Raw genomic sequence first — 54,395 nt, forward strand, 5'->3', positions numbered from 1 at the left:
TGCAGTAGCCGCGTTCCAGGCCCCAGACGCCGCCGGAGGTACCGACGTCGACGTAGTGCAGCCCCTTCGGCTCGAGCGCCTTGGCGCGGCGGATGTCGTCCTTGTAGAAGGTGTTGCCGCCGTCGATGATGGTGTCGCCCGGCGCCATCAGCTCGGACAGGGCGTCGATGGTGGCCTCGGTCGGATCGCCGGCGGGCAGCATCACCCAGATGGCGCGCGGCGCGTCGAGGCTCGCGACCAGTGCGGCGAGGCTCTCGGCGTGGCCGATGCCGTCGTCGACGAGGGCCGTGGCGGTGGCGGCGTCCTGGTCGTAGGCGACGACTTCGTGGCCGTCGCGCACCAGGCGGCGCGCGATGTTGCCGCCCATTCGGCCGAGTCCGATGATACCGAGTTGCATGGGGATTCCTCTGACGATGATACGGGATGGGGGAGCGGGACGGCGGCAAAGCCTACCCATTGCGGCGTCGCGACGCAAAGCGGGCCATGTCGCCTGACATGGCCCGCCGAGCGTGACGCTCGCGTCTCGATGAGGGAGTGGGGGATCAGTCCCAGCTCAGGGCGCCGCCCACCTGATATTCGGTGACGCGAGTCTCGAAGAAGTTCTTCTCCTTGCGCAGGTCGATGATCTCGCTCATCCACGGGAAGGGGTTCTCGGCGCCCGGGAACTGCTCCTTGAGGCCGATCTGCGCCAGGCGACGGTTGCAGATGAAGTGCAGGTACTCCTCCATGATCGCCGCGTTCATGCCCAGCACGCCGCGGGGCATGGTGTCGCGGGCGTAGGCGATCTCCAGCTCGGTGCCCTCGAGGATCATCTGGGTGACCTCGTCCTGGAACTCGGGCGTCCACAGGTGCGGGTTCTCGATCTTGATCTGGTTGATCATGTCGACGCCGAAGTTCAGGTGCATCGACTCGTCGCGCAGGATGTACTGGAACTGCTCGGCGACGCCGGTCATCTTGTTGCGACGCCCCATGGACAGGATCTGGCTGAAGCCGCAGTAGAAGAAGATGCCCTCGGTCACGCAGTAGAAGGCGATCAGGTTGCGCAGCAGTTCCTGGTCGGTCTCCGGGGTGCCGGTGTTGAAGTCGGGGCGCGACAGCGACTGGGTGTGCTTGAGGCTCCAGGCGGACTTGGCCGAGACGGAGGGCACCTCGCGGTACATGTTGAAGACCTCGCCCTCATCCATGCCCAGCGACTCCACGCAATACTGGTAGGCGTGGGTGTGGATCGCCTCCTCGAAGGCCTGACGCAGCAGGTACTGGCGGCACTCGGGGTTGGTGATCAGGCGATAGACGGCCAGCACCAGGTTGTTGGCGACCAGCGAGTCGGCGGTGGAGAAGTAGCCCAGGCTGCGCTCGACGATGCGGCGCTCGTCCTCGGTGAGGCCGTCCGCGCTCTTCCACAGCGCGATGTCGGCGTTCATGTTCACTTCCTGGGGCATCCAGTGGTTGGCGCTGCCGTCCAGGTACTTCTGCCACGCCCACTCGTACTTGAAGGGCACCAGCTGGTTGAGGTCGGCGCGGGCGTTGATCATCCGCTTCTGCTCGACGTCGATGCGCTTGGCGCCCATCTCGAGTTCCTCGAGGCCGGGGGCCACGTCCAGCTCCTCGAGCGACTGCTTGGCGCGGGCCAGGCGGTCCTGCTCGGCGACCTCGTAGCTGCCGGCGCTGTCGCGGACTTCCTCGGCGGGGGCCTCGGCCTTGGGCGCGGGCTGCGGTGCCGGTGCCGGCTGGGGCGCTTCGGCGGTGGCGGCGTCGTCTTCGTGGAACTCGTTCCAATCGATCATCTGTGTCTCTCCCGGTGGTTGCCCGGATGGTCCGCAGGCGTTCGCATCGGAGTGAGCGGCTGCGGCGATGGTAGAAGGGGCGAAGCCGGAGGGCGGTGACCCTCCGGCTCGTGCGCTGGCGTCGGGCGCCGTCGGCTTACTGGCAGGCCTCGCAGCCGAGCTCGTCGATCTCGCCGGCCGAGGGCGCGCGGGAGCCGCCGCCGTTCTTGCCCTGCAGGAAGTCGTCGATGCCCTTCGGCTCCTGCTTGGCTTCCGGGGCGGCGGACGGCGTCGGGGCCGGTGCCGCACCGGGCGAGGCGTTGCTCACCGCGTTGAGGTTGCCGCGGTCCACGGTGGACTTCTCCACCGAGGTGGCGCCCAGGGCGCGCAGGTAGTAGGTGGTCTTGAGGCCGCGGAACCACGCCATGCGGTAGGTCACGTCCAGCTTCTTGCCGGAGACGCCCTTGATGTAGAGGTTCAGCGACTGGGCCTGGTCGAGCCACTTCTGACGACGAGAGGCGGCCTCGACCAGCCACTTGGGCTCGACCTCGAAGGCGCTGGCGTACTTGGCCTTCAGGTCGTCCGGCACGCGGTCGATGGGCTGCACGGAGCCGTCGTAGTACTTGAGGTCGTTGATCATGACCTCGTCCCACAGGCCGCGCTCCTTGAGGTCGTTGACCATGTAGGAGTTGACCACGGTGAACTCGCCGGACAGGTTCGATTTCACGAACAGGTTCTGATAGGTCGGCTCGATCGACTGCGAGACGCCGCAGATGTTCGAGATGGTCGCGGTCGGGGCGATGGCCATGACGTTGGAGTTGCGCATGCCCTGGGCGGCGACCTTGTCGCGGATGCGGTCCCAGTCCTGGGTCGTGGAGGTGTCGACCTCGATGTACTTGGCGCCGCGCTCTTCCTTCAGCTTCTCGATGGAATCGATCGGCAGCACGCCCTGGCTCCACAGCGAGCCCTCGTAGCTCTGGTAGTGCCCGCGCTCGGCGGCCAGGTCGCTGGAGGCCTCGATGGCGTGATAGCTGACCAGCTCCATGGAGCGGTCGGCGAAGGTCACGGCGTCCTCGGAGGCGTAGGCGATGTCCTGGGCGTAGAGGGCATCCTGGAAGCCCATGATGCCGAGGCCCACCGGACGGTGCTTGAAGTTCGAGTTCTTCGCCTGCGGCACCGCGTAGTAGTTGATGTCGATGACGTTATCGAGCATCCGCACCGCGGTCTTGACGGTCTGCTTCAGCTTGTCGCCGTCGAACTCGCCGTCGACCACGTGCTGGGCCAGGTTGATGGAGCCCAGGTTGCACACCGCGATCTCGTCGACCGAGGTGTTCAGGGTGATCTCGGTGCACAGGTTGGAGCTGTGGACCACGCCGGCGTGCTGCTGCGGGCTGCGCAGGTTGCACGGATCCTTGAAGGTGATCCACGGGTGGCCGGTCTCGAACAGCATCGAGAGCATCTTGCGCCACAGATCCTTGGCCTTGACGCGCTTGAACAGCTTGAGCTGGCCGTTGCGGGTCATCTCCTCGTATTCGCTGTAGCGCTTCTCGAAGGCGGCGCCGTACAGGTCGTGGAGGTCCGGGCAGGTGGCCGGCGAGAACAGGGTCCACTCCTCGTCGTCGAAGACGCGCTTCATGAACAGGTCCGGCACCCAGTTGGCGGTGTTCATGTCGTGGGTACGACGACGGTCGTCACCGGTGTTCTTGCGCAGCTCGAGGAACTCCTCGATGTCGAGGTGCCAGCTCTCGAGGTAGGCGCAGACGGCGCCCTTGCGCTTGCCGCCCTGGTTCACGGCCACGGCGGTGTCGTTGACCACCTTGAGGAACGGCACCACGCCCTGGGACTTGCCGTTGGTGCCCTTAATGTAGGAGCCCAGCGCACGCACCGGGGTCCAGTCGTTGCCGAGGCCGCCGGCCCACTTGGAGAGCAGGGCGTTGTCGCGGATGGCGCTGTAGATGCTGTCCAGGTCGTCCGGCACGGTGGTCAGGTAGCAGCTGGAGAGCTGGCTGCGCACGGTGCCCGCGTTGAACAGGGTCGGCGTGGAGGCCATGTAGTCGAAGCTGGAGAGCAGCTCGTAGAACTCGATGGCCCGCGCCTCGCGGTCGTCCTCGTTGAGCGACAGGCCCATGGCGACGCGCATGAACATCACCTGGGGCAGCTCGTAGCGGACCTCGTCACGGTGGATGAAGTAGCGGTCGTAGAGGGTCTGCAGGCCCAGGTAGGTGAACTGGGCGTCGCGGGTGTGGTCCAGGGCATCGCCCAGACGCTCGAGATCGAACTCGGCGAGCTGCGGGTCGAGCTGTTCGAACTCGATGCCCTTCTCGATGTAGGCCTGGAAGGCCGGCTTGTAGAAGTCGGCCATCTCCTGGTAGGTCGCCTCGTCGGCGATGCCCAGGAACGACAGCGCCTCGCGGCGCAGGTTGTCCTGCAGCAGGCGGGCGGTGACGTAGGTGTAGTTGGGATCCTTCTCGACCAGGGTCCGCGCGGTCATCATCAGCGCCTGGGAGACGCCGTCGGCGCTGACGCCGTCGTAGAGGTTCTTCAGCGAGTCCTCGACGATCTTCTGCGGATCGACGTTGGTGAGGTTCTCGCAGGCGTCGAAGACCAGCGTCTCGACCCGGCCCAGGTCCAGCGGGCGGGTGCTGCCGTCCGGCGCGGTGACGTTGAGCGTCGGGTGCGGCTTCTCGATGTCGGCGCCGGCCTCGGCGCGGGCACGGGCGTGCTCCTCGCGGTACAGCACGTAGGCGCGGGCGACCTTCTGCTCACCGGCGCGCATCAGGGCCAGCTCGACCTGGTCCTGGATGTCCTCGATGTGCACGGTGCCACCGTCGGGCATGCGGCGCTGGAAGGCCTGGGCGATGCTCTCGGAGGCCTGCTGGACGAGGTCGCGGACCCGCGAGGAGGTGGCGGCGTTGTCGCCCTCCACGGCGATGAAGGCCTTGCTCAGGGCCACGGCGATCTTGCCGGCATCGAAGGGCACGACATCGCCGGTGCGCTTGATGACACGCAGGGTCTGCGGTGCGGTGACGGAGACGGACGAGTGGTCCTGGGCAGCGGTGGTATCCATGGCGCCGGGGTCCCTACCTTGTCGGTTGAAGAAGGCCGCCGTGGTACGACGGTTGACAGAATCTGGAGTGGTTGCTAAGAGCACAGTATATGGTGTGCCAGCCCCAAGCGGGCACAAGATAGTGTGCTTTACCGCGATCATCAAGTGGATAACTTTGTGGATGAACTGTGGTATTTCAGGGGGTGATTGCGGGGCCCGGCGGCAGACCGCATGGTTGAGCGGCTGGCGCCGATTCACGTCGAGTATCGACGAGCGAAGGGAAGCGTTGTCGGGTATTCTTTAGCCATTGGTGGTCGGCCGGGCGCCGACGCCCTCGTTTCCCGCACGCCCATTGAGGAAGATGACGCACAAATGGACGACAGCCTGGACCCTTCCGAGCAGGATCACGTACTGATCATCGAGGATGATGAGCGCCTGGCCGAGTTGACCCGCGATTACCTGGAGGCCAACGGCTTCCGCGTGACCCTCGAGCCCGACGGGGCCAACGGCGTCGATCGGATCCTCGCCCTGCTGCCCGACCTGGTGGTCCTCGACCTGATGCTGCCCGGCGAGGACGGCCTCTCGATCTGCCGCCGGGTGCGCTCCGAGTATCCCGGGCCGATCCTGATGCTCACCGCCCGCACCGATGACATGGATCAGGTGCTGGGCCTGGAGATGGGTGCCGACGACTACGTGGCCAAGCCGGTGCAGCCGCGGGTGCTCTTGGCGCGCATGCGGGCGCTGCTGCGGCGCCGCGAGAGCGGCGTGGTCGGCGAGGAGCCCCGCCTGGCCTTCGGCCCGCTGGAGATCGACAACTCGACCCGCGAGGCCTTCCTCGCCGGCGAGCGCGTCGACCTGACCAGCGCCGAGTTCGACCTGCTGTGGCTGCTGGCCAGCAACGCCGGCCGGGTGCTGACCCGCGAGGAGATCTTCTCCCAGCTGCGCGGCATCAAGTACGACGGTCAGGATCGCTCCATCGACGTGCGGGTCTCGCGGATTCGCCCCAAGATCGGTGATGATCCCAACCAGCCGCAGCGGATCAAGACCGTGCGCAGCAAGGGCTACCTGTTCGTCAAGGACGGCTGATGGCGTCCTTCCGCCTGCTGCCCCGTGCCCTCTCCGACAGCACCTTCCTGCGCGTCTACGTGCTGCTGGCGCTGGCGCTGGTGATGAGCTTCGCCCTGGCGCTGCTGGCCATCACCGTGGTCGACAAGGTGCGCCGCCAGCACTACCAGGAGCAGCTCGCCGAGGCGCCGATGACGCTGTTCAGTGCCCAGCTCGAGGCGCTCGCTCCCGAGCGGCGTGATGCCTGGCTGCGCGAGCAGAGCGCGCGGCTCGGCATCGAGCTGTCCCTGCATGACATTACCCAGGGGCCGCACGGCTACTTCGAGCGGGCGCGGCTCGAGAGCGGCCAGACCCTGGTGCGCCAGACCGAGGACATGGGCTGGCTGCTGCACCGCCGGCTGGACGACGAGCCGCTGCTGTTGCGGATGGAGCTGGCCTCGCTGGGCGAACATCAGCTGATGGGCCTGGCCCGTCAGCTTGGCCAGTGGCTGCTGGCGGTGCCGCCGGAGCGGCGCTCGACGCGGCTCGACCGGCTGCGCAGCGGCGTGATCCAGCTGAGCCTCACCGACACCCCGCCCGAGGGGCTGGCGCCGGCGCGGCTGGTCACGCTGAACGATGCCGAGGTGGTGGTGCGCCTGCTGCCCCAGCGCTGGGCGATGTCGCTCTATCTCCAGCTGCCGGGCGAACAGGGCGCCACCCAGTGGGTCGAGGTCGGCCCGCTCAATGCCTTCGAGCCGCTGCCGGCCTCGCTGCTGCTGCTGCTGTTGCTGATGCTGCTGGGCCTGCTGGCGGTGATCATCTATCTGATCGTGCGCGGCGTCGAGGCCCGCATGGCGCGACTCGAGCTCGCCGCCACGCGCATCGCCGCCGGGCGCCTGGACACCCGGGTCAAGGTCGAGGGCAACGACTTCCTGAGCCGGCTGGGCATGGCGCTGAACGGCATGGCCGCCCAGGTGCAGTCGCTGCTGCGCGGCCAGCAGGACATGATCCGGGCAGTGTCCCACGAGCTGCGCACCCCGGTGGCGCGTATCCGCTTCGCCGTGCAGATGGTCGAGGACATGACCGACGAGCCGGGCGTGCGGCGTCACCTGCAGGGCATCGACGCCGACATCACCGAGCTCGACGACCTGGTCGACGAGATCCTCACCTACGCGCGCCTGGGCAGCGAGACGGCCAACGGCGTGCCCATGGAGACCTCGCTGGTGGAGTGCCGGGCCATGGCCGAGCGCGTCATCGAGGCGCTGCACCCCCTGCACGGCCATCTGAGCCTCGGCCTGCTGCCGGGGGACGAGGTGGAGGCGGCGGCGGAGTCGCGCTATCTGCAGCGGGCGCTGCAGAACCTGGTGGCCAACGCCTGCCGCCACGCCCGCAGCCGGGTGGCGATCCGCATCCACGGCGAGCCGCGGCTGGTGCGCATCGACGTCGAGGACGACGGCCCCGGCGTGCCGGTGGCCAAGCGCAGCGAGATCTTCAAGCCCTTCGCGCGGCTCGACGACAGCCGCGCCCGCCACTCGGGCGGCTACGGCCTGGGGCTGTCGATCGTGCAGAAGGTCATGGCCTGGCACGGCGGCAGCGTGATGGTGGACGCCAGCCCCATGCTCGGCGGGGCGCGCTTCACGCTGCTGCTGCCCCAGCGCGCCGCCGCTCGCGACGGCTGAGGTTCGCGGTTCAGGCCGGCTTGATGCCGGTCAGCACCGAGAACGACGTTTCCCGGGCGGTACGCAGGAAATCCTCCATCCAGGGCGCGTCGCGTGTCTCCTCGCGGATCGCCGCGAACAGCGTGCTCCACACCCCGTGCTCGCCCAGCGGCACGGCCTTGACGTAGTCCCGCTCCAGATACTCGGTCAGCGCCCAGTTGGGCAGCGCACAGACGCCCCGCCCGCTGGCCACCAGCTGCATCATCATGATCGTCAGTTCGGCGGTGCGCACCTCGCGCGGCCGGCAGCCGGCCGGATCGAGGAACTGGGTGAAGACGTCCAGCATGGTGTGCTCCACCGGATAGGTGATCAGCGTCTCGTCGGCCAGGTCCTCCGGCACCGCGAACGGCCTGCCGGCCAGGCGGTGCTGGCGGGCCACGGCCAGCAGCCCCTCGTAGCGGAACAGCGGCTCGTAGTGGACGCCGGGCAGCGGTTGCGGATCGGCGGTGATCACCAGATCGAGTTGCTCGCGGGCCAGGGCCGGCAGCGGATCGAAGTGATGGCCGCCGGGAATGTCGATCTCGACCTCGGGCCAGTGGTCGCGGAAGTGGTCGACGGTGGGCATCAGCCACTGGAAGCAGCTGTGGCACTCGATGGCCATGTGCAGCCGGCCCTGTTCGTTGCCGGCCAGCCGCGCCAGGTCGCGCTCCGCCATGCGCACCTGGGGCAGCACCTGCTCGGCCAGCGCCAGCAGCCGCAGCCCGGCGCGGGTGAACTCCACCGGCCGGGTCTTGCGCAGGAACAGCGGGTTGCCCAGCCGCTCCTCCAGGTCCTTGATCTGGTGGGAGAGGGCGGACTGGGTCAGGTGCACCCGCTCGGCGGCTTCGACCAGGGAGCCGGCATCGCGCAGGGCGATGAGCGTGCGGAGGTGGCGGAGTTCGAGCATGATTCTGAGCTAACTTCATGATGATGAAGAGCAAGTTTAGTTTTATTCAGTCGTTCGGGCCAGCCGGATTCCGTTTCCGTCGCCGGGAACGGCGCGCGCCCGGCGTCGCGCCACTCCCGGCCGGTGGCTGGTATGCTGGCAGCGCTGGAGTTTCGTCGCACAAGGAGTCATTGCCATGCCCCGTCTCTCGTCCTGCCGGGTTGCCCTGCCGCTGCTGATGTCGCTGGGCCTGTCCGGCTGCATCACCTACGTCAACTCGCCGGCCACCGAGCCGGCCCCCGAACCCGCTCCCACGGTGTCCGCGGCCGATGATGCCGCCGACGCCGGCGATGCCGCCGCGCCCAAGGCGCCGCTGCTGCCCTCGACGCTGTTTCCCGGCGAGGCCGACGAGCTGGTCGGCTGGCGCTGCACGCCGGCCCAGGACCTGGTGACCGCCGAAGGCGAGGACGAGCTGCGGCTGTGGTCGGCCCTCGGGGCCAACCGGCTCACGCCGTCCGTGGTGGCCAGCGGCAGCCGCTATCAGAACGGCGGGCTGAGCGTGTGGCTGAAGGGCGATGAGTCGCTGGTCGAGAGCCAGCGGGGGCGGCTGGACTGCCGGCGCGACATCACCCTCGATGCCCTGACCCGCGAGGGCCATCCGGGCGTGATGTTCCACGGCCGCGGCAACGAGCCGGGCTGGCACGTGGAGCTGGCCAACGACGTGCCCGAGCTCGACCTGACCCTGGACTACGGCGAGCGCGAGCTGACGCTGCCCTATCGGGTGACCACCCTCGACAACGGCGCCGGCCGGGTGATCCTGGCCAGCGGCCAGGCGGCGCGGCCCTTCACGCTGCGCATCGAGGCCAAGGCCTGCTTCGACGACATGAGCGGCCAGCCCTGGCCGGCCCGGGTGACCCTGTCGCTCAACGGCGAGACCTATCGGGGCTGCGGGCAGGGAATCGCGCCCTAGGGGCGCTTCATTATTCGATATGGTCGAACGATAGCTGTGGTTTTTCCCGCTTATCGTGGTCAGAAACGAATATATAATGGCGATCATTCTTCCGCTCACGAAGCTCTAAGGAGATCGCCATGACCCGCGTCCTCGTCCTGACCTCTTCCATCCTCGGCGGCAATTCCCAGGCGCTGGCCGATCACTTCAGCGCCCTGGCCGGCGAGCGCGACGGGGTGGAGATCACCCGCCGCGATCTGGTGGCCGACGAGCTGCCGCATCTGGGGCTGGCCGAGCTTTCCAGCTGGCAGGTGGCGCCGGAAGCGCGCGACGCCGAACAGCGCCAGCTGGCGGCCCGCTCCGACGCCCTGATCGAGGAGCTGCTGGCCCATGACGTGGTGGTGCTCGGCGTGCCGCTCTACAATCTCGGCCTGCCAACCCAGATGAAGGCCTGGTTCGATCGCGTGCTGCGCGCCGGCGTGACCTTCCGCTACACCGAGAACGGCCCGGTGGGCCTGATCGAGGGCAAGCGGGCCATCCTGCTGGCGGCGCGCGGCGGCGAGTATGCCGGCTCCGAGCTCGACAGCCAGACCCCGCACCTCACCCACATGCTGGGCCTGATGGGCATCGGCGAGGTGGATACCGTGTTCGCCGAGGGCCTGAACATGGGCGAGACCAAGCACGACGCGGCCATGAGCGAGGCCCGCCAGGCCATCGCCGGGCTGGTCGAGCGCCTCTGAGCCGGCGCTGGTGCCGACTTAAGCATCATCGTAGAACGCAGCAGGGCGACCCTCGGGTCGCCCTGTTAGCGTTACGGGGCGGCCGGTCAGCAGCTGGCGGATGTCGACAGCCGCCAGCGCGGCTCGACGAACTGACCGACGCACAGCAGCGACTCGGTGGAGAGGATTCGCGTGCCCAGCCGCCTCAGCGCCGTGTTGCGATCCTGGCCCGGGGCCTCGCCCTGGCGTGGCGCCTCGAGGCGGTAGGTCGCGTCGAGTGGCCGCCAGCCGTCGTCGCTGCGCTCGGCGAGGGCGAAGTGGAAGACATGGAAGCCCGGGAAGCCCAGCCGCAGGTCGGTGGCCACCAGGGTGGCGGGATGCTGGCGCTCGTCGACCTCGTAGCGCAGGAAGGGGCCGGCGAACCAGTCCAGGCGCCGCCCGCTGGCGTCGTCCAGGGCGATCGCCTCCCATTCGGCGCCGCGGGAGAAGCTTTCCAGCCGGGGCGGCCGGTCGCCGTCGAAGACGCTCACCAGGGTCTCGTGGTAGCGATCCTCCTCGGCCACGCTGACGCGCCACAGCAGGATGTTGAAGGGCGTGGGCTGGATCAGTCGCGGGGCGTCATCGAGGCCCTGCGCGGCGAGCACCGGTTCGACGCGCTGCTCGACCAGGGTGCGGGCGCCCAGCGACAGCACGATGTACAGGCAGGACAGCGCCAGCCCCCAGCGGGTGGCGGTGACCCGGCCGCCGAACAGCGCGATCAGCACCCCGGCCAGCAGCGGCAGCGAGTACAGCGGGTCGATGATGAACAGCAGCGGGTAGGCCGCCGGGCGCACGTCCAGCGGCCACCAGAGCTGGGTGCCGTAGGTGGTCAGCGCATCCAGCAGCGGATGGGTGAGCAGGCACAGGCCGAAGAAGGCCAGCCAGCGGCCCGGGGAAATGTCCCTCGCCCTGGCGACGCGGGCCGACAGCCCGGCGAGCACGACCGAGAGCCCGGCCAGCACGAACAGCGAGTGGCTGAAGCCGCGATGCTGGGTGACGTCGGCGACCGCGTCGCCGTAGTCGATGGCCACGTCCAGGTCGGGCAGGGTGCCCAGGGCGGCGCCGATCAGCACCGCCTTGCGGCCCAGCCGTCGGCCCAGTACGGTGCCGCCGATCGCCGCGCCCAGCGCGGCCTGTGTCAGGGAGTCCATGGGCGGGAGAGTCCTCGGGTCGTCGTGGTGTCAGGGGTGGAGTGGAGGGGCGCGCCGGGCTAGGCATCGCCCCGGGCCCAGGCGGGGCCGGCGGCGAGGACGCGGGCCTGGACCGGGCAGTCGTCGCGATGGGCGCCGGGCAGGTAGCCGCTGCTCATCAGGAACTCGCCGACGATCTCGGGGCCGGTGAAGCGGAAGGTGCGCTTGAACAGCCGGACCCAGTCGGCGTGGGGGCGTGGATGATGCGCCTCCAGCCAGCCCCGGAAGCTGCCGTGCTCGGCGCGCAGCGTCTGGATCACGCCGGCGTTGTGGATCACGGCATCGACCTTGAGGCGATTGCGGATGATGCCGGCGTCGGCCAGCAGTCGGGCACGCTCTTCCTCACCGTAGGCGGCCACGCGGTCGACGGCGAAGCCCTCGAAGGCCGCCTGGAAGGCGTCGCGCTTCTTGAGCACCGTCAGCCAGGACAGGCCCGCCTGGTTGATCTCCAGGGCCAGACGCTCGAACAGCGTGTCGTCATCGGCGACGGGGAACCCGTACTCGTGGTCGTGATAGGGCCCGTGAAACGGATGGCCGGGGGCCAGGTCACAGTAGTGGCTCATGACACCTGCTCGTCACTGAAGGAATCGGGGGTGATGCGTCAGGATGCCCCCATTGCCCAGACTTGTGAAACCCGAACGAACCGTGAACAGGGAGAGAGACATGCAATATCTGCACACCATGGTCCGCGTCAGCGACCTGGACGCCTCGCTGCACTTCTACTGTGACCTGCTGGGGCTCCAGGAAGTGCGCCGCAAGGAGAACGAGAAGGGCCGTTTCACCCTGGTGTTCCTCGCCGCCCCGGCGGACGAGTCGCGCTCCACGGAGCTGCAGGCGCCGGAGCTCGAGCTGACCTGGAACTGGGACCCGGAGACCTACACCGGCGGCCGCAACTTCGGCCACCTGGCCTATCGCGTGGACGATATCTACGCGCTGTGCGAGCACCTCCAGGCCAACGGCGTGACCATCAACCGTCCGCCCCGCGACGGCCACATGGCCTTCGTGAAGAGCCCCGACGGCATCTCCGTGGAGCTGCTGCAGGCCGGCGAGCCCCAGGCACCGAAGGAGCCCTGGGCGTCCATGGAGAACACCGGCAGCTGGTGAGCGGCCGCCGGCCTGTCCTGCGGTAATGACAACGCCGCCGACGGGAAGCCGTCGGCGGCGTTGTCGTTCGAGATGCCCGGGCGCGCTCAGTCGGGCTTGATCGCCATGCGTCCGCTGCCGAGCAAGACCAGCGCCAGGGCGCCGACGAAGAACATGCCCTGGAGCTCGAGCTGCCAGCCGCCGCTGTCGTTGAGCATGAACAGCTGACCGGTGTGGGCCAGCAGCACGGCGACCAGCATGTTGCCGGCGATCAACAGGCCGGCGAGCCGGGTCTGCCAGCCGAGGATGGCCATCACCGGGGCGACGATCTCGCCGATCAGCACGCCGTAGGCCAGCACGGCGGGCAGCCCGTAGCCCTCCAGCAGGCCGCCGATCCAGTCGAACGAGCCCGGGGTGAGCAGCTTCGAGATGCCGTGAAGCAGGATCAGGCCGCCCACGGCGAGCCGCAGCAGCAGCTTGCCGAGGGGATCGTTGTGCAGGGCGTTGAGCATGGACCTCTCCGTGTCGATGGGATCATGGCAAGCATTGTCCGAAGGGCTAGCCTGGGGCAAGCTTGGGTGCGTTTCCACCCCTGCTTTCCACCCCCTGCCACGATCAAGGATGAGCCACATGATCGCCACGCTACGCCTCGCCCTGCCGCTGCTGCTGGTCGCCCTGATGGCCGGCTGTGCCTCCGGCCCCGCACCGGTCAGCCAGCCCGGCGACACTGTTTCCGGCCCGGTGGTCGGCCCGCGCTGGAACCTGCTGCTGGTGGGCACCAGCGACCGCCTCGAGATGCCGGCCACGCCCTGGTTCCAGGTCGCGGCGGACGGCAGCGTCACCGGCAGCGACGGCTGCAACCGCTTCACCGGCAGCGTCGCGCTGGACGCGAAGAACCGCGTCGAGTTCTCCTCGCTGACCTCGACCCGCCGCGCCTGCCCGAACATGGCCGGCGCCCGCCAGGTCACCGAGATGCTGGACGAGGCCTATCGCTACCTGATCGATCACGACCGGCTGGTGTTCTTCGGCCCCGACCAGCATGTGCTGGGCGGCTTCCGCCGCGCCAACTGACGCGGTCGAGAGCGCCGATACGCGAAGGGCCCGCCTGATTCAGGCGGGCCCTTCGCGTTGCACAGGATGGCGGGCCTAGAGCGCGGCGATCTTGTCGCGCTGTTCCACCAGCACCTGGCGGGCGGCGGCGAAGTCCGCGAGCTTGTCGCGCTCCTTCTGCACCACCGCCTCGGGGGCCTTGGCCACGAAGCTGTCGTTGCCGAGCTTCTTCTCGATGCCGCCGATCAGCTTGTCCTGCTTCTCGATCTCCTTGGCCAGGCGCGCGAGCTCCGCGTCCTTGTCGATCAGCCCGGCCATGGGCACCAGCACCTCCATCTCGCCGACCAGCTGGGTGGCCGACAGCGGCGCCTGCTCGGGATCGTCGAGCCAGGTGACGCGCTCGAGCTTGGCCAGCTTGGAGAGGAACCGCCGGTTGGCCTCCAGGCGCGCGCTGTCGCCCGCGGTGCCCTTGGTCAGCAGCGCCTCCAGCGGCTTGCCCGGGGCGATGTTCATCTCGGCGCGGATGTTGCGGATGGCCACGATCACGCCCTTGAGCCACTCGATGTCGCGGGTGGCGTCCTCGTCGATCAGCGCCTCGTCGGCCTGCGGCCACGGCTGGGTCATCACCGACGGACCCTCGACGCCGGCCAGCGGGGCCACGCGCTGCCAGATCTCCTCGCTGATGTAGGGCATCATCGGGTGGGCCAGGCGCAGCACGGCCTCGAGCACGCGCACCAGGGTGCGGCGGGTGCCGCGCTTGGCGGCCTCGGAGGCGCCGTCGTCCCACAGCACCGGCTTGGAGAGCTCGAGGTACCAGTCGCAGTACTCGTTCCAGACGAAGTCGTAGAGCGCCTGGGAAGCGTGGTCGAAGCGGAACTCCTCCATCGCCCTGGTGACCTGGGCCTCGGTCTTCTGCAGCTGGGAGACGATCCAGCGGTCGGCCAGCGACAGCTCGAGCTCGCCGCCGGCGGCGCCGCAGTCCTCGCCCTCGGCGTTCATCAGCACGTAGCGCGAGGCGTTCCACAGCTTGTTGCAGAAGTTGCGGTAGCCGTCGAGGCGGCCCATGTCGAACTTGATGTCGCGGCCGGTGGTGGCCTGGGACAGGAAGGTGTAGCGCAGGGCGTCGGTGCCGTGGGGCTCGATGCCCTCCGGGAACTCGCCGCGGGTGGCCTTGGCGATGGCCTTGGCCTTCTGCGGCTGCATCATGTTGCCGGTGCGTTTCTCGACCAGGGCGTCCAGGTCGATGCCGTCGATCAGGTCGATCGGGTCGAGCACGTTGCCTTTGGACTTGGACATCTTCTGGCCCTGGCCGTCGCGCACCAGGCCGTGCACGTAGACCTGCTTGAAGGGCACCTCGCCGGTGAACTTCAGGGTCATCATGATCATCCGGGCGACCCAGAAGAAGATGATGTCGAAGCCGGTGACCAGCACGCTGGACGGGTGGAAGGTCGCGAGCTCCGGCGTCTGCTCGGGCCAGCCCAGGGTGCCGAAGGTCCACAGCCCGGAGCTGAACCAGGTATCGAGCACGTCGTCGTCCTGGGTCAGCTCGAGGTCGGCGGGAAGATCATGCTTGGCGCGGGCCTCCTCGGCGCTGCGGGCCACATAGACGTTGCCCTCGGCGTCGTACCAGGCCGGGATGCGGTGGCCCCACCACAGCTGGCGCGAGATGCACCAGTCCTGCAGGTCGCGCATCCAGGCGAAGTACATGTTCTCGTAGTTCTTCGGCACGAACTCGATGTCGCCGTTCTCCACCGCGGCGATGGCCGGCTTGGCCAGCTCCTCGACGGCGACGAACCACTGATCCGTCAGCAGCGGCTCGATGACGTCGCCGGAGCGGTCCCCGTAGGGCAGGGTGTTGCTGACGGTCTCGACCCGCTCGAGCAGGCCGGCGGCGTCCATGTCGGCGACGATGCGCTCGCGGGCCTCGAAGCGGCCGAGGCCCGAGTAGGCGGCGGGCAGCGAGGTGTCGATGTCGGCCAGCGGCCTGCCCTGAAGGTCGAACGCCTCGGCGGCCTCGAGCACGGCGGCGTCCTTGGAGAAGACGTTGATCAGCGGCAGGTTCTGGCGCTTGCCGATCTCGTAGTCGTTGAAGTCGTGGGCCGGGGTGATCTTCACGCACCCGGAGCCCTTCTCCATGTCGGCGTGCTCATCGGCCACCACCGGGATGCGGCGGCCGACCAGCGGCAGCTCGACGAACTTGCCGACCAGCGAGGCGTAGCGCGGGTCTTCCGGGTTGACCGCCACGGCGCTGTCGCCGAGCAGGGTCTCGGGGCGGGTGGTGGCGACGACCAGGTAGCCGAGGCCCGCGTCGGTGGTCACGCCGTCGGCCAGCGGGTAGCGGAAGTGCCAGAACTGGCCCTGCTGGTCCTTGTTCTCGACCTCGAGGTCGGAGATCGCGGTGTGCAGGGTCGGGTCCCAGTTGACCAGCCGCTTGCCGCGGTAGATCAGGTCCTCTTCATAGAGGCGCACGAAGACTTCCTGCACGGCCTTGTAGAAGCCGTCGTCCATGGTGAAGCGCTCGCGGGACCAGTCGACGCTGGCGCCCATGCGGCGCAGCTGGCGGGTAATGTGGCCGCCGGACTCCTGCTTCCACTCCCAGATCTTGTCGGTGAAGGCCTCGCGGCCCAGATCGTGGCGGCTCTTGCCTTCCTCGGCCGCGACCTTGCGCTCCACCAGCATCTGGGTGGCGATGCCGGCGTGGTCGGTGCCCACCTGCCACAGGGTGTTGCGCCCCTGCATGCGCCGCCAGCGCGTCAGGGTGTCCATGATGGTGTCCTGGAAGGCATGGCCCATGTGCAGGCTGCCGGTGACGTTGGGCGGCGGGATCATGATGGAGAACGGCTCGCCCTCGCCTGCGGGGGCGAAGCGGTTGTCGGCTTCCCAGCGCTCGTACCAGCGGGATTCGATCTGCTCGGGTTGGTAGGTCTTGTCCATGGGGTCTTCCGGGTCGAAGGAGGTGGCGACGACGCGGCACGGCGGGCCCGTCGGGCCGGCCGTGCGGGACGCGAAAAATGGGGTCGATTATAGCCCGAGGGGCCGGGCGGCGTCATGGGCGGCCGACGGGCTTCTCGGAGTAGTGAGGGGCGCCGGGGCATCCATTCCGGGGACAGGGCGTAGCGAGGGTTATCCGCCATGGGTGAGGCGGACCCCGCTGAACGGGCTGTCCAGGGACGGACAGCACCGGTCCTGCAAGCGAAGCAGGAAGCGAAAGCGCCGCAGGGCGGATGTAGCGTCCATGGAGGGATTCATAGCGCCTCGCGAAGGCCTGTCGCCGGAAGCACTCCGGCTCGAGTCGTGGTGCCGGTCGAACTCAGGCCCCGGCGCGCAGATGGTGCGGCGTGACCGGATAGCCGCGCTTCTTGTAGGTCTGCCAGCAGCGTCGCTTGGCGGTCAGCACCGCCTGGTGCTGGTTGATGATCTCGGCGACCCGCTCGAAGCGCGAGAACCACTCGGGAATCTCCGGGTGCAGGTTGAGCATCGCCTGCACGCCGGCGTCGCCGGGCGGCGGTTCCTGCCAGCCGAGGGTCACCGGCACGCTGTCGGCCTGCTCGCTGCCGAGCAGCGCATGGGGCAGATAGGCGTCGGGCCGGAAGGTCCACAGGGTGTCGTCCAGCTCCCGGGCCATGGCCTCGTCCTCGGCGTGCAGGTGCAGCCGGTAGCCCTTGCGGGCGATGGTCTCGGCCAGCCGGCAGGCGAACGCCAGCCGCGCTTCCAGGGTGGTCTCGGGGAGGATATAGAAATCGATGCGGGTCATGGTTCCTCGTTACACGCCGCCATCGACGTCGATGATCGAGCCGGTGGAGAACTCGCTGCCGATCAGCCACAGGATGGCCGAGGCGATCTCTTCGGGCTCTCCGATGCGGCCCAGCGGGATGCGCTGGCCGGCGGTGTCGACCTTGCCCGCATTGTCGGCGCTGGCGTGGATCGTGGTGCGGATCACGCCGGGGCGAACGGCGTTGACGCGAATGCCTTCGCCGGCGACCTCGCGCGCCAGACCGCGGGTCAGGCTGTCGACGGCGCCCTTGGACGCGGCGTAATCGACGTACTCGTCGGGCCCGCCCAGGCGGGCGGCCACCGACGACACGTTGACGATGGCGCCGCCGTTGCCGCCGCGGCGAGTCGACATGCGTTTCACCGCCTCCCGGGCACAGATCATCGGCCCCGCGACGTTGATGCGCATCATGCGCTCGACGCGGTCGAAGTCCATGTCCTCGACGCGGCAGTTGACGTCCACCACGCCGGCGTTGTTGACCAGCACGTCCAGGCGGCCAAGCTCGGCATCGACGGCGGCGAACAGCCCTCGGATGCCGTCCTCGCTGGCGACATCGGCCTGGGCGGCGATGGCCTGGCCGCCCGCCTCGCGGATGGCGTCGACCACGTCCTCGGCGGCCCGATGATCGCGCAGATAGTTGACCACCACCGTATACCCCCGGCGAGCCGCCAGCCGCGCGGTGGCCGCGCCGATGCCGCGGCCGGCACCGGTGATCAGCATCACGGGATTCATGCGATGTCTCCTGCGGGAAGGGGCGGATTCCCCGGGCGAAGGCCCGGGGAGGGAGGCTTACACCAGGCGGGTCAGCCAGCCGTACTTGTCCTCGCTGCGGCCGTACTGCAGGTCCAGCAGGCGGGTGCGCAGGCGCTTGGCGATCTCGTTGTCGCCCTCGGCGGTCAGGCGGATGGTGTCGTCCTCGGTCACCAGCTCGCCCACCGGGGTGATCACGGCGGCGGTGCCGCAGGCGAAGACCTCGACGATCTCGCCGCTGGCCGCGCCCTCGCGCCACTCGTCGATGCTGATCGGGCGCTCTTCCGGGGTCAGGCCCTCGTCGCGCGCCAGGGTCAGCACCGAGTCGCGGGTCACGCCCTCGAGGATGGTGTCGGTCAGGCGCGGGGTGACGATGCGGCCGTCGCGGTAGACGAAGAACAGGTTCATGCCGCCCAGTTCCTCGATCCACTTGTTCTCGGCGGCGTCGAGGAAGGCGACCTGGCTGCACTCGTGGTCGGCGGCTTCCTTCTGGGCGGCCAGGGAGGCGGCGTAGTTGCCGCCGCACTTGGCGAAGCCGGTGCCGCCGGGGGCGGCGCGTTTGTAGTGCGAGGACAGCCAGATCGACACCGGCTTGATGCCGCCCTTGAAGTAGGCCGCGGCCGGCGAGGCGATGACGTAGTAGTCGACCTCGTGGGACGGGCGCACGCCGAGGAAGGTCTCGCTGGCGATCATGAACGGGCGCAGGTAGAGGCTCGACTCGTCGGCCTCGCTGGCGGGGGTCGGCACCCAGTCGTGGTCCTGGGCCAGCAGCCCCTTGAGCGAGTCGATGAAGTCCTCGTCGGAGAGCTCCGGCAGGGCCAGGCGACGCGCGCTGCGACGGAAGCGCTCGGCGTTCTTCTCGGGGCGGAAGGTCCACACCGAGCCGTCGGCATGGCGGTAGGCCTTCACGCCTTCGAAGATTTCCTGGCCGTAGTGCAGCACCGCGGCGGCCGGGTCCAGGGTCAGCGGACCGTAGGGGCGTACCTCATGGCCGTGCCAGCCGGCGTCGACGGTCCAGCGGACGTGGGCCATGTGATCGGTGAAGTAGCGCCCGAAGCCGGGGTCGCTCAGGATCTCCTCACGGATCGGGGTCGCCGTGGCATCGGCGGTGGGCAGCATGGAAAAACGTTCGGTGGACACGGCTTGGTCTCCGCTTCTCTCGGGGCGCGGCCGGCGCCCCGGCAGGCTGAACAGGGTGACCGGGCGAGAGGCCGCCCGGTCAAGGAATGTCGACATTCACATGAAAAGATCGCCACGCCCAAAAGGCAAGCCCGGGCGTGGCGGCGGCGCTCAGGCCTCGCCGTCGGCTTCGACCTGGCCCTCGGCCTCGCGGTCCAGCAGATACTGGGTCAGCAGGCTGACCGGGCGGCCGGTGGCGCCCTTCTGCGCGCCGGAGTTCCAGGCGGTGCCGGCGATGTCCAGGTGCGCCCAGGGGAACTTGTCGGCGAAGCGCGAGAGGAAGCAGCCGGCGGTGATGGTGCCCGCCGGGCGGCCGCCGATGTTGGCCAGGTCGGCGAAGTTGGAGTCCAGCTGCTCCTGGTACTCGTCCCACAGCGGCAGGTGCCAGGCGCGGTCCCACGAGGTCTCGCCGGCGTCGAGCAGGTCCAGCGCCAGGTCGTCGTCGTTGGCCATCAGGCCGGTGGCGTGGTGGCCCAGGGCGATGATGGCGGCACCGGTGAGGGTGGCGATGTCGACCACGCTGGCAGGCTCGAAACGCTCGGCGTAGGTCAGGGCGTCGCACAGCACCAGGCGGCCCTCGGCGTCGGTGTTGAGCACTTCCACCGACAGGCCCTTGAGGGTCTTGATGATGTCGCCGGGCTTGGTGGCGCGGCCGCTGGGCATGTTCTCGGCGCTGGCGACGATGGCCACCAGGTTGATCTTCGGCCGTACGGCGAGCACCGAGGTGACGGCGCCGAACACGCTGGCGGCGCCGCACATGTCGAACTTCATCTCGTCCATGCCGGCGCCGGGCTTCAGCGAGATGCCGCCGGAGTCGAAGGTGATGCCCTTGCCGACCAGCACGTGGGGCGCCTCGTCGGGGTCCTCGGCGCCCTGGTACTTCATCACGATCAGGCGCGAGGGCTCGTCGCTGCCGTGGCCCACGGAGAGCAGCGAGTGGGCGCCCAGCGCCTCCAGCGCTTCCTCGTCGAGGATCTCGGCGCTCAGCGCGCCGCCGGAGCCGGCGGCCAGCTGCTCGGCGCGTTCGGCCAGGTAGCGCGGCGTGCAGACGTTGCCGGGCAGGTTGCCCAGGGTGCGGGCGGCGTTGATGCCCTGGCCGATGCCGTCGCCGACCCGGGCGCCCTCGCGGGCCGCCTCGGCGTCGTCGCCCTCGCTGACCAGCAGGGACACGCGCTCGAGCTTCGGCGCCGGGCCGGGCTCGGACTTGAATTCGGTGAAGCGATAGACCGCGCGGTGGGCGGCCTCGGCGACCGTGCGCGCCTTCCAGCCGCTGTCGCGGTCGGGGACCGGCACGTCGGTGAAGGTCACCGCGGCGTCGTCGGCGGGCAGCGTCGCCAGGGCGGTGAAGGCCGCGTCCACGGCCTTGCGGAAGGCGCCTTCCTGGCACTTGTCACGGCTTCCCAGGCCGACCAGCAGCAGGCGGTCGGCGTTCAGCCCGGGGGCGAAGGGAACCATCTGCACGTTGCCCAGCTTGGCGTCGAAGTCGTCGCGCTCGATCAGCTGGCCGATCAGCCGCTCGCTGGCATCGTCGAGCTTGGCGGCGGCGGGCAGCAGGTCGCCATCCTTGAACACCGGTACCACGAGGCAGGCCGTCTCGACCTTGGCGGGATTGGCCGTCTGAACTGGGAATTCCATGGTGTCTCCACAAGACAAGCGGTGGGGGATTCTGGATAATGCCGGCATATTGCCGAGTCGTCCCAGTGTACCCCAGGAGCCTGCCGGACTTCACACCGATCTGTGGCGCCCGACACTCCCCCGGGCCCGCGTCTCATTGCATGGAAGAGGGCCGGGCCGGACGGACCCGGACCGGGAGACAACCTTGATCATATTCCGCTATCTGACCCGCGAGATCCTGCAGACCATGGCCGCCGTGGCCGGGGTGCTGCTGCTGGTGATCATGGGCAGCCGCTTCATCCGCTACTTCGCCAACGCGGCGGACGGCGAGATCCCGCTGAACATCCTCGGCACCCTGATGCTGTTCCACCTGCCGGGCTTCCTCGAACTGATCCTGCCGCTGGCCTTCTTTCTTGGCATCCTGCTGGCCTATGGTCAGCTCTACCTGAACAGCGAGATCACCGTGCTGGTGGCCTGCGGCACCAGTCCCAACAAGCTGCTGCAGGTGAGCCTGATACCGGCCACCGTGGTGGCGGTGATGGTGGGGCTGTGTAGCCTGTGGCTGAGCCCGGCCGGCGCGCTGCACAACGAGGTGATGCTCGAGAAGCAGCGCAGCCAGCTGGACTTCTCGGTGCTGAATCCGGGGCGTTTCCAGGACTTCGGCGACGGCCGCACCGCCTATACCGAGGCGCTGACCGATGACGAGAGCCGCATGGACGAGGTCTTCATCAGCGAGCGCCAGCGCCGCTCCGACGGCACTCCCGGCACCGTGGTGACCCGCGCCACCGGCGGCTACCAGGCCGTCGACGAGGACACCGGCAGCCGCTATCTGGTGCTGACCGACGGCGAGCGCTACAGCGTCGATCCCGGCCGGGCCCTGGCCGAGCGGCTGGAGTTCGGCACCTACGCGGTGCGGCTGTCCCGGGACGAGCAAAGCCTCGACCTCGACGAGCCCGAGTTCGCCTCCACCCCGGCGCTGTTCGCCGCCGATTCGCTGCCCGCCGCGGCCCAGCTGCAGTGGCGTCTGGGGCTGCCGCTGATGGTCTTCATCCTGACCCTGATGGCGATGCCTCTGTCGCGGGTCAATCCGCGCCAGGGGCGCTTCGCCAAGCTGCTGCCGGCGATCTTCCTCTATGTGGCCTACCTGAGCCTGCTGCTGGCGTCGCTGGATGCCATCGGTCGCGGCGGCTGGCCGGCCTGGCTCGGCATGTGGCCGATCCACGGCGCCTTCCTGGCCATCGGCCTGGTGATGACGCTGCAGGCGCAACGCAAGGGAGTGAGCGGATGATCGCCGACCGTCTCGACCGTTACATCGCCCGCCAGATCCTCGGCGCGATCCTGGTGGTGCAGGTGGTGCTGCTGGGCCTCGACCTGGTGATCACCTACATCAACGACCTGGGCGACGTGGAGGGCGACTACGGCGCCCTGCAGGTGCTCTTCTACCTGGTCTTCCGGCTGCCCTGGCGCTTCTATCAGTACGCCCCGGTGGGGGTGCTGATCGGTGCACTGATCGGGCTCGGCGGCATGGCCTCGAGCAACGAGCTCACCGTGATGCGCGCGTCCGGGCGTTCGCTGGTGCGTATCCTGTGGGGGGTGATGAAGCCGATCATCCTGGTGATCGCGGTGGTGCTGTTCGTCGCCGAGTTCGTCAGCCCCAGGACCGAGCAGTTCGCCAGCGCCTGGCGCCTCGAGCAGATGCAGGGCGAGGGCGCGGTGCTGACCGAGAGCGGCGGCTGGCAGCGCGAGGGCGACGACTTCTACCGCTTCGGGGCGATCCGCGCCGACGAGGTGGTGCTGGACCTGACCCGCTACCGCTTCGAGGGCCAGCGGCTGCGCGAGGCGCTCAGCGCCCGCCGGGCGGTGTGGCAGGGCGACGGCTGGGAGCTCCAGGACGTCGACGAGACCCGCTTCGTCGACGGTCGCACCGAGACCTCTCACCAGGCGACCCGGGCCTGGGAGACCGACCTGACGCCCCAGTCCCTCGACCGCCTGCTGCGCGACGTGGAGACCCAGGCGCCCAGCGAGCTGTGGGCCTACGCCCGCGATCTGCAGTCGCAGGGGCAGGACGCCACCCAGCCGCTGATCTACTTCTGGCAGAAGATGCTGATGCCGCTGACCATGGCCTCGCTGGTGCTGGTGGCGGCGTCGTTCGTGTTCGGCCCGCTGCGCACCGTGGCCGCCGGCACCCGGGTGTTCTACGGCGTGGTCACCGGGCTGGTGTTCAAGTACCTGCAGGACCTGCTGGGCCCGGCCTCCACGCTGTTCGGCTTCTCCCCGGCCTGGGCCGTGCTGGTGCCGACGCTGCTCTGCGCCGGCCTGGGCCTCTACCTGCTGCGTCGCACCGGCTGACCCGGAGGCCCCATGTCGCGCCGCTTCGATCGCCTCGACGATGTCTGGCCCGCCGGCCTCGGCCGGCGGCTCGGCGCCATGCTCTACGATGCGCTGCTGGTGCTGGCGCTGTGGATCGTGATCGGTGCCGCCCACGTGGCGGTCAGCCGCCTGCTGTGGGGCATTCCCCCCGAGCGGATCGGGCTCGGCGCCGGCCAGGTGTGGTCGCTGCGCGTCCTGCTGGCGATCGCCGCGCTGGCCTTCTTCACCTACTTCTGGACCCGCGGCGGCATGACGCTGGGCATGCAGGCCTGGCGGCTGCGGGTGCAGACCCTCGACGGCCACGCCATCGACCGCCGCCAGAGCCTGGTGCGCTGCCTGGTCGGCGCGCTCGGCTGGCTGCCGCTGGGGCTCGGCCACCTCTGGGTGCTGTTCGACGGCGAACGGCGCAGCTGGTCGGACCTGGCGTCCGGCACCCGGCTGGTGGTGCTTCCGGGGCGGCGATGACGTCCCCTGAGACGACTCGGGTGAGAATCGTCATCCTCTATGCTTGCGATAGCCCATGCGAATCATTTACATTCGGCTCATGATCGACGCGAGGTGATGTATGTACGTATGTCTGTGCAAGGGTGTGAGTGACAAGGCGATCCGCCGCAGTGTGGAAGAGGGCGCGCGCAGCTGGCGCGAGGTCCAGCGCGAGACGGGTTGCGGCACCCAGTGCGGCAAGTGCGCCTGCATGGGCAAGGCCATCACCCGCGAGACGATCAAGGAAGCGATGAGCATGGCCACCGAAGGGCTCGCCTACGCCGTTTGATGGCAATCGCTATCGTTTCTCTTGGCGTTTTCAACGTTCTGATTTATTTGAGTTTTTCCCGATATCACCTAGACTGTCCGTCACCTGTGGCGGTGCGATGACGCGCGTGCCAAGCTGAAGGACGACCCCGACGACAGCAATGAGGTGGTGTCATGAAAGGCGACAAGAAGGTTCTCGAGTACCTCAATACCGCGCTCGGCAATGAGCTGGTGGCGATCAACCAGTACTACCTGCACGCCAAGATGTACCAGGACTGGGGACTGGCGGCGCTCGGCAAGTTCGAGTACGAAGAATCCATCGAGGAGATGAAGCACGCCGACAAGCTGATCGAGCGGATCCTGTTCCTCGAGGGCGTGCCCAATCTGCAGGACTACGGCAAGCTGCTGATCGGCGAGGACACCAGGGAAATGCTCGAGTGCGACCTCAAGCTCGAGCACCAGGGCCGCAAGGACTACATCGAGGCGATCGCCTACTGCGAGTCGGTGCAGGACTACGTCACCCGCGACCTGCTGCGCGACATCCTCGCCGACGAGGAAGAGCACATCGACAAGCTCGAGACCGAGCTCTCGCTGATCGACAAGGTCGGCATCGAGAACTACCTGCAGAAGCAGATGCACGACGCGGAATAACAAGCCGCTTGATGGGGCAGGGGCGAATATGAGCGAGGGTTATCCGCCAGGGATGGGGTCATAGCGCCCCGCGAAGATTTGCCGCCGGCCATGACATATCAAGCGATGAAAGAAGGCGCCCTATGGGGCGCCTTCTTTGCGTTCGGCGTGAGCCCGGCCGGGCTCAGGAGAAGGCCTTCTCCAGCGCGAAGCGCGGCGTCACTTCCCCGTCCACCTCGACCGTCTCCATGAACATGCCCAGCGGGCGCACCCACAGGCCGTACTCGCCGTAGAGCGCGCGGTAGGTCACCAGCGTCTCCTCGGTCTCGCTGTGACGGGCCACGCCGATCACCTCGTAGAGCGGGCCCTTGTAGTGGCGGTAGATGCCGGGCACGGGATGCGAAACGTCCATGAGTCTCTCCAGGGAATTCAGCGGGATGAGGCGGCGTCGCGGGCCAGCCGCGCCAGGGTGCGCGAGGCGGCCACGAAGCCGAAACTGCCGGTGACGAAGGTCGCCGCGCCGAAGCCCGAGGCGCAGTCGAGGCGGGTGGCCTCGCCGGCGGCGGGCTTGGCGTGGCAGACCTCGCCGTCGGCGCCGGGGTAGACGAGCTGCTCGTCGGAGTAAACGCACTCCACCGAGAAGCGTCGCTTCGGGTTGCGCGAGAAGCCGTGGTCGCGCCGCAGCCGCGAGCGGACCTTGGCCAGCAGCGGGTCGTGCTCGGTGCGCGTCAGGTCGGCCACCCGGATGCGCGTCGGGTCGGTCTGGCCGCCCGCCGCGCCGGTCACGGTGATCGGCAGCTTGCGGCGCTTGCACCAGGCGATCAGCGCCGCCTTGGCCACCACGCTGTCGATGGCGTCGATCACGTGGTCCAGGTCCTCGGGCAGCCGCTCGGCCAGGTTGGTCGGGGTCACGAAGGCGGTGTCCGCCACCACCTCGATGCCGGGCTGGATGGCCCGGCAGCGCTCGGCCAGCACCTCGACCTTGGGCCGGCCGACGGTGCCGTCCAGGGCGTGCAGCTGGCGGTTTACGTTGGACACGCAGACGTCGTCGAGGTCGATCAGCGTCAGCTTGCCGATGCCGGAGCGGGCCAGGGCCTCCACGGCCCAGCTGCCGACGCCGCCGACGCCGATCACCGCCACGTGGGCGTGGCGGAAGCGTTCCAGGGCGCGGGCGCCGTAGAGGCGGCGGATGCCGCCGAAGCGCAGCTCGTGGTCGTCGGTCTCGAGGGAGGCGGGGCTCGGGAAATCGTTCATGGCAGTTCACATGGCTCGGCGGAGGGGGCGCGGCGATTGGTGGGCAGGTGGCCCGCCCAGCCGAAGCGCCGGAACAGCGCGGTCATGGGCGCATCCAGGGCGCAGCCCAGGTCCAGGCGCCGGCCGTCCACCGGGTGGTCGAGGCTCAGGCCCACGGCGGCCAGCAGCAGCCGCGGGCAGTCGAGTCGGTCGGCGAAGAAGCGGTTGTGCACGCCCTTGCCGTGCTTGGCGTCGCCGATGATCGGGTAGCCGCGCTGGGACAGGTGGCGACGGATCTGATGGCGCCGCCCGGTCAGCGGGCGCGCCTCCATCAGCGAGTAGCGGCTGGTGGGGTAGCGATCGACCCGCACCGGCAGCTCGACGCTGTCCAGGCGCCGCACCTCCGTGACGGCCTCCATGGCCGGCATCTCGGCCTTGGGGCGACGGCCGTCCTCCTCGCGCAGGGCGTACTCCAGGCGCTCGGCGTCCGGGCCAGTGCCGCGCACCACGGCCAGGTAGCGCTTGGCCACGCGATGCTGCTCGAAGGCCTCGCTCAGGCGGCGGGCGACCTCGGGCGACAGCGCGAACACCATCAGCCCCGAGGTGGGGCGGTCCAGGCGGTGCACCGGATAGACCCGCTGGCCCAGCTGGTCGCGCAGGGTCTGCAGCAGGAAATGGCGCTCGCCCCGGGCCAGGGCGCTGCGATGCACCAGCAGCCCGGCCGGCTTGTGCACGGCGACCAGGTGCTCGTCGTGATGGAGGATGGGCAGCGGTTCGGTCATCGGGCGGCTCGGGGATGCGGCGAGGGCGCCCATTGTCGCCGCGCGGCGGGCGGATGTCATCCGTCGTGCTCTGCTCCGGCGCGGCGAAATATGGCAAGCTGAGGCGAGTTCCCCGACTCGCGAGACGACCATGAGCGACGACTCCCGCCCCCACCTGGTGGTGCTGACCGGCGCCGGCATCAGCGCCGAGAGCGGCATCCAGACCTTCCGCGCCGCCGACGGCCTGTGGGCCGACGAGCCGGTCGAGGCGGTGGCCACGCCGGAGGGCTGGGCCCGGGACCCGGCGCGGGTGCTGCGCTTCTACGACGCGCGCCGCGAGCGGGTGCGGCGGGCGCGCCCCAATGCCGCCCACCTCGCCCTGGCCGAGCTCGAGGCGGACGGTTTTCGGGTCAGCGTCGTCACCCAGAACATCGACGACCTTCACGAGCGGGCCGGCTCGCGCCACGTGCTGCACCTGCACGGCGAGATCCTGATGGCGCGCTCCAGCGTCGACCCGGCGCTGCGCTATCCGCTGCCCCGGGGCGGCATCCGCCTGGGCGATGTGTGCGACAAGGGCGGCCAGCTGCGTCCCGACGTGGTGTGGTTCGGCGAGGCCGTGCCGGCCTATCCCGTGGCCTGCGACATCGTCGCCGAGGCCGACCTGCTGCTGGTGGTGGGCACCTCGCTGGCGGTGATGCCGGCCGCGATGCTGCTCGACGAGGCGCCGTTCGGCGCGCCCTGCGCGCTGGTCGACCCCGAGGCCGAGGCCCTGGCGCCGCGCGGGGTGACGAAGATCGCCCGGCCCGCCGGCGAGGGCGTGCCGGCGCTGGTGCGCCACTGGCGCGAGTCGGGGCGGCTCGCGATGCCGGAGGCCTGAGGCTCGCCTCAGAGGGGCGGGCCAGGGCGTGATAGAATGCCGGCCCTATTGCTGCTTCCTTACCTCACCTCCGGCCCGACGACTCATGCAGGACGACCCCCAACGCCCCGACCACGCCGACGTGGACCCCGCCACCGGACATTCGCGGCCGCCGCGGCGCGAGTTCAAGGCCCGCGGCAGCTTCGTGCGCCGCTGCGAGACCTGCAACCTGCCGGCGCTGAACTGCCTGTGCCCCTACAAGGTGACGGCGGACAGCCGCACCCGGGTCTGGCTGATCACCCATCCGCTGGAGCACTACAAGCCCACCAACACCGGGCGGTTGATCCGCGACGTCCTGCCGACCACCGAGGTCTTCACCTGGTATCGCACCGAGCCGGACGAACGGCTGCTGGCGATGCTCGCAGACGAGCGCTACGCGCCCTTCGTGATCTTCCCCGACGATCAGGCGGACTACGCCCACCGGGTGGTCGGCATGGAGCGCGTGGCGGCACGGCAGGAGGAGGGGCGGATTCCGGTGTTCGTGATCCTCGACGGCACCTGGCGCCAGGCGCGGCGCATCTTCCGCAAGAGCCCCTATCTGGCCGAGCTGCCGGTGCTGCCGCTCGCCACCGAGCGGCTGACCCGCTACCGGCTGCGCAAGCCGGCCTCCGAGGCGCACCTGTGCACCGCCGAGGTGGCCGCGGAGCTGCTGCGCCAGGCCGGTGACGGGGAGGCCGCCGAGCGGCTCGACGACTACTTCGACGTGTTCAACGACAGCTACGCCGCCAGCCGACGCCACGGCAAGATCGAGACGCCGACGCCGGCCATGCGGCGGCTGCGGGCGGCCCGGGAAGACGAGGCGTAGCGATCAGGTGGAGGCGGGAGGCTCTTCCAGGGCGCCGGGCTCCCGCTGCAGGCGCTGGTCGATCAGGTCGATGGCCGCCAGCAGCGCCTCGAGCTGGTCGTCGCTGAGGTCGCTGAGCAGTTCCCGCTCGACGCCGAGCAGCTCCTGCTGCAGGGTGGCCACGGCCTCGCGCCCCGCCGGGGTCAGGAATACCCGCTTGGTGCGGCGGTCCTGCTCGTCGCTCACGCGCTGGACCTGGCCCTTGGCCTCGAGGCGGTCCAGGTGGCGCACCAGGCTGGAGCCCTCCATGCCGACGCGCTTGGCCAGCGCCTTCTGGCTGAGGCCGTCGCCGCCGGCCCCGAGATGGACCAGCGGCGCCCAGCTGGTGTCGCCGTGGCCGGCCATGGCCATGTGATGATCGAGGGCGCGCCGCCAGCGGCGCGAGACGGTGGAGAGCCGGATGCCGAAGCGCTCTCGGGCGTTGGGTGCAGTCATGGCGTCAATGTTTCGTTGCTAATTATTGATCTCGAACGTATCACGCTTTCCCCACCCGCGGCCACGCTTTTGCCGTCATCCGAAGGTGGCCATTGCCCACGGCCCGGCGACCGACGACCATAGGGCCGCGGTCGACGGCGCCCGAGACGCCGACGGGGCCGCGCGATCCCATCACCATGGATCGCCAATAACTAACTCCCCATGCAAGGACACGTCATGCACTTCTTCGAGCGCTTCAATCGTCTCTTCCCCGTCTGGGCGGTGCTGCTGGCCGTGGTGGCCGCCTTCCAGCCGCAGCTCTTCACCGGCCTGGCCGGCAGCATCAAGACGCTGCTGGTGGTCATCATGTTCGCCATGGGCCTGACGCTGTCCAAGGCCGACTTCGCCCGGGTGGTGAAGTCGCCGGCGCCGATCGCCGTGGGCGTGGTGCTGCAGTTCCTGATCATGCCGCTGGCGGCGCTGGCGATCTCGCGGCTGCTGGGGCTCTCCGATGCCCTGACCATCGGCATGGTGCTGGTCGGCGCCACCGCCGGCGGCACCTCCTCCAACGTCATGACCTGGCTGGCCGGCGGCCGGGTGGCGCTGTCGGTGTCGATGACCATGGTCTCGACCCTGCTCTCGGTGGTGGCCACGCCGCTGCTGACCCTGCTGCTGGTCGGCGAGAGCGTCGACGTGCCGGTGGCGGGCATGCTGACCAGCATCGCCCAGCTGGTGGTGGCACCGATCCTGATCGGGGTGATCGTCAATCACTGGCTGGGCGAGCGCATCGCCCGGGTCGAGCCGGCGCTGGCGAGCCTGGCGATGCTGGCCATCGTGGTGATCATCGCCATCGTGGTGGCGCTCAACGCCGGGCGCCTGGCGACCCTGGGGCCGGTCGTGGCGCTGGCGGTGATCGCCCATAACGCCATCGGCCTGGCCGGCGGCTACGGCCTGGCCCGGGCGCTGCGCTTCGACGAGCGCACCGCGCGCACCATCGCCTTCGAGGTGGGGCTGCAGAACTCCGGGCTCGCCGTGGCCCTGGCCAACCAGTTCTTCAGCGCCACCGCGGCGCTGCCGGGTGCGCTGTTCTCGGTGTGGCACAATGTCTCCGGCTCGCTGCTGGCGGGCGCCTGGAAGCGTCGCCCGGCCGAGGAGGAGGCGGCGTCGGCACTGGCGTCGCGCTGAGTCGCGCCTCGCCGGCCGCGCCTCGCCGGCCGCGCCTCGCCGGCCGCGCCTCGCCGGCCGCACCTCGCCGGCCGCACCTCGCCGGCCGCAGCGTTAGGGCGGCAAAAGGGCCCCGGACAGCGATGTCCGGGGCCCTCGTCGTTGCCGGCGTGGCAGCGGCGTCAGCCGCCGAAGAGGGCGCCGGCGATGCGGAAGCCGGCGATCCAGGTCCCGGCGGCGGAACCCAGGGTCGCGGTCAGGAACACCAGCAGGGTGCGCGAGACCCGGTTGCGCCACCAGCCCTTCACCTCGGTGACGTCGTGGCGCAGGGTGGCGAAGTCGCGCACCTTGGGCTTGCGCATGGCCAGCTCGACCCCGGCGGCCACGAAGCCGGCACCGATGGTGGGGTTGAGTGAGGTCAGCGGGGCGGCGAACACGGTGGCGATCACCGTCAGCGGGTGGGCCAGCGCCACCAGGGTGGCGGCACCCGAGAGCACGCCGTTGATCAAAAACCACTCGGCCACCAGCTGCCAGCCGAGCTCGGTGTTGCGCGAGAAGCCGATGGCGAAGCCGGTCAGCACCAGGGCGGTGATGATCCAGGGCAGCGCCTTCCACGCCTTGGAGGGCGGCGGCGTGGCCTCGAGCGTCTCGCGCTCCGGCGTCGGCGCCTCGGGCAGCGGCTGCTCGAGGTGCTCGGCCATGCCCTTGAGGTGGCCGGCGCCGATCACCACCAGCACGTGGCGATAGCGCCCCGGCGGGCACTGCTCGGCCAGGCGCAGCGTCATGTAGCGGTCGCGCTCGCTGATCAGCGGCGTGTAGAGGGTCTCGGACTCGCTGGCGAACTCGCTGAAGGTGGACTCCAGCACGTCGCCTTCCTTGAGCCGCTCGATGTCGGCCGCGGAGACGTCCTGTCGCGACAGCACGCCGCCGAGCAGCCCCGAGAACAGCGAGAAGCGCTGCCACCAGGGCACGTTGTGGTAGATGCGCTTGAGGGTCACGCCGACGTCGCGGTCGATCAGCAGCAGCGGCAGCCGGCGCTCGCGGCTGGCCTCCAGGGCGGCCCGCATCTCGGCGCCGGGCTCGATGCCGGACTGCTCGGCGACGCGCTGCTGGAAGGCGCCCAGCGCCAGGCTGGCGGCGACCATGCCGGCCTTGCCCTGGCGGAAGATCTGGAACAGGTCCTGCTCGCCCAGGGCATCGGGATTGGCCAGGTTCTGATGACGCGAGTCGCACAGCTCGATGGCCACGGCGTCGAACTCGCCGGAGTCGATCAGCGCGCGCACCTCGGTGGCGCTCTCGGCGGAGACGTGGGCGGTGCCCAGCAGGGTATAGCGGGTCTCGCCCACCTGGAGAGTGCGGTGCGGACCGCCGCCGGCGGCCTGCTCGCGATCGACGGTCGCGGTGTCCTGGGAGTCGGTCATGGACGCTCGAGTCTGAAGGGTGAAGGCTCGATTATCCACGAAGCCCGCCGGCGGGCCAAACCCGCCGCGGGCGCTTGCACCGGCTTTGCTACTTGCGCCAGAACATCGGCGTGAACAGCACCAGCACCGTGAGGATCTCCAGGCGGCCCATCAGCATGCCGATGCACAACAGCCACTTGGCGGCGTCGGGCAGGGGGCCGAAGTTGCCGGCCGGGCCGATGATCTCGCCGAGCCCGGGGCCGACGTTGGCGACCGCGGTGACCGCGCCGGACAGGGCGGTGACCAGGTCCAGGCCCAGCAGCGACAGCCCCAGCGCCAGCCCGGCGATGGTCAGGAAGAAGAAGAACGAGAAGGCGATGACGCCGCGGGTCACGTCGTCGGTCAGCGGGTGACCGTTGTAGCGGGCGGAGAAGACGCCGTTGGCGTGCACCAGGAAGCGCAGCTGGTTGCGCAGCAGGATGGACGCGACCTGGAAGCGGAACACCTTCATGCCGCCGCTGGTGGAACCGCTGCAGCCGCCGATGAAGCTGAGATAGAAGAAGGCCACGGCGGACAGGCTGCCCCAGGCCGCGTAGTCGTCGGCGGCATAGCCGGTGGTGGTGACCACCGAGACGACGTTGAAGGTCACCTGGGTGAGGGCCTCGAAGGCGTCACGGCCCTGCCAGATGCGCCAGGCGGTGAGCATCAGGATGACCATCGCCAGCAGGCCCAGCAGGCCGCGCACCTGCTGGTCGTGCCACAGCGCCATGCGGGCGCCGCGCAGTACCCGGATGTAGATCACGAAGGGCAGCGCGCCGCCGAGCATGAACAGGCTGCCCATCCACATCAGGTGCGGCCGATCGGCGTAGGCGCCGAAGGAGGCGTCCGAGTTGGCGAAGCCGCCGGTGGCCACCGAGGTCATGGCGTGGACGATGGCGTCCAGTGGCGCCATGCCGCCCAGCCAGTAGCTTGCGACCGCGGTCAGGGTCATGCCGCAGTAGATCACCAGCGTGGCCTTGGCGATGCCACCGGTGCGGGGCATCACCTTGTCGGACCAGTCCGATGACTCGGTGTGGAACAGCCGCATGCCGCCGACCTTGAGGAACGGCAGGATGGCGATGCCCATCACGATGATGCCGACCCCGCCCAGCCACTGCATCAGGCCGCGCCACAGCTTGAGGCCGTCGGAGAGGTCGTCGATGTTGCTGAGGATGGTGGAGCCGGTGGTGGTGATCCCCGAGACCGACTCGAACACCGCGTTGGAGAACGACAGCTGGGTGGCGCCCAGCACCAGCGGCAGGCTGGCGAAGCCGCTGATCGAGACCCAGCTCAGCGAGGTCAGCACGAACATCTGCCAGGGCTTGAAGCTGACCTCCACCCGCAGGGTCGAGAGCAGTATCGCCGCCGAAGAGCCGATCATGATCAGGATCGACAGGCCGAACGCCATGGCGTCCACGTCGCCCTCCACCAGCAGCACCAGCCAGGGCACCAGCATGAAGGCCGCCAGCACCAGCCACAGCAGGGCCAGCACCTTGAACACCGGCGCCCAGTGGCGCACCCGCTGGATGGCCGTCCGCCTCGCCAGCAGGCTCACGAGTGCGCCTCCGCGGCGCGGGCGATCGGGCGGCGAACGGCGTCATCGAACGATGGCTGGTGTGTCATGCGGATTCCCTCGCGTGCTGGCTGGCGGCGGCTCAGAAGAAGGTCAGGCCGACCTGGAAGAGCCGCTCCACGTCGCGGATGCGGCGCTTGTCGATGACGAACAGGATCAGGTGGTCGCCGGACTGGATGACCACGTCGTCGTGGGCGATCAGCACTTCCTTGCCGCGCACCACGGCACCGATGGTGGTGCCCCGCGGCAGGTCGATCTCGCCGATGGCGCGGCCGACCACCTTGGACGACTGCTGGTCGCCGTGGGCGATGGCCTCGATGGCCTCGGCGGCGCCGCGGCGCAGCGAGTGCACGTTGACGATGTCGCCGCGGCGCACGTGGGTCAGCAGGCTGCCGATGGTGGCCTGCTGCGGCGAGATGGCGATGTCGATCTCGCCGCCCTGGACCAGGTCGACGTAGGCGGCGTTGTTGATCAGGGTGAGGACCTTCTTGGCGCCCATGCGCTTGGCCAGCATCGACGACATGATGTTGACCTCGTCGTCGTTGGTCAGCGCGCAGAAGATGTCGCAGTCCTCGATGTTCTCTTCCTCCAGCAGGCGCTTGCTGGTGGCGCTGCCGTGCAGCACCACGGTGCGGTCGAGACGCTCGGAGAGCTGGGTGCAGCGCTCGATGCTGTGCTCGACGATCTTGACCTGATGGCTGTGCTCGAGGTGTTCGGCGAGGCGCTCGCCGATGTTGCCGCCACCGGCGATGATCACCCGGCGGAAGTCGCGCTCGAGGCGCCGGAGCTCGCTCATCACCGCGCGGATGTCGCGGCGGTCGGCGATGAAGAACACCTCGTCGTCGGCCTCGATGACGGTGTCGCCGCGAGGGATGATCGGCCGGTTGCGCCGGTAGATGGCCGCCACCCGGGTGTCCACGCTGGGCATGTGGCGGCGCAGGAAGCCGAGCTCCTGGCCGACCAGCGGGCCGCCGTAGAAGGCCTTCACCGCCACCAGCTGGACCTGGCCGCCGGCGAATTCCAGCACCTGCAGCGCGCCGGGGTGCTCGATCAGCCGGCGGATATGGTCGGTGACCACCTGCTCGGGGCTGATCAGCACGTCGATGGGCACCGCCTCGTGGGCGAACAGCCCCTTGCGGGTCAGGTAGGCGGTGGCGCGAACGCGGGCGATCTTGGTCGGCGTGCGGAACAGCGTGTAGGCGACCTGACAGGCGATCATGTTCACCTCGTCGGAGTTGGTCACCGCGATCAGCATGTCGGCGTCCTCGCAGCCCGCCTGGCGCAGCACCATCGGGTAGGAGCCGGCGCCGGTCACGGTGCGGATGTCGAGCCGGGTATGAAGCTCGCGGAGCTTCTTGGCGTCGGTGTCCACCACCGTGATCTCGTTCTCTTCGTGCGCCAGGTGTTCGGCCAGGGTTCCGCCGACCTGGCCGGCGCCGAGGATAATGATCTTCATCGCGTGTCACAGTCCGCAGCAAGACGGACGGCGCCGCGCGAGCGCCGTCTCTGGGTGGGCGGCAAGCCTAAACCAGCCGTGAGGGGATGAACAGGGTCGAATGGCGCTCAGTCCAGGGTGAAGCCGACCTTGATCGTGACCTGCCAGTGGGCCACCCGGCCGTGCTCGATGTGGCCGCGGGTGTCGATGACCTCGAACCAGCGCATGCCGTGCAGGCTCTCCGAGGCCTTGGTCAGCGCGCCCTGCACGGCATCCTCGATGCTGGTCTCGGAGCTGCCGGTCAGCTCGATGTGCTTGTAGGTGTGGTTCATGGTGTCGTCCTCTGGCAGCGGGGAAATGGCACGCATGCCGGCGCGGGCGGCCCGGCCGGCATCCTCGGGCCGCTCAGTCGGCCCGCTTCCTCAGTCTGGCATAGAAGAAGCCGTCATGGCTGTCGGCGCTCGGCAGCAGCTGGCGGCCGGCGCCGGCGGGGCGGCCCCAGGCCACGCCTTCCGGGGTGGTCGCCTCGGCGTCCGGCGTGCGGGCGAGGAAGGCGGCGACCTGGTCGGCGTTCTCCTCGGGCAGCACCGAGCAGGTGGCGTAGAGCAGGGTGCCGCCCGGCGCCAGCAGCGGCCAGAGGTTGTCGAGCAACCGGGCCTGGAGCTCGGCCAGCTTGGCGATGTCCGAGTGGCGGCGCAGGCGCTTGATGTCCGGATGGCGGCGGATCACGCCGCTGCCGGAGCAGGGGGCGTCGAGCAGCACGGCGTCGAAAGGCGTGCCGTCCCACCAGTCGCGCCGGGTGGCGTCGCCGTGGGCCAGGTCGGCCTCCAGGCCGAGCCGCGACAGGGTGTCCTCGACCCGCGCCAGGCGGGTGTCGTCGCTGTCGATGGCCTGCAGGTCGACGTCGAACAGCTCGAGCAGGTGGGCGGTCTTGCCGCCCGGCGCGCAGCAGGCGTCCAGCACCCGGGCACCGGGGCGCGGGGCGAGCGTCGGGCCGAGCAGCTCGGCGGCGAGCTGGGCCGCCTCGTCCTGCACGCTGACCAGGCCTTCCTTGAAGCCGGGCAGCTGGCCGACGTCGCAGGGCTCGTCGAGGGTCAGGCCTTCGGGCGAGTGCAGGCACAGGCGGGCGCCGATGTCCGGCGCATCGAGGCGCTCGAGGTAGCTCTCGCGGTCGCCGTGGCGGCGGTTGACGCGCAGCGTCATCGGTCCCGGCAGGTTGTTGGCCTCGCAGATCGCCCGCCAGTCGTCCGGCCAGGCCTGGCGGAAGGCCTTCAGCCACCACTTCGGATGCAGCAGCGCCACCGCCGGGTCGCGGTCGACCTCGGCCTGCAGGGGGCCGGCCTCGCGCTGCAGGCGGCGCAGGCAGCCGTTGAGCACCCGGGTGGCCCAGGGCTTGTTGATCAGCCGCGCGGCGCCGGCGGTCTCGCCCACCGCGGCGTGGGGCGGGATACGCATGTAGAGCAGCTGGTAGATGCCCACCAGCAGCAGCGCCTGGACGTCGGCATCGCGGGTCTTGAACGGCTTGTCCAGCAGCTTGCCGGCGAGCGCCTCGAGGCGGCACAGGGCGCGGCAGCTGCCGAAGCACAGCTCCTTGAACAGGCCGCGGTCTCGAGAGACCACCTGATGGTCGTCGAGGCTGCTGAGCGAGCCGCGGCCGGTGATCACCGGCACCAGGGCGCGGGCGGCCGCGGCGCGCACCGCCTGGCCGTTGTCGGGAGAGCGGGAGGAATGGCGCGGCTGGTTCATGCGGATGTCTCCTGGTTCGGCCGGCCCAGGCGGCTGCCGGGCGCGAAGCGCTCCGCGCGAGCCTTGAGCAGCTCGCGCACGTCGAGGGGCTTGCCGCCGGGCAGCTGGGCCCGGGTGACGCGAAGGACCCGGTCGCCGCGCTCGCCGCAGGCGATGCGCAGGGCGTCGTCGTCATGGGGCAGCAGGGTGCCGGGTTCGGCGCCTTCGTCGCCGGGGGTGGGCTGGGCCTCGGCCATCAGCAGGCGCAGGCGGTCGTCGCCCAGCGCGCACCAGGCCACCGGCCAGGGGTTGAAGGCGCGGATGCGCGCGGCCAGGGCCTCGGCGTCCTCGCGGAAGTCCAGTTCGGCCTCGGCCTTGGACAGCTTGGCGGCGTAGGTGACGCCGTCCTCGGGCTGGGGCGTGGCCGCGAGGCCGTCGCCGGCCAGCGCGTCCAGCGTCTCGACCATCGCCCGCCCGCCCTGGGCGGCCAGGGCATCGTGCAGCGTGCCGCCGGTGGTGGCGGCGGTGATCGGCGTGCGGGCGATGCGCAGCATGGCGCCGGTGTCGAGCCCTTCGTCCATCTGCATGATGGTCACGCCGCTCTCGGCGTCGCCGGCCTCGATGGCGCGCTGGATGGGCGCGGCGCCGCGCCAGCGCGGCAGCAGCGAGGCGTGGACGTTGATGCAGCCGAGGCGCGGAGTGTCGAGCACCGCCTTGGGCAGGATCAGGCCGTAGGCCACCACCACCATGATGTCGGCCTCGAGGGCCGCCAGCTCGGCCTGGGCCTCGGGCGTCTTCAGCGACGCCGGCTGGTAGACCGGCAGCCCGTGCTCCTGGGCCAGCGCCTTGACCGGGCTCGGGGTCAGCTTGCGGCCGCGGCCGGCGGGGCGGTCGGGCTGGGTATAGACGGCGACGACGCGATGGGAGCTCGCCAGCAACGCCGCCAGGCTCTCGGCGGCGAAGTCGGGCGTGCCGGCGAAGATGACGCGCAGGGGTTGGGACATGGGTTTCGGGGCCTTGCCGGAATGAATGCCGCCCATGATAACGGAGCCGGGGCCAAACGACGAAGGCCGGCGCCCATCCGGGCACCGGCCTTCATGTCGCGAAGGGCATCGAGGCGGCTCAGGCCGGCTGGGTCAGCCGGTGGCGCTTCTGCATCTTCTTCATCACCCGGTCGCGCTTGAGCGGCGAGAGGTAGTCGACGAACAGCACGCCCTCGAGGTGGTCGTACTCGTGCTGGATGCAGTGGGCCAGCAGGCCGTCGGCCTCCAGCTCGTAGGGCCGGCCGTCGCGATCCAGCGCCTTGAGCCGGACCTTCAGCGCCCGTGGCACCTCGGCGTAGTACTCGGGCACCGACAGGCAGCCCTCCTGCATCGGCTCGCGCTCCTCGCCGATCGGGGTGTACTCGGGGTTGATCAGCACCAGCGGCGTGCTCTGATCCTCGCTGACGTCGATCACGATGACCCGACGATGCGCGTCCACCTGCGTCGCCGCCAGGCCGATGCCGGGCGCGGCGTACATGGTCTCGAGCATGTCGTCGACCAGCTGGCGCACCTCGTCGTCGACCGTCTCGACCGGGGCCGCCTTGGTGCGGAGCCGCTCGTCGGGGAATTCGAGAATGGGGAGTTTGGCCATGGCGTTGGTGTCACCGTTGTGCTGTCATTCGGAAATCACGACTATTCTAGAAGCCTGCGGCGTGCCGGGAAACCGCGCTTCGCGCATCGCATCAATAGCATCAGACTATACCACGATGGCGAGGTTCCCGGTGCCGCCGCGATCATCGGCCAGGGAGCAAGGGAATGAAGCAGATCGGACGCAGCGGGCTCGTGAAGCGCTGGCTGGGGGCACTGGCGCTGGGCGTGACGACGGTCGGTGCCGTCCAGGCGCAGGGGCTGACCTGGGACGACGGGCTGCGGGACGACGCCCCGGATCGCTATACCGTGGTGCGGGGCGATACCCTGTGGGGCATCTCCGGCCGCTTCCTGCAGCACCCCTGGCAGTGGCCCGAGGTGTGGCAGGCCAATCCCCAGATCGAGAACCCGCACCGGATCTATCCCGGCGACATCGTCACCCTGCATGACTGCGGTGGCCGGCCCTGCCTGGGGCTGGAGCGCGGCCAGGGCGTGGTGCGCCTGTCGCCCGAGATGCGCACCGTGCCGCGGCGCGAGGCCATCGAACCGATTCCGCTGGAGGCGGTGCGCCTGTTCACCCGCGAGCACCGGGTCATCGACGACCCCGAGACCCTCGCCGAGCTGGCCTACGTGGTGGGCGGCGACGACCGGCGGCTGATCAGCGGCGCCGGCGATCGCTTCTATGCCCGCGGCGAGGTGCCGGCCGGCGGCCGCGTCGGCATCTATCGCCCCGGCGAGCGCTACCTCGACGAGGCCACCGGCGAGGTGCTGGGCCTCGAGCTCGAGAGCGTGGGCGAGGCCCGCCAGAGGCGCCAGGAGGACGACATCGCGGTGCTCGAGGCCACCAAGGCCAGCCAGGAGATCCGCAACGGCGACATCCTGCTGCCGCTGGAGGACCGCGGCCTGGTCACCGCGTTCCAGCCGCGGGCGCCAAAGCGTCGGGTCGACGGCCGCATCCTCTCGGTGCCCGGCGGCGTGCGCTTCATCGGTCGGCTGCAGATGGTCGCGCTGGACCGCGGCACCCGCGACGGCCTGGCGCCCGGCCACGTGCTGGAGGTGGAGCAGCGCGGCGAGCTGGTCAGCGACCCGCGGACCGGCGAGATGCTGCGCCTGCCCGGCGAGGGCGCCGGCCTGGTGATGGTCGTGCGGCCCTACGACAAGATGAGCTACGGCCTGGTGATGCAGGCCTCGCGCACCCTGGCGGTGGGCGATCGCCTGCACACCCCGGGCGCCGGGCTGGACACGGCGCAGCGCTAGGCCACCACCATGCCGATGGCCAGAGAGTGGCTGCTGCTGTCGCGCCTGCCCGGCCTCGGGCCCGCGGGGCTGGCCGAACTCGCCGCCCGCGCCCCGGCCTGGCCCGAGGGCTGGCTGGCGGTGATGCCGGCCCCGGCGGCCAAGGCCCTGCGACTGTGGCTCGACCATCCCGCCAGGAGCCCGCTGACGGCCTCGCTCGACGCCGACGAGGCCTGGCTCGCCGGGGCCCCCGACCGGGCGCTGCTGCATCCCGATCATCCCGACTGGCCGGCGCCACTGGCCCAGATCGCCGATCCGCCGCCGGTGCTGTGGGCCTGGGGCGATCTCGGCGCGCTGGCGCCGCCGCGGCTGGCCATGGTCGGCACCCGCAAGCCGACCCGGGAGGGGCTCGCCAACGCCGCCGGCTTCGCCCGGGCGCTGGCCGAACGCGGCTGGGGCGTGGTCAGCGGCATGGCGCTGGGCATCGACGGTGCCGCCCAGCAGGCGGCGCTGGAGGCCGGCGGGCGCAGCGTGGCGGTGCTCGGCGGCGGGGTGGACGTCATCTATCCGGCCCGCCACCGCGCCCTGCACGAGCGGCTGCGCGGGCCGGGCGGCTTGCTGCTGTCCGAGCATCCGCCCGGCACCAAGCCCCACCCGGCCTTCTTCCCGCGCCGCAATCGCATCGTCACCGGGCTGTCCCGCGGCGTGCTGGTGGTGGAGGCCGCCGAGCGCAGCGGCTCGCTGGTCAGCGCCCGGCTGGCCGGCGAGCAGAGCCGCGAGGTGTTCGCCGTGCCGGGCTCGATCCACAACCCCCAGGCGCGCGGCTGCCTGGGGCTGCTGCGCGACGGCGCGGTGCTGGTGCGCGACGTCGACGACATCCTCGCCGAGCTGCCGGCCTGGAGCGCGCCGGTGGAGCCACCGCCCGTGCGAGCCGAGCCGGCGGCCGCCGCGGGCGCCGACGACCCGCTGCTGGCCTGGCTCAGCGATACCCCGACGCCGGTGGATGCCCTGGTGAACCTCACCGGACTGTCGGTGGCCGAGTGCCAGCGCCGGCTGCTGGCCCTCGAGCTGGAGGGGCGCGCCGGCCCCGCCGCCGGCGGCTGGGTGCGCCTGCCGGGCCCCGGGGGAGCGTGGTAGAATCCCGGCCCATGTCGGACACCGCCGGATCCTCCATCATGACCCAGGAAACCTCCCTCGCCGCCGCCGTGGCCGCCCTGCGCGCCGGCGGCGTGATCGCCTATCCCACCGAGGCCGTCTGGGGCCTCGGCTGCGACCCCGACGATGCCACCGCCCTGACCCGGCTCTTGGACCTCAAGCGCCGCGACCCGGCCAAGGGCGTGATCCTGGTGGCCGCGGATATCGCCCAGCTGGCGCCCTGGCTGGAGGGCCTCGACGACGCCCGCCGGCAGGCCCTCGCCGAGCCCCGCGACACGCCGACCACCTGGCTGGTGCCGGACAATGGCCGGGCGCACTCGCTGGTGCGCGGCGAGCACGACCGGGTGGCGCTCAGGATCAGCGACCACCCCCTGGTCGCCGCCCTGTGCCGTGCCTTCGGCGGCCCCATCGTCTCGACCTCGGCCAACCGCGCCGGCGAGCCCTCGGCGATGAGCGCCGACGAGATCCATGCCGTCTTTGGTGAGGGGGCCGGCGGCGAGCTCGATGCCGTGCTCGACGGCCCCCTGGGCGGCCACGACCGCCCCAGCACCATCCGCGACCTGGTCACCGGCCGCGTGCTGCGCGACTGACTCCCCGCTTCACTGCCGATCAAGGAGGCCCCGTGGCCTACGCCCATCTCGACCCCGTGAAGACCTATCTGCTCGACCTTCAGGACCGGCTGTGCGAGGCGCTGGCGGCCGAGGACGGCCAGGCGACCTTCCGCGAGGACGCCTGGGAGCGCGCCGAGGGCGGCGGCGGCCGCTCGCGGGTGATCGAAGACGGCGCCGTGTTCGAGAAGGGCGGCGTCAACTTCTCCCACGTCCACGGCGCGACCCTGCCGCCCTCGGCCACCGCCGCCCGGCCCGAGCTCGCCGGCCGCGGCTTCCACGCGGTGGGCGTGTCCTGGGTGCTGCACCCGACCAATCCCCACGTGCCCACCAGCCACGGCAACGTGCGCTTCCTGATCGCCGAGAAGGAAGGCGAAGACCCGGTGTGGTGGTTCGGTGGCGGCTACGACCTGACGCCCTTCTACCCGGTGCTCGAGGACGTGCGCCACTGGCACCGGGTGGCCCGGGACGCCTGCGCGCCCTTCGGCGACGACGTCTACCCGCGCTACAAGGCCTGGTGCGACGACTACTTCACTCTCAAGCACCGCGACGAGACCCGCGGCGTCGGCGGGCTGTTCTTCGACGACCTCAACGAGGGCGGCTTCAACGACTGCTTCGCCTTCCAGCGCGCGGTCGGCGACAGCTTCCTCGACGCCTACCTGCCGATCGTCCGGCGCCGCCGCGAGACCGCCTATGGCCAGCGCGAGCGCGACTTCCAGCTCTACCGCCGCGGCCGCTACGTGGAGTTCAACCTGGTCTGGGACCGCGGCACCCTGTTCGGCCTGCAGAGCGGCGGGCGCACCGAATCGATCCTGATGTCGATGCCGCCGCTGGCGCGCTGGGAATATGCCTGGACGCCGGAAGCCGGCAGCCCCGAGGCGGACCTCTACGACAACTACCTGGCGCCCAGGGACTGGCTGGGCGAGCAGGACAAGGAGAACCCGGCATGACGGACCGCTACTGCGTCTTCGGCCACCCGATCGGCCACTCGAAGTCACCGGCCATCCACGCCGCCTTCGCCGAGCAGACCGGCGAGGCGCTCGAATACACCGCCATCGAGGCGCCGCTGGACGACTTCGCCGGCGCCTGGAGGCGTTTCGTCGAGGCGGGCGGGCGCGGCGCCAACGTCACCGTGCCGTTCAAGGAAACGGCCTACCGGCTGTGCGACGCGCTCACTCCCCGGGCCGAGCGCGCCGGCGCGGTGAACACCCTGATCCTCGAGGCCGACGGCCGCACCCGGGGCGACACCACCGACGGCGCCGGCCTGGTCGGCGACCTCAAGCGCCGCGGCGTGACGCTTTCCGGCGCGCGCATCCTGGTGCTCGGCGCCGGCGGTGCGGTGCGCGGCGTGCTGGAACCGCTGCTCGCCGAGGCACCGGCGAGCCTGCACATCGCCAATCGCACCGCCGACAAGTCCGCCGGCCTGGCCGCGGACTTCGCGGATCTGGGCCGGGTGAGCGGCGGCGGCTTCGAATCGGTGGAAGGCCCCTTCGACGTGGTGGTCAACGGCACCAGCGCCAGCCTCGGCGGCGACCTGCCGCCGCTGCCGAACGACCTGTTCGCCCCCGGCGCCACCGCCTATGACATGATGTACGGCGCCGAGCCGACGGTCTTCCTGCGCTGGGCCGCCGAGCGCGGCGCGGGCACCATCGACGGCCTGGGCATGCTGGTGGGCCAGGCGGCCGAGTCCTTCTCTCTGTGGCGCGGGGTACGCCCGGACGTGGCCCCGCTGCTGGAGGCGCTGCGCCGGGCGCTGTAGCGCCACCATGCCGCGATCAAAAACGCCCCGAGCCGGACGACGGCTCGGGGCGTTTTCATGTGGCTCGATAAGGGGGCTGACTCAGGGCTGTCCGCAGTTCGGCGCCCGCCCGGCCTGCCGATAGCGCTGCAGCGCCTCGTCCATGCCGGACTCGAGCCCCGAGATGCGGTTGCCGTGGCTGGGGTGGGTGGACATCCACTCCGGCGGCTGGCCGCCGCCGGCGTTGGCCATGTTCTGCCACAGCGCGACGCTGGCCCGCGGGTCGAAGCCGGCATCGGCCATCAGCTTCAGGCCGATGGTGTCGGCCTCGCTCTCGTGGCTGCGCGAGAAGGGCAGCAGGATGCCGTACTGGGCGCCCATGCCCAGCGCCGCCATCACCTGCTCACCCCCGGCGCCTTCCAGGCCGGCGGCCGAGGACAGCACCGAGAGGCCGAGGTTGGTGGCGCTCTGGGTCGAGGCGCGCTCGTTGGCGTGGTGGGCCAGCACGTGGCCGATCTCGTGGCCGATGACCGCGGCCAGCTGGTCCTGATTCTCGGTGATCTCGAGCAGCCCGGTGTTCACGCCCACGTAGCCGCCGGGCAGCGCGAAGGCGTTGGCCGAGTCGTCCTCGAACACCCGCACCTGCCAGTTCTCCTGCTGCAGCTCGGCCGGCAGGGTGGCGACGATCTCCCGGGTGATGCATTGCGCGAGCCGGTAAGGGGCGCCGTCCACGGTGGTACGGTCCTGCTGATACTGGGCGAAGGCCTGGGCGCCCATCTGGTCGAGCTGATCGTCTGACATCAGGGTCAGCTGCGAGCGCCCGGTGGGTGAGGTGGTGCAGGCGGCGAGGGCGACGCTGAGCGTGCCCACGGCGAGACAGTGAATCCAGCGCATCGGAGTCCTCCTGGGGCCGGCCGTGGCAGGGCCACTGGACGGCGAATAAGGGTTCGCCACAAGATACCCCCCACGCCTGCAAGATCAACCACAAAACCTGCAATCATGGAGGACGCTCATGGACGATGAATTGTCGCAGCGCCTGCTGTCGCTGCTGGCTCGCGTCGAGCCCTGGCTGCCGCCGGCCGCCGAGGCGGTCGACTGGACGCGCGACGTGGCCGCGCTGTGGGAGCGCCACGCCCTGGGCGGGCGGCTGGTGCCGGTGCCGCCGCGCGACGCCCTGGCCCTCGACGACCTGCTCGGCATCGAGCGTCAGAAGCGCCAGCTGGTCGACAATACCCGCGCCTTCCTGCGCGGTCATCCGGCCAACCACGCGCTGCTGTGGGGCGCCCGGGGCAGCGGCAAGTCGTCGCTGGTACGGGCGCTGCTCAATGGCCTGGGTGGCGAGGGGCTGCGGCTGGTGCAGGTGGATCGCCACGATCTCGGCGCGCTGCCGTCGCTGGTGGCCCAGCTGCGCCACCTGCCGCACCGCTTCGTGGTCTATTGCGACGATCTCTCCTTCGAGCAGAACGACGACGCCTACAAGGCGCTGAAGAGCGTGCTCGACGGCACCCTGACCGGCCCGCCCGAGAACGTGCTGCTCTACGCCACCTCCAACCGCCGCCACCTGCTGCCGGAGTCGATGGCCGACAACGACGCCACCCGCCTGGTCGGCGAGGAGCTCCACCACGGCGACGCCGTCGAGGAGAAGATCTCGCTGTCCGACCGCTTCGGGCTATGGCTGGCCTTCCATCCGTTCTCCCAGGACGCCTACCTCGAGGCCTGCGAGCACTGGACGCGGCGCCTCGGCGAGGCGGATGACTGGCGCGACGAGGCGCGGGCCGAGGCGGTGCGCTACGCCACCCTGCGCGGCGGACGCAGCGGCCGGGTGGCCTGGCAGTTCGCCTGCCAGTGGATCGGCCGCCAGCGCCTCTACGATCAGGGTTCCGATAACCAAGGCTGATCGCCCGGCGTGATCGCCAGCTCGCTGCCCTGCGGCAGGTCGCCGGTGCGGGCCATCTGCCGGGCCAGGTCGAGCAGCGGCGACCGCCTCGGGGGGACAGACGCAGACCGCCGGCCCGAGGGCCGGCGGTCTGCGCTATCGGCGAGATTCGTCCGCGCGTCGAGCGTCGACGGATGGCGACACCTCAGCGACGACCGCGGCGCGATTCCTTGGTGCGGTCGAGCTCGCGCTTCTTGGCCTTCTCGCGGTCGCTGGCGCCGGCCATGTGGTCGTAGGGGTTCTTGCCCGAGCGGAACTCGAAGCGCATCGGCGTGCCGCGGACCTTGAGCACCTTGCGGAAGGTGTTGGTCAGGTAGCGCTTGTAGGCCTCGGACAGCGATTCGGTCTGGTTGCCGTGCACGACGATGATCGGCGGGTTGCTGCCGCCCTGGTGGGCCATGCGCAGCTTGATGCGGCGGCCATGGATCATCGGCGCCGGATGCTGCTCCACGGCGTCGTGCAGGATGTTGGTCAGGCGGTTGGTCGACCAGTGGCTGTTGGCCGAGGCGAAGGCGCGCTCGATGGACGGGTAGAGATCGCCCACCGCGGTGCCGTGCAGTGCCGAGATGAAGTGCAGGTCGGCGTAGTCGGCGAAGCCCAGGCGGCGCTTGATCTGGGCGCGCATCTTGTCCTTGGCCTCGCTCTCCAGGCCGTCCCACTTGTTGACCGCCAGCACCAGGGCGCGGCCGCTGGTCAGCACGTAGTCGAGCAGGTGCAGGTCCTGTTCCACCAGGCCCGAACGGGCGTCGAGCACCATGATGGCGACATGGCACTCCTTGATCGCCTCGAGGGTCTTGATGATCGAGAACTTCTCGGCGGTCTGGCTGACGTTCTTGCGCCGCCGCACGCCGGCGGTGTCGACCAGCACGTAGGGCTCGCCGCGCCGCTCGAAGGGAATCTCGATGGCGTCGCGGGTGGTGCCGGCCTCGTCGAAGACCACCACCCGCTCCTCGCCAAGCAGGCGATTGACCAGCGTCGACTTGCCGACGTTGGGGCGGCCGATCACGCCGATGCGAATGCCCTTGGTGCCGGTGTCGAGCGGGATGTCGGCGTCGCGCTCGGGGAAGGGCGTGAGCACCTCGTCGATCAGCGCGGTGACGTTGCGGCCGTGGGCGGCGGCGATCGGATGCGGATCGCCGAGGCCGAGCTGCCAGAAGTCCGCCATGGCGGAGTGCTCTTCCAGGCCGTCGGTCTTGTTGACCACCAGCCAGGTCTTCTTCTGGTTGATGCGCAGGTGGTTGGCGATGGCTTCATCGGCCACGTTCAACCCGCTGCGGCCGTCGACCAGGAACAGCACGATGTCGGCCTCGTCGATGGCCTGCAGCGACTGCTCGGCCATGGCCGCGTCGATGCCTTCCTCGTCGCCGCTGATGCCGCCGGTGTCGATCACCGTATAGGCCTTGCCGCCGAGCGCGCCGTTGCCGTACTTGCGATCCCGGGTCAGGCCCGGGAAGTCGGCCACCAGGGCGTCGCGGGTGCGCGTCAGGCGGTTGAAGAGGGTCGACTTGCCCACATTGGGGCGGCCGACCAGTGCGATCACGGGATTCATGGTTGCAGTTCCAGGGCCTCGAGGCTGCCGTCGTCGGCCAGGGCGTAGATGCGCTTGCCGTCGGTGAGCGGGGCCACGCTGATGGCGTCGTCGATCTCGGTGCGACCGACCAGGCCGCCTTCGCGGGCGTCGATCAGGTGAAGGTAGCCCTCGAAGTCGCCGACCACCAGGCGGCCGTCGGCGAAGGCGGGGTCGGTCAGCTCGCGGCCCTCGAGCTCGTCGAGCCGCCACAGGGTCTCGCCGCTGGCGGCGTTGAGCGCGATCACGTGACTGGCCTCGTCGACCACGAACAGGAAGTCGCCGACCATGACCGGGCTGCGATAGCTGGAGATGTCGCGGGCCCAGAGGATCTCGCCGGTGGTGGCCTGCAGGGCCGCCAGGCGGCCGTTGTAGCTGGTCACGAACAGCCGGCCGTCCTGGGTCAGCAGCGGCTGGCCGGCCAGGTCGACCAGGCGCTCGATCTCGCTGCGGCCCTCGGGCACGGCGATGCGGCGCTGCCACAGCGGCTGGCCGCCGCGGTTGTCTAGGGTGACCAGGCGGCCGTTGGCCAGGCCGGCGAAGGTCACCTGGTCGATCACCCGCGGGGTGCCGGTGTTGCGCAGGGTGAGGGCGGGGCGGCTGCCGCTGTAGACCCAGCGCTCGGCGCCGCTTTCGCGGTCCAGGGCGGTCACGCTGCCGTCCACGGCCTGCACCACCAGCAGCTGGCGGTTGGCCTGGGGCGCGGCCAGCACCTCGCTGTTGACGCGGGTGCGCCACAGCACCTCGCCGTCGGACTGGTCGAGGGCCAGCACCTCGCCGTTGCGGGTGCCGAGATAGACCTGGCCGGCCACGGCGGTGAGGCCGCTGGAGGCGGCGGCATCGAGCTCGATGCGCCAGCGCGGCTCGCCGCTGTCGGCGTCGATGGCCTCGACCAGGCCACTCTGGTCGGCGGCGAACAGCAGGTCGCCGTCCCGGGTCGGGGCCAGCGGATAGCCGCCCTGACCGATGCCGTCGCCGACCTGTCCTTCCCACAGGGTCTCGACGCTGGTGGTGCCCGCGGTGTCGCCGAGCTCCTTGGGCGGATACTCGGGCTCCACCTGGCCGGCGCAGCCGGTCAGCAGGCCGAGCGCGGCGGTGGCGGCGATGGCGAGTGTGGTCTTGCTCATGAGGTCTCCTCGACGCCCAGATCGTCCAGTTTGAGTTGCACGCCGTAGAGCGGCTGGTCGCCGGTCTCGGAGAGGCTCAGGGCTTCCTGCCAGGCCTCGCGGGCGGCGTCGCGGTCGCCGAGCGCCAGATGGGCGTCGCCGCGGATATCGGCGCGCTGGGCGGCCAGCGGGGTCGGCAGGTCGCCGTCGAGGGTCGCCAGCGCCGCCTCGGCGTCGTCGCCGGCCAGCTGCAGGCGCGCCAGGCGCAACCGCGCCACGCCCTGCAGGTAGGGGCGGTCGCCCTCGGCGACCAGCGCCTCCAGGGTGGCTTCGGCGGCGTCCAGCTCGCCGGCGCCCACGGCCACGCGGGCGTCCATCAGGCGCGCCAGGTCGGCGTAGAGGCTGTCGCCGTGATCCTCGACCAGGCTCGTCGTCAGCTCGTCGATGCGCTGGCGGGCGCCGTCGTCCAGGCTGTCCTGGCTGCTCAGGGTCAGCACCTGCTGGTAGGTGGCCGAGGCCGCCTCGGCCTGGCCGGTCTGGTAGTCCTGCCAGGCGTTCCAGCCGAAGACCCCGGCGGCGGCGATCGCCGCGCCGGCGATCAGCGAGGTGCCGTTCTCCTTCCACCAGCGCTTGATCGCTTCGACCTGTTCTTCTTCCGTTCTCATCTCCGCCACGGGCGGTCTCCTTGTCGGTTCCAGAGCGTCAGGCGTCGCCTGCCAGCAGGGAGGCGAGGGTATCGGCGAGGGCGTCCTGGTCGAGGCGCTGCTGTTCGCGGTCCTCGCGCAGGAACTTCAGCGTCACGGCGTTCTCGGCCAGCTCGTCCTCGCCCAGCAGCAGGGCCAGGCGGGCGCCGCTCTTGTCGGCCTTCTTGATGCGGCTCTTGAAGCTGCCGCCGCCGCAGTGCAGCTGCACGCCGAGCTCGGGCCGCGCCTCGCGCAGGCGCTCGCCCAGCAGCAGGGCGGCCGACTCGGTGGCGTCGCTCATCGGCAGCAGGTAGACGTCCAGGTCGCCGCGGGCCTCGTCGGGCACGAGGTCCAGGGTGTCGAGCAGCAGGATCAGGCGCTCGATGCCCATGGCGAAGCCGACCGCCGGCACGGCCTTGCCGCCGAGCTGCTCGACCAGGCCGTCGTAGCGGCCGCCGGCGCACACCGTGCCCTGGCTGCCCAGCGCGGTGGTGGTCCACTCGAAGACGGTGCGCGAGTAGTAGTCCAGGCCGCGGACCAGCCGCGGGTTGACCACATAGGCGATGCCGGCGGCGTCGAGCATGGCGGTCAGGCGCTCGAAGTGCCGCTTCGATTCCTCGTCCAGGTGGTCCATCAGCCGCGGCGCGTCGGCCAACATCGGGGCCATGTCCGGGTTCTTGGAGTCGAGGATGCGCAGCGGGTTGGTCTCGAGCCGGCGGCGGGAGTCCTCGTCGAGCACGTCCAGGTGCTGCTGGAAGTAGGCCACCAGGGTGTCGCGGTAGGCGGCGCGCGCCTCCGGCGAGCCCAGGGAATTGAGCTCCAGGGTGACGTGCTCGAACAGGCCGAGCTGCTTCCACAGCCGCGCCGAGAGCAGGATCAGCTCGGCGTCGATGTCCGGGCCCTCGAGGCCGAAGGTCTCCACGCCGACCTGATGGAACTGCCGGTAGCGGCCCTTCTGCGGGCGCTCGTGGCGGAACATCGGGCCCTGGTACCACAGCCGCTGGGTCTGGTTGTGCAGCAGGCCATGCTCCATGGCGGCGCGCACGCAGCTCGCGGTGCCCTCGGGACGCAGCGTCAGGCTGTCGCCGTTGCGGTCCTCGAAGGTGTACATCTCCTTCTCGACGATGTCGGTGACCTCGCCGATGGAGCGCTTGAACAGCGCGGTCTGCTCGACGATGGGGGTGCGGATCTCGTCATAGCCGTAGCGGCTCATGAGGGTGCGCACCTGGCCCTCGAAGTACTGCCACAGCGGGGACTGCTCCGGCAGCAGGTCGTTCATGCCACGAATGGCCTGGATCTTCTTGCTCAATGCTGGCTCCTTGTCGGTACGCCTCAGGCGTCCCGGGCGATGACATCCTGCTCGGCTTGCTCTTTCTCGCGGACCTTGTCGCGGATCATCCGCTCGAGGTCGTCGACCAGGTGGTCGTTGCGCAGCTTGCTGGCGGGCTTGCCGTCGATGTAGACGAGGTTGGCGGGGCTGCCGCCGGTCAGGCCGATGTCGCTTTCCTTGGCCTCGCCCGGGCCGTTGACGACGCAGCCGATGACCGAGACGTCGAGCGGCGTGAGCACGTCGTCGAGGCGTTCCTCGAGTTCGTTCATGGTGCCGATGACGTCGAAGTTCTGGCGCGAGCAGCTCGGGCAGGCGACGAAGTTGATGCCCTTGGCCCGCAGGCGCAGGCTCTTGAGCATGTCGAAGCCGACTTTGATCTCCTCGACCGGATCGGCCGCCAGCGACACGCGGATGGTGTCGCCGATGCCGTCCATCAGCAGCATGCCGAGGCCGATGGACGACTTGACGGTGCCCGAGCGCAGCCCCCCGGCCTCGGTGATGCCGAGGTGCAGCGGCTGCTCGATGCGGGTGGCGAGATCGCGGTAGGCGGCCACGGCCATGAACACGTCGGAGGCCTTGACGCTGACCTTGAAGTCGGGGAAATCGAGGCGCTCGAGGTGGTCGATGTGGCGCATCGCGGACTCGACCAGCGCTTCCGGGGTCGGCTCGCCGTACTTCTTCTGCAGGTCCTTCTCCAGCGAACCGGCGTTGACGCCGATGCGGATCGGGATGCCGTTGTCGCGGGCGGCGCTGACCACGGCCTGGACGCGGTCCTCGCGGCCGATGTTGCCGGGGTTGATGCGCAGGCAGTCGACGCCGAGCTCGGCGACGCGCAGGGCGATGCGGTAGTCGAAGTGGATATCCGCGACCAGCGGGACGTCGACCTCGCGCTTGATGCGGCCGAAGGCCTCGGCGGCGTCCATGGTCGGCACCGAGACGCGCACGATGTCGGCGCCGGCCGTTTCCAGCTGGCGGATCTGCGCCACGGTGGCCGCCACGTCGAGCGTGTCGGTGTTGGTCATGCTCTGGACGGAGATGGGGGCGCCGCCGCCGACCGGCACCTTGCCGACATGGATGCGGCGTGACTGGCGACGGGTAATGGGCGATGTAGCGTGCATGGTCGGACTCATTCTCCCAGAGTGAAACGGGCGACGTTGTTGGCGCCGGTGCGCGTGGTCAGATCCACGGGCTCGCCGCGCCAGCTCAGCTCGACGCCGGTGGCGTTGCCGACGGTCAGGCGGAAGGGCGGTTCGCCCTCGACGGTGGCCGAGGTGCCGGGCTGCTGGAGGCCGACGAAGACGCGCGCGTCGGTGGCGTCGAAGATCTCGGTCCAGGACTGCTCGTTGAAGGTCAGCTCCAGCACCCCCGGGTCTGTGGACGGCTCGGCGGCCGGCTCGGCGGCGGTCTCGCTGCCGTCGTCGGCGTCGCTGCTGTCGTCGGCCGCGACATCGGTGTCGGCGTCGGCGGTGGCCGGCTCGTCGCCGTCGCCGTCGGCGGCGGACTCGCCCGCGCTGTCGGTGGCGTCGGTGCCGGCGTCGGCCTCCTCGGCGCGGGTGGTGGCGACCTCCTGGGTCCAGTCGCCGGTGCGCTCGTCGAGCTCGTCGAGCTCGTCGCCGGGGGCGTCGCCGCCCTCGGTGATGGTGGTGCCGTCGAGGCTGTCCACCGCCACCGGGGCGTTGTCGCCCGGCGTGGGCGGCTCGCTGCCGCCGCGGCTCTGCCACCACATCAGGGTCAGGCCGACCATGCCGGCGATCACCAGCAGGGTGGCCAGCCGGAACAGCCAGGCGCCGAGCTTAGAGGGCGGCTTGTTGACCACGTGCACGGGGGTGACCTTGCTCTCCTGCTCCTCGCCGCCGCTGCGGGCCCGGTAGGCGGCCAGCACCGGCGCGGGGTCGATGCCCAGCAGGTTGGCGTAGCTGCGCAGGTAGCCACGACGATAGGTGGCGATCGGCACCTCTTCGTAGTCGTCGCGTTCCAGGCCGTCGATCACGGCCGGACGCAGATTCAGGGCCTCGGCGACCTCATCGCGCGACAGCGCCATGGCTTCGCGCTGGCGGCGCAGCAGCTCGCCGGGCGAGGCGGCAACGTCGGGCTCCGAATAAGGGGTGTCGCTCATGGCGTAGCATCCTTCATGGGAAAACGGGGTCAGGGTGCGTCACCGGATACCGCCGACCGCCCGCCACGCGCGCCCGCCAGGTCCGCCGACAGCTGCCGCGTCGCCGGCGAGGGGCCGGCCAGGCGCAGGTAGCTCTCGAGCTGCTGCTCGGCGATCGCGTAGCGGCCCTGGTCGACTTCGAGCTGGGCGAGGCGAAGATAGCTGTCCGCGCGCCGCGGATCGATGCTCTGGGCCCGCTGCAGGCTGCGGCGGGCGGCCTCGACGTCGCCGAGCCGTCGCTGGCACTGGCCAAGGTTGGTGAACAGCTGGGCGCGATTGGCGTACTGGGTATCGGCGGCGGCCTGCTCGAGCTGGTGGCAGGCCTCGCGGATGCGCCCCTGATCATACAGGAAGGCGGCATAGTTGTTGCGCGCCCGTGTCAGGTCGGGGTCGGCGTCGAGCGCCCGCCGGAAGGTCTCGTCGGCGAGCGCGTCCTCGCCCTGGCGCTGGTAGACGATGGCCATGGCCTGCAGCGCCTCGGGGGCATCGGCATCGATCTCCAGGGCGCGGTCCAGGGCCGACAGCGCGCGAGGCAGGTTGTTGCGCTCCAGGTAGGCGGTGCCGAGCCGGGTATAGGCGGCGACGGGATCGCCGCTCTCGGCCGCGGGCGTGGTCGCGCCGGGCTGGGTGGCACAGCCGGTCAGCCAGAGGGCGCTCGCCAGGACGACGGTGACGGATAACTGTCGGAAACCGGGCGGGCGGCGTGTCATGGCATCCTCGCTGGGCGGCGGCACGGGCCTGTCGGCCGTTGGTGAAAAAGGCCCGACCATCAAAGCGTCGTGCCCGGTTGAAGTCAAGGCGCTCCCGGAGCTCAGTCGGCGTCGATCTGGATCGACTGGATGTAGCGCGCGTGGCGCTTGGTGCGATCCTTGACCCGGCCCACCAGCTGGCCGCAGGCGGCGTCGATGTCATCGCCGCGGGTGGAGCGGACCGGGGCGGTGTAGCCCAGGTCGGCCAGCCACTGCTGGAAACGCATGGTCTGGTTGCGCGACGGCTTCTCGTAGCCCGAGTGCGGGAACGGATTGAACGGGATCAGGTTGATCTTGCACGGCAGCTCCTTGAGCAGCTCGGCGAGCTCCCGGGCGTGCTGCTGCTGATCGTTGACGTCCTTGATCAGGGTGTACTCGATGGTCACCACGCGGGTGTCGTCGCACTTGCCCAGGTAGCGCTGGCAGGCGTCGAGCAGGGTGCGGATGTCGTACTTGCGGTTGAGCGGCACCAGCTCGTTGCGCAGCTCGTCGTTGGCGGCGTGCAGCGAGATGGCCAGGCTCACGTCGAGCTCGTCGCCGAGGCGGTCGAGCATCGGCACCACGCCCGAGGTGGAGAGCGTGACGCGGCGCTTGGAGAGGCTGTAGCCGTTGTCGTCGAGCATCAGCTTCATGGCCGGCACGACGTTGTCGTAATTCAGTAGCGGTTCGCCCATGCCCATCATCACCACGTTGGTGACCGGACGATTGGCGGTGTCCTTGCGCGGGCCGAAGCTGTTGCTGGCGACCCACACCTGGCCGATGATCTCGGCGGCGGTGAGGTTGCGCTGGAAGCCCTGCTTGCCGGTGGAGCAGAAGCTGCAGTCCAGCGAGCAGCCGACCTGGGACGAGACACACAGGGTGCGGCGCTTGCCGTTCTCGGCGGGGATCAGCACGGTTTCCACGTAGCTGCCGTCCTCCACTTCCAGCACCCACTTGCGGGTGCCATCGCTGGAGGTGCCCTCGTAGACCACGCCGGGGCCGCGGATCTCGGCGACTTCCTCGAGACGCGTGCGCAGCGCCTTGGACAGGTTGGTCATGGACGCGAAGTCGTCGCAGCCCTCGTGGTGAATCCACTTCATCACCTGGGCGGCGCGGAACTTCTTCTCGCCGATGGACAGGAAGAAGGCTTCCATCTCCTCGCGCGTCATGCCGAGCAGATTGGAGCGTTGGGGTGCGGTGGTGTCGGTCATGGGCGGTCAGCGGCGTCGGTGGGGCTGGGTGCGGGGGCCGGAAGAGGCCCCCGCGCGGCAGTGAGGCTGCCCGGGGAAGAGTCGATTCAGGGCGCGGCGGCCATGAGGCCGGCCGGGAACGGCCGGCGTGGGTCATCGAGGCGCGCGCGCCGCGACGAATCGGCTTCCCTTAGCGGGAGCAGATCTCGCTGTCTTCGAAGAAGTACGCGATTTCGCGGGCCGCGGATTCCGGAGAGTCGGAACCGTGGACGGCGTTGGCGTCGATGGACTCGGCGAAGTCGGCGCGGATGGTGCCGGCTTCGGCTTCCTTCGGGTTGGTGGCGCCCATCAGGTCGCGGTTGGCGGCGATGGCGTTCTCGCCTTCCAGCACCTGCACGACGACCGGGCCGGAGGTCATGAAGCCGACCAGGGCGCCGAAGAACGGACGCTCGCTGTGCTCGGCGTAGAAGCCTTCGGCCTGCTCCTGGGACAGCTGCAGCATCTTGGCGGCAACGATCTTCAGGCCGGCCTTCTCGAAGCGGCTCTCGATCTCGCCGATGGCGTTCTTGGCGACGGCATCGGGCTTGATGATGGACAGGGTGCGTTCAGTAGCCATGGGTGCGTTCTCCAGTCTGGGACGTCACGAGCGTTGACGGCCTCGCGCCACCCCGGGAGGGCCGGGGTGGCGCGAGGCCGGAGTAAAGAGTCATCTCGGCGCCGGGCGCCGAATTGGGCGCAGAGTATACCGTCCCCGAGCGGCGATGGACAATCGCGCGGCGGGCTCAGACGCTGAAGCTTTCGCCGCAGCCGCACTCGTCCTTGACGTTGGGATTGTTGAAGCGGAAGTAGCGGTTGAGCCCCTCCGAGACGTAGTCCACCTCGCTGCCGTCGAGCACTTCCAGCGCGTCCGGGGCCACGTAGACCCTCACGCCGTGCTCCTCGACGATGATGTCGTCGCCCGCCGCCTCGTCGGCGAAGTCGAGCACGTAGCTGTAGCCGGAGCAGCCGCTGGGCTTGACCGAGACCCGCAGGCCCAGGCCGTGGCCGCGCTCGTCGAGCACCCGGCGGATCTGGTCGGCGGCGGCGGTGGTGATCGAAAGTGTCGCCATTGTGGTTCTCCTGCGGAATCGGAGGTTCGTCGACGGCAAACCGGCGTGGGCCGTGCCTGCCGTCAGCGGCGCAGCCCGGTCAGGGCGTGGCGCAGGGCCTCCAGGGTGCGGTCGATGTCGGCCTCGGTGGTGAAGCGGCCGAAGCTGAAGCGTAGTGAGGCCAGCGCCAGGCGGCGCGGCACGCCGAT

Annotated in this window: 55 protein-coding genes (2 of these 55 only partly in view); 20 read left to right on the top strand and 35 right to left on the bottom strand. The window is 70.0% G+C overall.

Going from position 1 to position 54,395, the window contains the following annotated elements:
• The 3 genes from gnd to FIU88_RS01785 all read right to left on the bottom strand — a co-directional run.
• Window positions 1-397: the beginning of a phosphogluconate dehydrogenase (NAD(+)-dependent, decarboxylating) gene (gene gnd / locus FIU88_RS01775; RefSeq protein WP_016855223.1), read on the bottom strand. 584 nt of this gene lie to the left of the window's left edge; 397 of the gene's 981 nt are visible here — the first part of the coding sequence; the start codon lies at window positions 395-397; its stop codon lies off the left edge, out of view.
• A 145-nt stretch (window positions 398-542) separates the two neighbouring features.
• A complete protein-coding gene (locus tag FIU88_RS01780) occupies window positions 543-1,784 on the bottom strand; it encodes a ribonucleotide-diphosphate reductase subunit beta (protein WP_152477962.1) in 1,242 nt (413 codons plus the stop codon).
• A 136-nt stretch (window positions 1,785-1,920) separates the two neighbouring features.
• Window positions 1,921-4,830 carry a ribonucleoside-diphosphate reductase subunit alpha gene (locus FIU88_RS01785; protein WP_016855221.1) on the bottom strand — a complete coding sequence of 970 codons (2,910 nt, stop codon included), beginning with the start codon at window positions 4,828-4,830 and terminating at the stop codon, window positions 1,921-1,923.
• A 351-nt stretch (window positions 4,831-5,181) separates the two neighbouring features.
• On the opposite strand from FIU88_RS01785, the gene FIU88_RS01790 reads away from it, so the two are divergent.
• The gene (locus tag FIU88_RS01790) at window positions 5,182-5,895 is read left to right on the top strand and encodes a winged helix-turn-helix domain-containing protein (RefSeq protein ID WP_152477963.1); all 714 of its coding nucleotides are present in this window, start codon (window positions 5,182-5,184) and stop codon (window positions 5,893-5,895) included.
• Window positions 5,895-7,532: an ATP-binding protein gene (locus tag FIU88_RS01795; protein ID WP_152477964.1), complete on the top strand. Its 1,638-nt coding sequence runs from the start codon at window positions 5,895-5,897 to the stop codon at window positions 7,530-7,532. The genes FIU88_RS01790 and FIU88_RS01795 overlap by 1 nt, the downstream gene beginning before the upstream one ends.
• Window positions 7,533-7,542: 10 nt before the next feature.
• Here the strand turns inward: FIU88_RS01795 and FIU88_RS01800 are convergent, their stop codons facing one another.
• Complete coding sequence (locus tag FIU88_RS01800; RefSeq protein WP_016855218.1) at window positions 7,543-8,457, bottom strand: LysR family transcriptional regulator; 915 nt, start codon at window positions 8,455-8,457, stop codon at window positions 7,543-7,545.
• 175 nt (window positions 8,458-8,632) lie between these two features.
• Between FIU88_RS01800 and FIU88_RS01805 the strand changes: the two genes are divergently transcribed.
• Window positions 8,633-9,406: a COG3650 family protein gene (locus FIU88_RS01805; RefSeq protein WP_152477965.1), complete on the top strand. Its 774-nt coding sequence runs from the start codon at window positions 8,633-8,635 to the stop codon at window positions 9,404-9,406.
• Window positions 9,407-9,525: 119 nt separating this feature from the next.
• Complete coding sequence (locus FIU88_RS01810) at window positions 9,526-10,125, top strand: FMN-dependent NADH-azoreductase (protein ID WP_152477966.1); 600 nt, start codon at window positions 9,526-9,528, stop codon at window positions 10,123-10,125.
• An 86-nt stretch (window positions 10,126-10,211) separates the two neighbouring features.
• Here the strand turns inward: FIU88_RS01810 and FIU88_RS01815 are convergent, their stop codons facing one another.
• On the bottom strand, window positions 10,212-11,294 hold the full coding sequence (locus FIU88_RS01815; RefSeq protein WP_152477967.1) for a metal-dependent hydrolase: 1,083 nt from the start codon (window positions 11,292-11,294) through the stop codon (window positions 10,212-10,214).
• A gap of 59 nt (window positions 11,295-11,353) precedes the next feature.
• Window positions 11,354-11,896, bottom strand: coding sequence for a DNA-3-methyladenine glycosylase I (locus tag FIU88_RS01820; RefSeq protein ID WP_016855214.1), 543 nt, complete (start codon window positions 11,894-11,896; stop codon window positions 11,354-11,356).
• Window positions 11,897-11,996: 100 nt separating this feature from the next.
• Here FIU88_RS01820 and FIU88_RS01825 point away from each other — a divergent pair, with 100 nt between their 5' ends.
• On the top strand, window positions 11,997-12,437 hold the full coding sequence (locus FIU88_RS01825) for a VOC family protein (protein WP_016855213.1): 441 nt from the start codon (window positions 11,997-11,999) through the stop codon (window positions 12,435-12,437).
• A gap of 86 nt (window positions 12,438-12,523) precedes the next feature.
• Here FIU88_RS01825 and FIU88_RS01830 read toward each other — a convergent pair whose 3' ends face one another.
• Window positions 12,524-12,928 (bottom strand): DoxX family protein, encoded by a 405-nt coding sequence (locus FIU88_RS01830; RefSeq protein ID WP_152477968.1) that lies wholly within the window; start codon window positions 12,926-12,928, stop codon window positions 12,524-12,526.
• Window positions 12,929-13,046: 118 nt separating this feature from the next.
• On the opposite strand from FIU88_RS01830, the gene FIU88_RS01835 reads away from it, so the two are divergent.
• The gene (locus FIU88_RS01835; protein ID WP_016855204.1) at window positions 13,047-13,487 is read left to right on the top strand and encodes an META domain-containing protein; all 441 of its coding nucleotides are present in this window, start codon (window positions 13,047-13,049) and stop codon (window positions 13,485-13,487) included.
• Window positions 13,488-13,562: 75 nt separating this feature from the next.
• Here the strand turns inward: FIU88_RS01835 and FIU88_RS01840 are convergent, their stop codons facing one another.
• The 5 genes from FIU88_RS01840 to FIU88_RS01860 all read right to left on the bottom strand — a co-directional run bounded on the left by FIU88_RS01840 (window position 13,563) and on the right by FIU88_RS01860 (window position 20,802).
• Window positions 13,563-16,400: a valine--tRNA ligase gene (locus FIU88_RS01840; protein WP_152477969.1), complete on the bottom strand. Its 2,838-nt coding sequence runs from the start codon at window positions 16,398-16,400 to the stop codon at window positions 13,563-13,565.
• A gap of 376 nt (window positions 16,401-16,776) precedes the next feature.
• Window positions 16,777-17,220, bottom strand: a complete 444-nt coding sequence (locus FIU88_RS01845) for a DNA polymerase III subunit chi (protein ID WP_016855202.1) — start codon at window positions 17,218-17,220, stop codon at window positions 16,777-16,779.
• 9 nt (window positions 17,221-17,229) lie between these two features.
• Complete coding sequence (locus tag FIU88_RS01850) at window positions 17,230-17,970, bottom strand: SDR family oxidoreductase (protein ID WP_152477970.1); 741 nt, start codon at window positions 17,968-17,970, stop codon at window positions 17,230-17,232.
• Window positions 17,971-18,027: 57 nt separating this feature from the next.
• On the bottom strand, window positions 18,028-19,107 hold the full coding sequence (locus FIU88_RS01855) for a branched-chain amino acid aminotransferase (RefSeq protein WP_016855200.1): 1,080 nt from the start codon (window positions 19,105-19,107) through the stop codon (window positions 18,028-18,030).
• 171 nt (window positions 19,108-19,278) lie between these two features.
• The gene (locus tag FIU88_RS01860) at window positions 19,279-20,802 is read right to left on the bottom strand and encodes a leucyl aminopeptidase (protein WP_152477971.1); all 1,524 of its coding nucleotides are present in this window, start codon (window positions 20,800-20,802) and stop codon (window positions 19,279-19,281) included.
• Between the two features lie 184 nt (window positions 20,803-20,986).
• Here FIU88_RS01860 and lptF point away from each other — a divergent pair, with 184 nt between their 5' ends.
• The 5 genes from lptF (at window position 20,987) to bfr (ending at window position 24,552) form a co-directional block, all read left to right on the top strand.
• Window positions 20,987-22,069, top strand: coding sequence for an LPS export ABC transporter permease LptF (gene lptF, locus FIU88_RS01865; RefSeq protein ID WP_152477972.1), 1,083 nt, complete (start codon window positions 20,987-20,989; stop codon window positions 22,067-22,069).
• The gene (gene lptG, locus FIU88_RS01870) at window positions 22,066-23,130 is read left to right on the top strand and encodes an LPS export ABC transporter permease LptG (RefSeq protein WP_016855197.1); all 1,065 of its coding nucleotides are present in this window, start codon (window positions 22,066-22,068) and stop codon (window positions 23,128-23,130) included. Before lptF ends, lptG begins: the two co-directional genes overlap by 4 nt.
• 12 nt (window positions 23,131-23,142) lie before the next feature.
• A complete protein-coding gene (locus FIU88_RS01875; RefSeq protein ID WP_152477973.1) occupies window positions 23,143-23,616 on the top strand; it encodes an RDD family protein in 474 nt (157 codons plus the stop codon).
• A gap of 100 nt (window positions 23,617-23,716) precedes the next feature.
• Entirely contained in the window at window positions 23,717-23,923 is a 207-nt protein-coding gene (locus FIU88_RS01880; RefSeq protein WP_016855195.1) for a (2Fe-2S)-binding protein, read from the top strand.
• Window positions 23,924-24,075: 152 nt separating this feature from the next.
• The gene (bfr, locus tag FIU88_RS01885; protein ID WP_016855194.1) at window positions 24,076-24,552 is read left to right on the top strand and encodes a bacterioferritin; all 477 of its coding nucleotides are present in this window, start codon (window positions 24,076-24,078) and stop codon (window positions 24,550-24,552) included.
• 163 nt (window positions 24,553-24,715) lie between these two features.
• Here the strand turns inward: bfr and FIU88_RS01890 are convergent, their stop codons facing one another.
• Genes FIU88_RS01890 through FIU88_RS01900 form a run of 3 tightly spaced genes read right to left on the bottom strand, consistent with a single transcriptional unit; the run spans window position 24,716 to window position 26,546 of the window.
• Window positions 24,716-24,943, bottom strand: coding sequence for a DUF1653 domain-containing protein (locus tag FIU88_RS01890; RefSeq protein WP_016855193.1), 228 nt, complete (start codon window positions 24,941-24,943; stop codon window positions 24,716-24,718).
• A gap of 17 nt (window positions 24,944-24,960) precedes the next feature.
• Window positions 24,961-25,785 (bottom strand): tRNA cyclic N6-threonylcarbamoyladenosine(37) synthase TcdA, encoded by an 825-nt coding sequence (gene tcdA, locus FIU88_RS01895; RefSeq protein ID WP_016855192.1) that lies wholly within the window; start codon window positions 25,783-25,785, stop codon window positions 24,961-24,963.
• Complete coding sequence (locus tag FIU88_RS01900; RefSeq protein ID WP_152477974.1) at window positions 25,782-26,546, bottom strand: pseudouridine synthase; 765 nt, start codon at window positions 26,544-26,546, stop codon at window positions 25,782-25,784. Before FIU88_RS01900 ends, tcdA begins: the two co-directional genes overlap by 4 nt.
• A gap of 130 nt (window positions 26,547-26,676) precedes the next feature.
• Between FIU88_RS01900 and FIU88_RS01905 the strand changes: the two genes are divergently transcribed.
• Both FIU88_RS01905 and FIU88_RS01910 read left to right on the top strand, forming a co-directional pair.
• Window positions 26,677-27,402: an NAD-dependent deacylase gene (locus FIU88_RS01905; RefSeq protein WP_152477975.1), complete on the top strand. Its 726-nt coding sequence runs from the start codon at window positions 26,677-26,679 to the stop codon at window positions 27,400-27,402.
• Between the two features lie 85 nt (window positions 27,403-27,487).
• The gene (locus FIU88_RS01910; RefSeq protein WP_152477976.1) at window positions 27,488-28,246 is read left to right on the top strand and encodes a tRNA-uridine aminocarboxypropyltransferase; all 759 of its coding nucleotides are present in this window, start codon (window positions 27,488-27,490) and stop codon (window positions 28,244-28,246) included.
• Window positions 28,247-28,249: 3 nt separating this feature from the next.
• Here FIU88_RS01910 and FIU88_RS01915 read toward each other — a convergent pair whose 3' ends face one another.
• Window positions 28,250-28,720: a MarR family winged helix-turn-helix transcriptional regulator gene (locus FIU88_RS01915; RefSeq protein ID WP_152477977.1), complete on the bottom strand. Its 471-nt coding sequence runs from the start codon at window positions 28,718-28,720 to the stop codon at window positions 28,250-28,252.
• A 216-nt stretch (window positions 28,721-28,936) separates the two neighbouring features.
• Between FIU88_RS01915 and FIU88_RS01920 the strand changes: the two genes are divergently transcribed.
• On the top strand, window positions 28,937-29,884 hold the full coding sequence (locus tag FIU88_RS01920) for a bile acid:sodium symporter family protein (protein WP_016855187.1): 948 nt from the start codon (window positions 28,937-28,939) through the stop codon (window positions 29,882-29,884).
• A gap of 161 nt (window positions 29,885-30,045) precedes the next feature.
• On the opposite strand, the gene FIU88_RS01925 is transcribed toward FIU88_RS01920, so the two are convergent.
• From FIU88_RS01925 to def, 7 genes are all read right to left on the bottom strand, one after another.
• Window positions 30,046-31,284: a TraB/GumN family protein gene (locus FIU88_RS01925; RefSeq protein WP_152477978.1), complete on the bottom strand. Its 1,239-nt coding sequence runs from the start codon at window positions 31,282-31,284 to the stop codon at window positions 30,046-30,048.
• Between the two features lie 88 nt (window positions 31,285-31,372).
• On the bottom strand, window positions 31,373-32,851 hold the full coding sequence (locus tag FIU88_RS01930; protein WP_237738444.1) for a TrkH family potassium uptake protein: 1,479 nt from the start codon (window positions 32,849-32,851) through the stop codon (window positions 31,373-31,375).
• Between the two features lie 106 nt (window positions 32,852-32,957).
• Window positions 32,958-34,331, bottom strand: coding sequence for a Trk system potassium transporter TrkA (gene trkA / locus FIU88_RS01935; RefSeq protein WP_016855184.1), 1,374 nt, complete (start codon window positions 34,329-34,331; stop codon window positions 32,958-32,960).
• A 107-nt stretch (window positions 34,332-34,438) separates the two neighbouring features.
• On the bottom strand, window positions 34,439-34,642 hold the full coding sequence (locus FIU88_RS01940; protein ID WP_026068441.1) for a dodecin: 204 nt from the start codon (window positions 34,640-34,642) through the stop codon (window positions 34,439-34,441).
• 73 nt (window positions 34,643-34,715) lie between these two features.
• A complete protein-coding gene (rsmB, locus tag FIU88_RS01945) occupies window positions 34,716-36,056 on the bottom strand; it encodes a 16S rRNA (cytosine(967)-C(5))-methyltransferase RsmB (protein WP_152477979.1) in 1,341 nt (446 codons plus the stop codon).
• Window positions 36,053-37,039 carry a methionyl-tRNA formyltransferase gene (gene fmt, locus FIU88_RS01950; RefSeq protein ID WP_152477980.1) on the bottom strand — a complete coding sequence of 329 codons (987 nt, stop codon included), beginning with the start codon at window positions 37,037-37,039 and terminating at the stop codon, window positions 36,053-36,055. Before fmt ends, rsmB begins: the two co-directional genes overlap by 4 nt.
• Window positions 37,040-37,157: 118 nt before the next feature.
• Entirely contained in the window at window positions 37,158-37,670 is a 513-nt protein-coding gene (gene def, locus FIU88_RS01955) for a peptide deformylase (RefSeq protein ID WP_152477981.1), read from the bottom strand.
• Between the two features lie 164 nt (window positions 37,671-37,834).
• Here def and FIU88_RS01960 point away from each other — a divergent pair, with 164 nt between their 5' ends.
• Genes FIU88_RS01960 through aroE form a run of 5 tightly spaced genes read left to right on the top strand, consistent with a single transcriptional unit; the run spans window position 37,835 to window position 42,424 of the window.
• Complete coding sequence (locus FIU88_RS01960) at window positions 37,835-38,923, top strand: LysM peptidoglycan-binding domain-containing protein (protein ID WP_152477982.1); 1,089 nt, start codon at window positions 37,835-37,837, stop codon at window positions 38,921-38,923.
• 9 nt (window positions 38,924-38,932) lie between these two features.
• The gene (gene dprA, locus FIU88_RS01965) at window positions 38,933-40,039 is read left to right on the top strand and encodes a DNA-processing protein DprA (RefSeq protein WP_152477983.1); all 1,107 of its coding nucleotides are present in this window, start codon (window positions 38,933-38,935) and stop codon (window positions 40,037-40,039) included.
• 38 nt (window positions 40,040-40,077) lie between these two features.
• Window positions 40,078-40,647, top strand: coding sequence for an L-threonylcarbamoyladenylate synthase (locus FIU88_RS01970; protein ID WP_253742678.1), 570 nt, complete (start codon window positions 40,078-40,080; stop codon window positions 40,645-40,647).
• A gap of 32 nt (window positions 40,648-40,679) precedes the next feature.
• On the top strand, window positions 40,680-41,615 hold the full coding sequence (gene hemF, locus FIU88_RS01975; RefSeq protein ID WP_152477985.1) for an oxygen-dependent coproporphyrinogen oxidase: 936 nt from the start codon (window positions 40,680-40,682) through the stop codon (window positions 41,613-41,615).
• Complete coding sequence (aroE, locus tag FIU88_RS01980; protein ID WP_152477986.1) at window positions 41,612-42,424, top strand: shikimate dehydrogenase; 813 nt, start codon at window positions 41,612-41,614, stop codon at window positions 42,422-42,424. The genes hemF and aroE overlap by 4 nt, the downstream gene beginning before the upstream one ends.
• 81 nt (window positions 42,425-42,505) lie before the next feature.
• On the opposite strand, the gene FIU88_RS01985 is transcribed toward aroE, so the two are convergent.
• Complete coding sequence (locus tag FIU88_RS01985) at window positions 42,506-43,297, bottom strand: M48 family metallopeptidase (protein WP_016855174.1); 792 nt, start codon at window positions 43,295-43,297, stop codon at window positions 42,506-42,508.
• A 118-nt stretch (window positions 43,298-43,415) separates the two neighbouring features.
• On the opposite strand from FIU88_RS01985, the gene FIU88_RS01990 reads away from it, so the two are divergent.
• Window positions 43,416-44,300, top strand: coding sequence for an ATP-binding protein (locus FIU88_RS01990; RefSeq protein WP_152477987.1), 885 nt, complete (start codon window positions 43,416-43,418; stop codon window positions 44,298-44,300).
• A gap of 184 nt (window positions 44,301-44,484) precedes the next feature.
• On the opposite strand, the gene der is transcribed toward FIU88_RS01990, so the two are convergent.
• The 11 genes from der to FIU88_RS02045 form a co-directional block, all read right to left on the bottom strand.
• Window positions 44,485-45,888, bottom strand: coding sequence for a ribosome biogenesis GTPase Der (der, locus tag FIU88_RS01995; RefSeq protein WP_016855172.1), 1,404 nt, complete (start codon window positions 45,886-45,888; stop codon window positions 44,485-44,487).
• Window positions 45,885-47,033, bottom strand: a complete 1,149-nt coding sequence (gene bamB, locus FIU88_RS02000) for an outer membrane protein assembly factor BamB (protein ID WP_016855171.1) — start codon at window positions 47,031-47,033, stop codon at window positions 45,885-45,887. The genes der and bamB overlap by 4 nt, the downstream gene beginning before the upstream one ends.
• Entirely contained in the window at window positions 47,030-47,677 is a 648-nt protein-coding gene (locus FIU88_RS02005) for a tetratricopeptide repeat protein (protein ID WP_337587460.1), read from the bottom strand. Before FIU88_RS02005 ends, bamB begins: the two co-directional genes overlap by 4 nt.
• A gap of 37 nt (window positions 47,678-47,714) precedes the next feature.
• On the bottom strand, window positions 47,715-49,004 hold the full coding sequence (hisS, locus tag FIU88_RS02010; RefSeq protein ID WP_016855169.1) for a histidine--tRNA ligase: 1,290 nt from the start codon (window positions 49,002-49,004) through the stop codon (window positions 47,715-47,717).
• A gap of 23 nt (window positions 49,005-49,027) precedes the next feature.
• Window positions 49,028-50,143 (bottom strand): flavodoxin-dependent (E)-4-hydroxy-3-methylbut-2-enyl-diphosphate synthase, encoded by a 1,116-nt coding sequence (gene ispG / locus FIU88_RS02015; protein WP_152477988.1) that lies wholly within the window; start codon window positions 50,141-50,143, stop codon window positions 49,028-49,030.
• An 8-nt stretch (window positions 50,144-50,151) separates the two neighbouring features.
• Window positions 50,152-51,141, bottom strand: coding sequence for a RodZ domain-containing protein (locus tag FIU88_RS02020; protein WP_152477989.1), 990 nt, complete (start codon window positions 51,139-51,141; stop codon window positions 50,152-50,154).
• 29 nt (window positions 51,142-51,170) lie between these two features.
• Window positions 51,171-51,890, bottom strand: coding sequence for a type IV pilus biogenesis/stability protein PilW (gene pilW / locus FIU88_RS02025; RefSeq protein ID WP_016855166.1), 720 nt, complete (start codon window positions 51,888-51,890; stop codon window positions 51,171-51,173).
• A 101-nt stretch (window positions 51,891-51,991) separates the two neighbouring features.
• Window positions 51,992-53,119, bottom strand: coding sequence for a 23S rRNA (adenine(2503)-C(2))-methyltransferase RlmN (gene rlmN, locus FIU88_RS02030; RefSeq protein WP_016855165.1), 1,128 nt, complete (start codon window positions 53,117-53,119; stop codon window positions 51,992-51,994).
• 169 nt (window positions 53,120-53,288) lie between these two features.
• On the bottom strand, window positions 53,289-53,714 hold the full coding sequence (ndk, locus tag FIU88_RS02035; RefSeq protein ID WP_035593920.1) for a nucleoside-diphosphate kinase: 426 nt from the start codon (window positions 53,712-53,714) through the stop codon (window positions 53,289-53,291).
• A 166-nt stretch (window positions 53,715-53,880) separates the two neighbouring features.
• A complete protein-coding gene (locus FIU88_RS02040; protein ID WP_016855163.1) occupies window positions 53,881-54,207 on the bottom strand; it encodes an iron-sulfur cluster assembly accessory protein in 327 nt (108 codons plus the stop codon).
• Between the two features lie 62 nt (window positions 54,208-54,269).
• A protein-coding gene (locus tag FIU88_RS02045; protein ID WP_152477990.1) for an aminotransferase class V-fold PLP-dependent enzyme crosses the window boundary here: on the bottom strand, window positions 54,270-54,395 show its 3' end. 1,023 nt of this gene lie beyond the right edge of the window; the window shows 126 of its 1,149 coding nt (coding positions 1,024-1,149); the start codon falls outside the window, past its right edge; it ends in the stop codon at window positions 54,270-54,272.

This window comes from Halomonas sp. THAF12, from assembly GCF_009363675.1.
GTDB lineage: Bacteria > Pseudomonadota > Gammaproteobacteria > Pseudomonadales > Halomonadaceae > Halomonas > Halomonas smyrnensis.

Excerpts from the sequence above, each read along its gene's own strand:
- FIU88_RS01780 (WP_152477962.1), bottom strand. The coding sequence starts at position 1,784 with ATGATCGATTGGAACGAGTTCCACGAAGACGACGCCGCCACCGCCGAA.
- FIU88_RS01785 (WP_016855221.1), bottom strand. The coding sequence starts at position 4,830 with ATGGATACCACCGCTGCCCAGGACCACTCGTCCGTCTCCGTCACCGCA.
- FIU88_RS01790 (WP_152477963.1), top strand. The coding sequence starts at position 5,182 with ATGGACGACAGCCTGGACCCTTCCGAGCAGGATCACGTACTGATCATC.
- FIU88_RS01795 (WP_152477964.1), top strand. The coding sequence starts at position 5,895 with ATGGCGTCCTTCCGCCTGCTGCCCCGTGCCCTCTCCGACAGCACCTTC.
- FIU88_RS01800 (WP_016855218.1), bottom strand. The coding sequence starts at position 8,457 with ATGCTCGAACTCCGCCACCTCCGCACGCTCATCGCCCTGCGCGATGCC.
- FIU88_RS01805 (WP_152477965.1), top strand. The coding sequence starts at position 8,633 with ATGCCCCGTCTCTCGTCCTGCCGGGTTGCCCTGCCGCTGCTGATGTCG.
- FIU88_RS01810 (WP_152477966.1), top strand. The coding sequence starts at position 9,526 with ATGACCCGCGTCCTCGTCCTGACCTCTTCCATCCTCGGCGGCAATTCC.
- FIU88_RS01815 (WP_152477967.1), bottom strand. The coding sequence starts at position 11,294 with ATGGACTCCCTGACACAGGCCGCGCTGGGCGCGGCGATCGGCGGCACC.
- FIU88_RS01820 (WP_016855214.1), bottom strand. The coding sequence starts at position 11,896 with ATGAGCCACTACTGTGACCTGGCCCCCGGCCATCCGTTTCACGGGCCC.
- FIU88_RS01825 (WP_016855213.1), top strand. The coding sequence starts at position 11,997 with ATGCAATATCTGCACACCATGGTCCGCGTCAGCGACCTGGACGCCTCG.
- FIU88_RS01830 (WP_152477968.1), bottom strand. The coding sequence starts at position 12,928 with ATGCTCAACGCCCTGCACAACGATCCCCTCGGCAAGCTGCTGCTGCGG.
- FIU88_RS01835 (WP_016855204.1), top strand. The coding sequence starts at position 13,047 with ATGATCGCCACGCTACGCCTCGCCCTGCCGCTGCTGCTGGTCGCCCTG.
- FIU88_RS01840 (WP_152477969.1), bottom strand. The coding sequence starts at position 16,400 with ATGGACAAGACCTACCAACCCGAGCAGATCGAATCCCGCTGGTACGAG.
- FIU88_RS01845 (WP_016855202.1), bottom strand. The coding sequence starts at position 17,220 with ATGACCCGCATCGATTTCTATATCCTCCCCGAGACCACCCTGGAAGCG.
- FIU88_RS01850 (WP_152477970.1), bottom strand. The coding sequence starts at position 17,970 with ATGAATCCCGTGATGCTGATCACCGGTGCCGGCCGCGGCATCGGCGCG.
- FIU88_RS01855 (WP_016855200.1), bottom strand. The coding sequence starts at position 19,107 with ATGCTGCCCACCGCCGATGCCACGGCGACCCCGATCCGTGAGGAGATC.
- FIU88_RS01860 (WP_152477971.1), bottom strand. The coding sequence starts at position 20,802 with ATGGAATTCCCAGTTCAGACGGCCAATCCCGCCAAGGTCGAGACGGCC.
- lptG (WP_016855197.1), top strand. The coding sequence starts at position 22,066 with ATGATCGCCGACCGTCTCGACCGTTACATCGCCCGCCAGATCCTCGGC.
- FIU88_RS01875 (WP_152477973.1), top strand. The coding sequence starts at position 23,143 with ATGTCGCGCCGCTTCGATCGCCTCGACGATGTCTGGCCCGCCGGCCTC.
- FIU88_RS01880 (WP_016855195.1), top strand. The coding sequence starts at position 23,717 with ATGTACGTATGTCTGTGCAAGGGTGTGAGTGACAAGGCGATCCGCCGC.
- bfr (WP_016855194.1), top strand. The coding sequence starts at position 24,076 with ATGAAAGGCGACAAGAAGGTTCTCGAGTACCTCAATACCGCGCTCGGC.
- FIU88_RS01890 (WP_016855193.1), bottom strand. The coding sequence starts at position 24,943 with ATGGACGTTTCGCATCCCGTGCCCGGCATCTACCGCCACTACAAGGGC.
- tcdA (WP_016855192.1), bottom strand. The coding sequence starts at position 25,785 with ATGAACGATTTCCCGAGCCCCGCCTCCCTCGAGACCGACGACCACGAG.
- FIU88_RS01900 (WP_152477974.1), bottom strand. The coding sequence starts at position 26,546 with ATGACCGAACCGCTGCCCATCCTCCATCACGACGAGCACCTGGTCGCC.
- FIU88_RS01905 (WP_152477975.1), top strand. The coding sequence starts at position 26,677 with ATGAGCGACGACTCCCGCCCCCACCTGGTGGTGCTGACCGGCGCCGGC.
- FIU88_RS01910 (WP_152477976.1), top strand. The coding sequence starts at position 27,488 with ATGCAGGACGACCCCCAACGCCCCGACCACGCCGACGTGGACCCCGCC.
- FIU88_RS01915 (WP_152477977.1), bottom strand. The coding sequence starts at position 28,720 with ATGACTGCACCCAACGCCCGAGAGCGCTTCGGCATCCGGCTCTCCACC.
- FIU88_RS01920 (WP_016855187.1), top strand. The coding sequence starts at position 28,937 with ATGCACTTCTTCGAGCGCTTCAATCGTCTCTTCCCCGTCTGGGCGGTG.
- FIU88_RS01925 (WP_152477978.1), bottom strand. The coding sequence starts at position 31,284 with ATGACCGACTCCCAGGACACCGCGACCGTCGATCGCGAGCAGGCCGCC.
- trkA (WP_016855184.1), bottom strand. The coding sequence starts at position 34,331 with ATGAAGATCATTATCCTCGGCGCCGGCCAGGTCGGCGGAACCCTGGCC.
- FIU88_RS01940 (WP_026068441.1), bottom strand. The coding sequence starts at position 34,642 with ATGAACCACACCTACAAGCACATCGAGCTGACCGGCAGCTCCGAGACC.
- rsmB (WP_152477979.1), bottom strand. The coding sequence starts at position 36,056 with ATGAACCAGCCGCGCCATTCCTCCCGCTCTCCCGACAACGGCCAGGCG.
- fmt (WP_152477980.1), bottom strand. The coding sequence starts at position 37,039 with ATGTCCCAACCCCTGCGCGTCATCTTCGCCGGCACGCCCGACTTCGCC.
- def (WP_152477981.1), bottom strand. The coding sequence starts at position 37,670 with ATGGCCAAACTCCCCATTCTCGAATTCCCCGACGAGCGGCTCCGCACC.
- FIU88_RS01960 (WP_152477982.1), top strand. The coding sequence starts at position 37,835 with ATGAAGCAGATCGGACGCAGCGGGCTCGTGAAGCGCTGGCTGGGGGCA.
- dprA (WP_152477983.1), top strand. The coding sequence starts at position 38,933 with ATGCCGATGGCCAGAGAGTGGCTGCTGCTGTCGCGCCTGCCCGGCCTC.
- FIU88_RS01970 (WP_253742678.1), top strand. The coding sequence starts at position 40,078 with ATGACCCAGGAAACCTCCCTCGCCGCCGCCGTGGCCGCCCTGCGCGCC.
- aroE (WP_152477986.1), top strand. The coding sequence starts at position 41,612 with ATGACGGACCGCTACTGCGTCTTCGGCCACCCGATCGGCCACTCGAAG.
- FIU88_RS01985 (WP_016855174.1), bottom strand. The coding sequence starts at position 43,297 with ATGCGCTGGATTCACTGTCTCGCCGTGGGCACGCTCAGCGTCGCCCTC.
- FIU88_RS01990 (WP_152477987.1), top strand. The coding sequence starts at position 43,416 with ATGGACGATGAATTGTCGCAGCGCCTGCTGTCGCTGCTGGCTCGCGTC.
- der (WP_016855172.1), bottom strand. The coding sequence starts at position 45,888 with ATGAATCCCGTGATCGCACTGGTCGGCCGCCCCAATGTGGGCAAGTCG.
- bamB (WP_016855171.1), bottom strand. The coding sequence starts at position 47,033 with ATGAGCAAGACCACACTCGCCATCGCCGCCACCGCCGCGCTCGGCCTG.
- FIU88_RS02005 (WP_337587460.1), bottom strand. The coding sequence starts at position 47,677 with ATGAGAACGGAAGAAGAACAGGTCGAAGCGATCAAGCGCTGGTGGAAG.
- ispG (WP_152477988.1), bottom strand. The coding sequence starts at position 50,143 with ATGCACGCTACATCGCCCATTACCCGTCGCCAGTCACGCCGCATCCAT.
- FIU88_RS02020 (WP_152477989.1), bottom strand. The coding sequence starts at position 51,141 with ATGAGCGACACCCCTTATTCGGAGCCCGACGTTGCCGCCTCGCCCGGC.
- pilW (WP_016855166.1), bottom strand. The coding sequence starts at position 51,890 with ATGACACGCCGCCCGCCCGGTTTCCGACAGTTATCCGTCACCGTCGTC.
- rlmN (WP_016855165.1), bottom strand. The coding sequence starts at position 53,119 with ATGACCGACACCACCGCACCCCAACGCTCCAATCTGCTCGGCATGACG.
- ndk (WP_035593920.1), bottom strand. The coding sequence starts at position 53,714 with ATGGCTACTGAACGCACCCTGTCCATCATCAAGCCCGATGCCGTCGCC.
- FIU88_RS02040 (WP_016855163.1), bottom strand. The coding sequence starts at position 54,207 with ATGGCGACACTTTCGATCACCACCGCCGCCGCCGACCAGATCCGCCGG.